Genomic DNA, 50,010 nt, shown 5'->3' with positions numbered 1-50,010 from the left:
TGGATAAACCCCTTGCGGTTCCGCGACATATGCGTATATTGACCAGCGTCCGCGATTGCGGACCGCCGGCGATCCCGCCAGCGCCCAAGCCGACGAGCCATCCGCCCCGGTGAGGGAGCGGCGAGGTACGTCCGGACGAGGGCCCGCCGGTGGTCGCGGTCACATGCAGCTTCCGCCGGGTGGGCCTTCCAAGCCCGCCTTTTTTTATTGTGCCGCGTCGGACCGCCGCCCCGAGAGGGTTCGCGAGTCGCCCCGCCACCGGAGGAGCGCATGGACGTCGTTCGTCGTATCACGGAGTTGATCGAGCCGGCCGTCGGCGATCTCGGTTACGAGATCGTGCGGGTGACCTTTCGTTCCGGCGTCAATGCCACGCTCCAGATCATGGCGGAGCGGGTGGACGGTCAGCCGATGACGGTGGACGACTGCGCCGAGATCAGCCACGTCGTGTCGGCTCTGCTCGACGTCGAGGATCCCATCACCGAGGCCTATTCGCTGGAGGTGAGTTCGCCCGGCATCGACCGGCCGCTGACCCGGCTGAAGGATTTCGAGCGGTTCGCCGGCTTCGAGGCCAAGATGGAACTGCGCCGCCCGCATGAGGGGCGCAAGCGTTTCCGTGGCCGGCTGGCCGGCGTGCGCGAAGGCGGTCTGGTGGCCATCCGCCTCGATGACGGGTCGGAACCGGCCCTGCCATTCGACGAGATTTCGTCGGCGAAGCTCATCCTGACCGATGAGCTCATCGCCGCCGTTCAGGACAACCGGAGCTGAGTGCGCCCATGGACATCAACTTCAACACCGGCCCGGTCCGGCACGAGCTGCTTCAGGTCGCCGATGCGGTTGCCCGCGAGAAGTCGATCGACCGCGATGCCGTGCTCGAGGCGATGGAGCAGGCCATCCAGACCGCCGGGCGCCGCAAATACGGCCAGGACCACGATATCCGCGCGACCATCGACCGCAAGACCGGCGAGATCCGGCTCTATCGCTACACCCAGGTGGTGGACGAGGTCGAGGACGAGGCGACCCAGATGTCGGTGGCCGATGCCCGTCACCGCAAGCCCGATGCCGTCCCCGGCGATTTCCTGGTCGACCCGCTGCCGCCGATCGATTTCGGCCGCATCGCCGCCCAGACCGCCAAGCAGGTGATCGTGCAGAAGGTGCGCGAGGCCGAGCGTCAGCGCCAGTTCGACGAGTTCAAGGACCGCGTCGGCGAGATCATCAACGGCATCGTCAAGCGCGCCGAATACGGCAGCGTCGTGGTCGATCTGGGCCGTGCCGAGGCCGTGATGCGCCGCGACGAGCTGCTCCCGCGCGAGAGCTTCCGTGTCGGCGACCGCGTGCGCGCCTATATCTACGCCGTGCGTGAAGAGCCCCGGGGCCCGCAGATCTTCCTGTCGCGGACCCATCCGCAGTTCATGGCGAAGCTGTTCGCCCAGGAAGTGCCGGAAATCTACGACGGCATCATCGAGATCAAGGGCTGCGCCCGGGATCCCGGATCGCGCGCCAAGATTGCGGTGACCAGCCACGACAGCAGCATCGACCCGGTCGGCGCCTGCGTCGGCATGCGTGGCTCACGGGTGCAGGCCGTGGTGGCCGAACTGCAGGGCGAGAAGATCGACATCATTCCCTGGTCGCCGGATCCGGCCACCTTCCTGGTCAATGCCCTGGCCCCGGCCGAGGTCGCCAAGGTGGTGATGGACGAAGATACCCAGCGCATCGAGGTCGTGGTTCCCGACGAGCAGCTGTCGCTCGCGATCGGTCGACGCGGTCAGAATGTGCGCCTGGCATCTCAGCTGACCGGCTGGGATATCGACATCGTGACCGAGACCGAAGAGTCCGAGCGGCGCCAGGAAGAGTTCCGCGAGCGCTCGCGGCTGTTCATCGAGGCGCTGAACGTCGACGAGGTGATCGCCCAGCTGCTGGTGACCGAAGGCTTCGAGTCGATCGAGGAGATCGCCTTCGTCGCGGAAGACGAGCTGTCGGGCATCGAAGGCTTCGACCCGGATGTCGCGGCCGAGCTTCAGAACCGTGCCCAGATCTTCCTCGAGGCCCGTGATCGTCAGATGGACGACAAGCGCCGCGAGCTGGGCGTGGAGGATGCCGTGGCCGAGATCGACGGCATGACCCCGGTCATGCTGGCGAGCCTGGGCGAGAAGGGCATCAAGACGCTGGACGATCTGGCCGATCTGGCCGGTGACGAGCTGATCGAGCTTCTGCCCGCCGGCACGATCGACGAGGCGGAAGCGAACCGGATCATCATGGCCGCGCGTGCCCATTGGTTCGAGGGCGAGGACGCCCCCGAAGCCGATGCCGCCCCCGCGGGCGACAGCGAGGCCTGAGCAGATCGTGGTGGTGCAGGGCTTGACGGTGGATGAGAACGCGATGACGGACGCGGCGGCGGATCTGCCGACCGATGGCGGTCCGCGTGATCGTGCGCCCGAGCGCCGCTGCATTGCGACCGGACAGAGCGGATCGCCGGACGGCATGATCCGTTTCGTCGTCGCCCCGGGCGGCGAGGTGGTCGCCGACATGGATGGCCGCCTGCCCGGACGGGGCGCCTGGGTGACTGCCCGGGCCGATCTGCTGGAACAGGCGATCCGCCGGAAGGCCTTTCCCCGGGCCTTCAAGGCGCCGGTGAAAGCCGGCGAAGACCTGATCGGGACGGTCGAGCGATTGCTAACCGCCCGGTGTTTGGAATATCTTGGGCTCGGCCGCCGGGCGGGAGCGGTCGTTGCCGGATACGAAAAGGTGCGGGCCTGGCTCGATGCCGGGACCGTCGGTGCCGTGTCTCTGGCATCTGATGCCGGAGACGTGGCCGTATCCCGCATGGGGGCGCTGAAGGGCGTTCCCGTCGTAGCGTTGTTGACGCGTGACGAGATGGGCCGCGCTCTCGGACGCGAGAACGCGGTCAACGTCGCAATTGCCGAAGGACGGCTCGCGAAGCGTTTCCTGGCGGAAGCCGGGCGCCTCGCGGGTTTCAGGGATGCCCCCTACCCTGTCGACCGGGTGTCGGCCGGCTTGAGAGAGAACGGATAACCGGAGCGATATGAGCGAGACCAACGAGGACGGCCAGAAGAAGGCGCTCAGCCTGTCGGGAGCCGGGCGTCTTGAGCTGAGGAGGAAGCCTGCGGGCGAAGGCGCGCAGGTTCGCCAGAACTTCTCGCACGGCCGTTCCAAGACCGTGACGGTCGAGGTCAAGCGCAAGCGGACCGTGTCGGTGCCCGAGCAGGGCGGCCGGGGCGGTTCCGGCGGCGGTCGCGGACGTGCGCGCGGCGCCGCCGCTGACGGCGGCCTGACGCAGGACGAGCGGGATGTGCGCCTGAGGGCGCTGGAACAGGCGATCCAGGACCAGAAGCGCCGGGCCGAGGAAGAGGTCCGTCGTGCCGAGGAAGAGGCACGGCGCAAGGTCGAAGAGGAAGCCCGCCGCAAGGTCGAGGAAGAGGCCAGGAAGAAGGCCGAGGAAGAGGCGCGCAAGGCCGCCGAGGAAGCCGCCCGCAAGGCGGCCGAAGAGGCTGCCCGCAAGGCCGCCGAAGAGGCCGCAGCCGCGGCTGCGGCAGCAGCCCGGCCCCAGCCGGCGCCCGAGGCCCAGCCCGAGATGCGTGCCGAGCGCCCGCGTGGCGACCGGCCCGATTTCCGCAGCGGTGACCGCCCCGGTGGCGATCGCCCGCGCGGCGATCGTCCTGCCGGTGACCGCCCGCGCGGTGACCGTCCCGATTTCCGCAGTGGCGACCGCCCGGGTGGCGATCGTCCGCGCGGCGATCGTCCTGATTTCCGCAGCGGCGACCGTCCGCCGCGGGGTGACCGCCCGCAGGGTGATCGTCCGCGTGGCGACCGGCCTGATTTCCGCAGCGGCGACCGCCCCGGTGGCGATCGTCCGCGGGGTGACCGCCCCGATTTCCGCAGCGGCGACCGCCCCGGTGGCGACCGCCCGCGTGGCGACCGTCCCGATTTCCGCAGCGGCGACCGCCCGGGTGGCGATCGCCCGCGCGGCGACCGTCCGGACTTCCGCAGTGGTGACCGCCCCGGCGGTGATCGTGGCCCCCGGCCCGAGCGGCCGGCCGGTGCCGGCCGTCCGCCGGCGGGTGGTGCCGCCGTTGCCGCGACGCCGCTGGACGAGGATGCCGAGCGCGCCCGCGCCCGGGCCGCTGAGCGTGCCCGTGAGCGCAAGGTGGAGCGCGACGAGGAAGAGAGCCGCGCCAAGGCCGCCAGCAAGCGTGCGACGCCGACCCCGCGTACCACCGACGATCGTCGTCGTGGCGGCAAGGGCGACATCAAGCGTCTGGTCGAAGGCGACGAGAGCGAGCGTCAGCGCAGCCAGGCGGCGATGCGCCGTCAGCGCGAGCGCATGCGCCGGGCCGGCCGTCAGGCCGAGCCGCAGGCCCGCGTGGTCCGCGACGTCATCGTGCCCGAGGTGATCTCGGTGCAGGAACTGGCGAACCGCATGGCCGTCCGTGGCGCCGACGTCATCAAGAAGCTGATGACGCTGGGCGTGATGGCGACCATCAATCAGGCGATCGATGCGGACACGGCCGAACTGGTCGCGACCGAATTCGGCCACCGGGTGAAGCGGGTTGCCGAGGACGACGTCGAGCTGGGCATCCTGGGTGTCGAGGATACCGATGACGATCTGACCCCCCGGGCGCCGGTCGTCACCGTCATGGGCCATGTCGACCACGGCAAGACCTCGCTGCTCGACGCGCTGCGCAAGACCGATGTCGTGGCCCGCGAGGCCGGCGGCATCACCCAGCATATCGGTGCCTATCAGGTCGAGCTCGAGACCGGTGACCACGTCACCTTCCTCGACACGCCGGGCCATGCGGCCTTCACCGCCATGCGTGCCCGCGGCGCCCAGGTCACCGACATCGTGGTCCTGGTGGTCGCGGCCGATGACGGCGTGATGCCGCAGACCGTCGAGGCGATCAATCACGCCAAGGCGGCCGGTGTGCCGATCGTGGTTGCGATCAACAAGATCGACAAGCCGGGCGTGAATCCGGAACGGGTGCGCAACGAGCTGCTCCAGCACGAGCTGGTTCTGGAAGAGCTGGGCGGCGACGTGATCGCCGTCGAGGTCTCGGCCAAGACCGGCAAGAACCTGGACAAGCTGCTGGAAGCGATCCTGCTGCAGGCCGAGGTTCTGGAACTGCGTGCCAACACCGATCGCGCCGCCCAGGGCGCCGTGGTCGAAGCGAAGCTCGACAAGGGCCGCGGCCCGGTCGCGACCGTGCTGGTCCAGAAGGGCACGCTCAAGACCGGTGACGCCTTCGTTGTCGGCAGCCAGTGGGGCCGTGTGCGCGCCCTGATCGACGACAAGGGCCGCAAGGTCGAGGAAGCCGGGCCGTCGGTGCCGGTGGAAATCCTGGGTCTCCAGGGCGTTCCGCAGGCCGGCGACGAGCTGGTGGTGGTCGAGGACGAGCGCAAGGCGCGCGAGATTTCGGCCTTCCGCTCGGAGCGCGAGCAGCGCGCCCGTGCCGCAACCGCCCTGGGTGCCCGCGGCACGGTCGAGCAGATGCTCTCCGAGATCTCGGCCGGTTCCAAGAAGGAGCTGGCGGTGCTGGTCAAGGCCGACGTGCAGGGGTCGCTGGAAGCGATCACCGCCACGCTGGCCAAGCTCGGCAACGACGAGGTCGCGGTGCGCATGCTGCATGGCGCGGTGGGCGGCATCAACGAGTCGGACATCACGCTGGCACAGGCGAGCAACGCCCTGATCATCGGCTTCAACGTCCGCGCCAACGCCCAGGCCCGCGATCTGGCCCGCCAGGCCGGTCTGGAACTGCGCTACTACTCGGTCATCTACGACCTGACCAACGACGTGAAGAGCATGCTGGAAGGCATGCTGTCGCCGATCCGTCGCGAGACGATCACCGGTCAGGCCGAGATCCGCGAGGTCTTCGCCATCACCAAGGTCGGCAAGATCGCGGGTTGCTCCGTCACCGAGGGCTATGTCCGCCGCGACAGCAAGGTGCGCCTGCTCCGCGACGATGTGGTCATCCACGAGGGCTCGCTCAGCTCGCTCAAGCGCTTCAAGGACGATGTCCGCGAAGTGCGGGCCGGCCAGGAATGCGGTATGGCCTTCGAGAACTATCAGGATCTGCGTGCCGGCGACGTCATCGAGGCCTACGAGGTCGAAGAGATCGCCGCCGAGCTCAAGAGCCCGGTCTGAGCCGCAGAGCCGGAAACGACCGCGATGCGGGCCGGCCGGGATCCCTCCCGGCCGGCCCGCACGCATTCCACCCCCTTCTTTCGATGAACGGCAGGGAAGCCATGTCCAAACGCGCCCAGGGCGCTGCCGGTCCCAGCCAGCGCCAGCTCCGCGTCGGTGAACAGATCCGCCAGGTGCTGGCGGAGCTGCTGATGCGCGGCGAGACCCACGATCCTGATCTCGACGGCCGGCCGATCACGGTCAGCGAGGTCCGCATGACCCCGGATCTGCGCACCGCGACCGCCTATGTCTCGCCGCTGGGCCTGGACAGCGACGGCGCCGACGTGGTGATCAAGGCGCTTGCCCGTTCGGCCTCGACGCTCCAGCGGGGCATCGGCCGGCAGGTGTCGCTGAAATTCACGCCCCGGCTGCTGTTCCGGCTCGATACCGGCTTCGACTACGCCGCCCATATCGACCGCCTGCTGGCAAAGCCGGTGATCCGCCGCGATCTCGACGACGAGGACGATGCGGCCGGTGATCATGGGGTCGGTGATCATGTGGTCGGGGACGGCGATCGGGAGGATTGAGCGCGTGGCACGCCGACGCCGCGGCCTGCCGATCGACGGCTGGCTCGCCATCGACAAGCCCGAGGGCATGAGTTCAGCACAGGCGGTCGCGGCCGTGAAACGGCTGACCGGGGCCGCCAAGGTCGGCCATGCCGGCACCTTGGATCCGCTGGCCTCGGGCGTACTGCCGATCGCGCTGGGCGAGGCGACCAAGACGGTCGCTCATGCCATGGACGGCGCGAAGGAATATGTCTTCGACCTTCACTGGGGCGAGGCCCGGGCCACCGACGACCGCGAGGGCGAGGTGCTGGAGACCAGCGATCACCGCCCCGACGCTGCGGCGATCCGTGCGGCCCTGCCGGATTTCCTGGGCGAGATCGACCAGGTGCCGCCGGCCTATTCGGCGATCAAGCTGGCCGGCCGACGCGCCTATGCGCTGGCCCGGGCCGGCGAGGCGCCCGAGATGCCGGTGCGCCGGGTGCGGATCGACGCGCTGGAGCTGCTGACCATCCTGGACGCCGACCATGCCCGCTTCCGGCTGGCCTGTGGCAAGGGCACCTACGCCCGGGCGGTGGGCCGGGATCTGGCACTGGCGCTCGACACGGTCGGGCATCTGTCGATGCTGAGGCGGACCCGATCGGGCGCATTCGGCGAAGCCCATGCAATCACTCTGGAAAAGCTTGAAGCGCTCGTGCATAGTGCCGCGCTCGATACCCATCTGTTTCCGGTCGAGACCGCGCTGGACGACATCCCGGCGCTGGCCCTGACCGGTCCCGAAGCCGATGCGCTCCGAAACGGGCGCCCGCTCAGGGATATGGCCGTTCCCGAAGGACGATTGGTTCGTGCGACGCTCGACGGGCGCCTGGTGGCGCTCGCCCGGGCCGAGGACGGATTGCTTCGTTCGGTGCGCGGCTTCAACCTTGGCGCCACCAGCGCCGCCTGATCAAGGAAGGACACCCGATGTCGATCACGAAGTCGCGCAAGACCGAGCTGGTCACCGAATACGCCCGCGGCACCAACGACACCGGTTCGCCGGAAGTCCAGGTCGCGATCCTGACCGAGCGGATCCGCAACCTGACCGAGCACTTCAAGACCCATGCCAAGGACATCCACTCCCGGCGCGGTCTGCTGAAGATGGTCAGCCAGCGCCGCAAGCTGCTGGACTACCTGCGTCGCAACGACGAGGCCCGGTACAAGGAAGTCATCCAGCGCCTGGGCCTGCGTAAGTGATCTGATGGCCGGAGGGGGGGCGATCGCGTCCCCCCTTTCGTCATCCGGGGCCACCCTGCGCGCGGGGGTGTGCCTGTTTCGAGCGGATGGATCTGCCGTCCGCGACCGCGCGGGAGATGAAGGGGGAGAGGGCCCGCTCCCCGGCCGACGGATCCACCGGGATCCGCCTCTGGTCGAACCGGGCCCCGGCTCGCGGCCGTCATGGGATGGCGCGCGGCATGTCGTCGCCGTCGGGGCAGGTGGAGTGATCAGGAACCCCCGACGGAGCATGCGGCCGGTCCGGATCCGTTCCGGATGCGGCCGCGATGCGGATCGCCGCCCGGCCGGATGAAGGCCGGGAACGCGCCCCGGAACGAGAACGGGCGCAAGGTCAGGCGGTCCGCCCGCGGGACCCCCGTTCCGGCAAAGGGCCGGGACGACGGGGATAAACGTGCAGGGATGTCGAAAGGCCAGGGTCCGGCGGAGCCCGGCCTGCAACATCCCGGACGCCCCGCCGATGGAATGGAAGAGAGAGACGAGATGTTTACGATCTATCGCAAGGAAGTCATGTGGGCGGGGCGCAAGCTCACCTTCGAGACCGGGCGCATCGCGCGCCAGGCCGACGGCGCCGTGCTCGCCACCTATGGCGAGACCGCCGTGCTGGCGACGGTGGTCGCCGCCCGCGAGCCGAAGCCCGGCGTCGACTTCTTTCCGCTGACGGTCAATTACCAGGAGAAGGCCTTCGCCGCGGGCAAGATCCCCGGCGGCTTTTTCAAGCGTGAGGGCCGCCCGAACGAGAAGGAGACGCTGACCTCGCGTCTCATCGACCGTCCGATCCGCCCGATGTTCGCCGACGGTTACCGCAACGAGACGCAGATCATCTGCACCGTGCTGAGCCACGACACCGAGAACGACCCCGACATCGTGTCGATGGTGGCCGCCTCTGCCGCCCTGACCATTTCGGGCGTGCCGTTCCTCGGCCCGATCGCCGGTGCGCGCGTCGGCTATATCAATGGCGAGTATGTGCTGAACCCGCTGCGCTCGCAGATGGGTGACACCGCCCTCGACCTGGTGGTCGCCGGTACCGACGAAGCCGTGCTGATGGTCGAATCCGAGGCCAAGGAACTGACCGAAGAGGTCATGCTGGGCGCGGTGATGTTCGGTCATGAAGGCTTCCAGCCGGTCATCGACGCGATCATCGACCTTGCCGAGGAATGCGCCAAGGATCCCTGGCCGCTGCCCGAGAACCCGGCCGCCAAGGCCGTGGCGGCCCGTGTCGACGCCGTGGCCCGTCCGGGCCTGGAAGAGGCCTATCGCCAGGTCGTGAAGCAGCAGCGCCAGCTGGCGGTCAAGGCGGTCAAGGAGAAGACCGTCGAGGCCCTGGTCGCCGGCGAGGGCCTTGAGCCCCAGCTGGTCTCGGGCGCGTTCAAGGCCCTCGAGGCCAAGATCGTGCGCGGCCGGATCCTGAAGGAAGGCGTGCGCATCGACGGCCGCGACCTGAAGACCGTCCGCCCGATCGTCTCGGAAGTGGGCGTGCTGTCGCGGGCCCACGGTTCGACGCTGTTCACCCGCGGCGAGACCCAGGCGCTGGTGGTCACCACGCTCGGCACCGGCCAGGACGAGCAGATCATGGACATGCTCGAGGGCGAGTACCGCGAGCACTTCCTGCTGCATTACAACTTCCCGCCCTATTCGGTGGGCGAGGCGAGCCCGATGCGCAGCCCCGGCCGTCGCGAGATCGGCCATGGCAAGCTGGCCTGGCGGGCCCTGCGCGCCGTGCTGCCCGAGAAGTCGGCCTTCCCCTACACGATCCGCATCGTGTCGGAGATCACCGAGTCGAACGGCTCGTCGTCGATGGCCACCGTCTGCGGCAGCTCGCTGTCGATGATGGATGCCGGTGTGCCGCTGGCGCGTCCGGTGGCCGGCATCGCCATGGGCCTGATCAAGGAAGATGACGGCTTCGCGGTGCTGAGCGACATCCTCGGCGACGAGGATCACCTGGGCGACATGGACTTCAAGGTGGCCGGCACCGAGCAGGGCATCACCGCCCTGCAGATGGACATCAAGATCACCGGCATCACCGAAGAGATCATGAAGGTGGCGCTGGGCCAGGCCCGCGACGGCCGCCTGCACATCCTGGGCCGCATGGCCGAGGCGCTGGGCGGTGCGCGCGAGGAGGTCAGCTCCAACGCGCCGCGGATCACGACCATCTCGATCCCCAAGGACAAGATCCGCGAAGTGATCGGCACCGGCGGCAAGGTGATCCGCGAGATCACCGAGCAGACCGGCGCCAAGGTCGACATCGAGGACGACGGCACCATCCGTGTCGCCGCGGTGGACGGCAAGGCCATGGACGCCGCGATCAACTGGATCAAGGGCATCGTGGCCGAACCCGAGGTCGGCACCATCTACACCGGCAAGGTGGTGAAGGTGGTCGAATTCGGCGCCTTCGTGAACTTCATCGGCACCCGTGACGGCCTGGTCCACATCTCGGAGCTGTCGGCCCAGCGCGTCAACCAGGTCACCGACGTGATCAACGAGGGTGACGAGGTGAAGGTCAAGGTGCTGGGCATCGACGACCGCGGCAAGGTGAAGCTCTCGATGCGCGTCGTCGATCAGGCGACCGGCGAGGAGCTGCCCGATACCCGTGAGCCGCGCGAACCCCGTGGTGATCGCGAGCCCCGCGGCGACCGCGAGCCGCGTGGCGACCGTGAGCCCCGTGGCGACCGTGAGCCCCGTGGCGACCGGGATCGTGGTGATCGGGATCGTGGCGACCGCGGCGACCGTCCGCGCAAGCCCCGCGGCCCGCGCTGATCGCGCGGCTCCGCATTCCGTGATATGACGACGCGCCGGCCGGTGGCTTCCCCTTCAGGAAATCGCCGGCCGGCGTCGCCATGTCTGCCGACTGCCTTGCCGGTGAGGGCCGCGCTGTGCGGGTGCGGTGCAAAAAACCACGGCGGGCAGGGCTGGACTTCATGGAAAACCATGGCCAGTTAACCGGCGAACCTGCCCAAAGCCCGGTCTCGAGGCCCGGCTGCGGGTGGATCGGTTCGAACGCATCGGCGCGGATCGGACGGCGGAACCGCCGGCCCGGGCCGCCGCTTTGAACAAAAAGAACGCAAGGACGAGTAGCGGAGGCATCGTGAAGCCCTTGAACCCCATCCTCCTGTCCGGACGGGAAGTCCTGCCCTTGGTCGAAGGCGGGAAAGGTGTCGCCGTGTCGAACGGCGAAAGCTCCGGCGCGTGGGCTGCAGCCGGCGGCGTGGGGACGTTTTCGGGTGTGAATGCCGACAGTTTCGACGCCGACGGCCGCCCGATCCCGCAGACCTATTACGGCAAGACCCGCCGCGAGCGTCATGGCGAGCTGGTGGCCTATGGCATCCGCGGCGGCATCACCCAGGCACGCATTGCCCACGAGCTGGCGGGCGGCGAAGGCCGGATCCACGTCAATGTGCTGTGGGAGATGGGTGGCGCCGAGACGGTGCTGCAGGGCGTGCTGGAAGGGGCCAAAGGCCTGATCCACGGCGTGACCTGCGGTGCCGGCATGCCCTATCGCGTGGCGCAGATCGCCGCCGAGCACGGGGTTTATTACTACCCGATCGTTTCGTCGGCCCGCGCCTTCCGGGCGCTGCGGAAGCGCGCCTATCATCGCTTCGCCGAATATCTGGGTGGCGTGGTGTACGAGGATCCGTGGCTTGCCGGCGGCCATAACGGCCTGTCGAACGCCGAGGACCCGCGCGAGCCGCAGTCGCCCTATCCGCGTGTGCGGGAACTGCGCGAGCTGATGAAAGAGATCGGCATCCCCAACGTGCCGATCATCATGGCCGGCGGCGTCTGGTATCTGCGCGAGTGGGAGCACTGGCTGGACGATCCCGAGGTGGCGCCGGTGGCGTTCCAGTTCGGCACCCGGCCGCTGCTGACCAGGGAGAGCCCGATTTCGGATGCCTGGAAGGAGCGGCTGCGGACGCTGAAGCCGGGTGATGTCTATCTGCATCGCTTCAGCCCGACCGGATTCTATTCCTCGGCGGTCAACAACGACTTCCTGCAGGAACTCCGTGGCCGCAGCGATCGCCAGATCGCCTATACCACCGAGCCCGTGGGCGATCACGAGGTGGCGCTGCCGATCGGTGCCCGCGGCCGGCCGGTCTATGTCACCGCCCATGATTTCGAGCGTGCCCAGGGCTGGATCGCCGAGGGTCATACCGAAGCGATGAAGACCCCGGACAGCACGCTGATCTTCGTGGACCCCGCCGCGGCGAAGCAGATCCATATCGATCAGATCGACTGCATGGGGTGCCTGTCGGCCTGCCAGTTCAGCAACTGGGCGGCCAACGAGAAGGGCACCACCGGTCGTCGGGCCGATCCGCGCAGCTTCTGCATCCAGAAAACGCTGCAGAACATCGCCCATGGCTCGAATGTCGAGCACGAGCTGATGTTCGCCGGCCACAACGCCTATCGTTTCGCCGAGGATCCGTTCTATTCGAACGGCTTCGTGCCGACCGTGCGTCAGCTCGTCGAACGCATCCGCACCGGTGACTGATGTGCATCTTCCGGCCGGAGATCGGGGGGCTTCCCTGGTCTCCGGCCTTGCACTCAGAATGGAACGCACCTAAATTCCTGGCTAACTGACCGTCCCTACGCGACTTTCCCATGGCGCGTCGTGGACCTTCAACAAGACGAGAGCCGGGAATGTCCACCAACCGCCCCTATACCGCCGTGCTCGAGAAGCTCAAGGCAGCCGGTCTCCGGCCGACCAAGCAGCGTCTCGCTCTGGCGCGCCTGCTGCTCGACGGCACCGACCGTCATGTGACGGCCGAAGAGCTGCACCGCGAGGCGCAGGCGGCGGCGCTCCCGGTGTCGCTGGCCACCGTGTACAACACGCTGCACCAGTTCACCCAGGCGGGGCTGCTGCGCGAACTGGTCGTCGACAGCGGCCGGTCCTATTTCGACACCAATGTCAGCCACCATCATCATTTCTTCTATGAAGACGGCGGCCATCTCCAGGACATCCCCGGGGATGCGGTCCAGATCGCCCGTCTGCCCGAACCGCCGGGCGATGCCTCCATCGCCCGTGTCGACGTGATCATCCGCGTCCGCTGATGCCCGGCATGGGGGCGGGGCGGCGGGATCACGAACCGGAGAGCCACGGAGCCATCACCCCATGACCGACCGTTCCGACGACCGTTTCCCGGCCGCCGAACCGCCGCTTGCCGGCACGCGGACCGAGGCCAATCTGATCCGCGCCTTCATGTCCGAGGCGGCCGCCAACCGCCGCTTCCTCTATTTCGCCCGCCAGGCCGATATCGAGGGCTTCAACGACGTGGCCGCAGTGTTCCGGTCGATCGCCGAGGGCGAGACCGGGCATGCGCTGGGCCATCTGGAATTCCTGGAAGAGGCGGGCGGGGACCCGGCGACCGGGCTTCCCATCGGCACCACCCCTCAGAACCTCCGTGCCGCGATCGCAAGCGAGGAGGAGGACGCCACCGGCGTCTATCCCGAGATGGCCCGCGTGGCCCGCGACGAGGGCCAGATCGAGGCGGCGGAATGGTTCGAGACCCTGGCCCGGGCGGAGCGTGCCCATGCGGCGCGGTTCCGGCGCTCGCTCACCAGCCTGGAAGAGATCCTGGACGAGACCGCAGCCGAAGGGGATGACGACGGCGCCTGAGGCGCCGTCGGGCGGTCAGTGGAAATCTTCGTCCGGGTAGACGCCCCAGATCTCGTCGCGGCGGATCCAGGCGCGGGTGTTGGCGATGTCCATTTCGCACCAGTTCCGCTCGCAGGCCATCAGGCGGCCGACCACGCCCGGTTCTGCACGCAGCAGCGGCACGGCGTCCGCTGCCGGGCGGTTGTAGAGCGTGCGGACCTCCCCCTGGATGATGGCGGTGCGCCGGCCCGACAGCAGGCTCATATGCGCCCAGCCCTCGGCCCCCTCGACATCGCGGATCTTGCGCCAGTTTTCGTATTCCGCCGTCACCTCGACCGGCAGATCCTTGCGATTGTAGATCGCGGCGACGGGATAGCGGGTGCCGGGGCCGGTGCGGACATTCACCTCGGCCGAGCGCAGCGACACGAAACGGGGCAGGGGCGGCCGCTCGGCACTGCGGCCGATCCATTTGGCGCCGCCTTCATCCTCGGCCGGGGCATCCTTCGCCTCATCGGCGGTGGGCGCGTCGGCGGCGCCGGCCGTAAAGAACAGCGCGGCGCCTCCGATCATGGCCAGACAGACGAACAGCGTCAGCAGGAATGCGAAACGGGGGCGGGCGGTGGTGCGGTCGGGCATGAGAGGGATGGGTCCTGAAGGGCGGGCCTGAAAGCATGGGGGCGGTGCCGGCCGTGCGGTTCCCTTGGGGTCAAGGGCCCCGGCGGGGCTTTCCAGACCTTACGCCGCAGGGGATCGTCACGCAATCGGTCGGCCGGTTTGTATCGCACCGGCCGATTTGCTAAGAAAGGGGACCGGGCGGGTGCCGTCGGGCAGGGCGCCAGATGCGGGGCCGTTCCTGCGCCCGGTACAGGACGCCTGGATAATACGCCCCGGGGCCGGACGCTGGGCGGCCGTAAGGTGGGCGGTCTATGGGAGAGTGTCGATGGTGAAGCCGAAGCCGGTGGTTGTGGTCACCCGCAAGCTGCCCGAGCAGATCGAGACGCGCATGATGGAGCTGTTCGACACGCGGCTCAATCATGACGACGTCCCATTCGGGCAGGACAAGCTGATCGAGGCGGTCAAGACCGCTCATGTGCTTGTACCCACGGTGACCGACCGGATCGATGCCGGCGTGCTCGCCCATGCCGGGCCGCAGCTGCGGCTGATCGCCAATTTCGGCAACGGCACCGACCATATCGATCTCGCCACGGCGCGTCAGCGCGGCATCACCGTCACCAACACGCCCGACGTGCTGACGGAAGACACCGCCGACATGACCATGGCGCTGATCCTGGCGGTGGCACGGCGCGTGCCGGAAGGCGAGCGCATGGTCCGCAAGGGTGAGTGGAACGGCTGGAGCCCCACCCACATGCTCGGCCGCCGGATCTGGGGCAAGCGCCTGGGCATCATCGGCATGGGCCGTATCGGCCGTGCGCTGGCCCGCCGGGCCCGCGGCTTCGGCCTGTCGATCCACTACCACAACCGCAACCGGCTGCATGCCGATATCGAGGGTCCGCTCGAGGCGACCTATTGGGAAAGCCTCGACCAGATGCTGGCCCGGATGGACATCGTGTCGGTCAACTGCCCGCACACGCCGGCCACCTATCATCTGCTGTCGGCGCGGCGGCTGAAGCTGCTGAAGAAGGACGCCTATGTCGTCAACACCGCCCGTGGCGAGGTGATCGACGAGGCGGCGCTGACCCGTATGCTGCGCGACGGCCAGCTGGCCGGTGCGGCGCTCGACGTGTTCGAGCACGAGCCTGCGGTGAACCCCAAGCTGGTCGAACTCGACAACACCGTCCTGCTGCCGCATATGGGCTCGGCGACGCTCGAGTCGCGCATCGACATGGGCGAGAAGGTGCTGATCAACATCAAGACCTTCATCGACGGCCATACGCCCCCGGATCGGGTGCTGCCGTTCTGATTTTGCCGGCAGGCAGTTGTAAAGACGAAGGGCGCCTCATGGGCGCCCTTCGTCTTTTAAGGATCAGATGACCACCAGCCGCCCCGTGTCACCCAGGATCCGGTAGAGGCTGACCAGGCCGCCCTCTTCGAAGGACAGGTCGTCCCTGAGCGCGGTTTTCTCCAGGCCGATGGCGCGCAGGCCCATGTCGCAGACCATGAAGCGGGCGCCGAGGTCGCGGCAGGCTTCGATCAGGTCTTCCACGCCGGCGGCGCCGCGGGGGACGAGGCCGGCATTCCAGCCCGTGGCGTCGCCGGCCACGCCTGCGGCGACGAGGTCGGGGCCGAGCGGGCAGGTCGCCCAGCCCGGCCGTCCCTCCGGGTCGGGCGCGCGCAGGCTCAGAAGGGCGGCGTTGGTGAAGAACAACACCACAGGTTGCGAGATCGCCAGGGCCGCCGCGGCCATGGCCAGGCCATAGTGGACACGATTGAGGTGGCCCGATTCGAGGATCAGGCCGGTATATGATCTGTCACCGATCATGAACGTGTCCCGTCATGCACCATGGGCGCCGAGGTCCGTGATGACCGGATGGTCACCACAGAGCGGGCAGGCCGGATCGGCGGGCAGGCGGACGGTGCGGAAGCGGTTGGAGAGTGCATCCACGATCAGCATCCGGCCGGCAAGACCCTCGCCGATGCCGGTCAGCTCCTTCACCACCTCCAGCGCCTGGAGCGAGCCGACCATGCCGGCCAGCGCACCGATGATGCCCCCCGAGGAACAGCTGGGGATCAGTCCCGGCGGCGGCGGGGCGGGGTAGAGGCAGCGATAGCAGGGCAGGCGTGGCCCCCCCGAACGGTGGGCATGCGAGCGGAAGGTGTAGATCTGGCCGTCGAAGCGCAGGATCGCCGCCGAGACCAGGGTGCGGCCCAGCAGATGGCAGGCATCATTGACCAGGAAGCGGGTGTCGAAATTGTCCGAGCCGTCGGCGACGAGATCATAGGCGCCGATCAGCGCCGTCGCATTGCCGGCATCGATCCGGCGGTCGTGGATTTCGACCCGGATCTCGGGATTGAGTGCCCGGATGGCGCGGGCGGCGCTTTCGACCTTCGGCCGGCCGATATCTTCGGTGCGATGAATGATCTGGCGCTGCAGATTGCTGAGATCGACCCGATCGGCATCGACGATACCGATCGTGCCCACCCCGGCGGCCGCGAGATAGAGGCCGAGAGGCGCCCCCAGCCCGCCGGCACCGATCAGCAGCACCCGGGCGCGCTTCAGGGCAAGCTGTGCCGTCTCGCTGAATTCCGGCAGCACGAGCTGACGGCTGTAGCGTTCGATTTCGGCGTCGGTGAGCTCGATGTCGTCCACGACGGGCGGGGTTCCGCAGCAGAAGGGGGCGGCCGCGACGGAAGCGCCGCGGCCGCGGACAGGATCACTCGAGACCGTTGAAGAGATCGGTCGAGAGATAGCGTTCGGCAAAGGAGGGGACGATCGCAACCACGGTCTTGCCGGCCATGTCCGGCCGCTGGGCGATCTCGACCGCAGCCGCCACGGCGGCGCCCGACGAGATGCCGCAGGGGATGCCTTCGGTCCGCGCCAGGGTGCGGGCATAGTCGAAGGCGGTCTCGTTGGCGATGGTCAGCACCTCGTCGATCACCGACCGGTCCAGAATCTCGGGCACGAAACCGGCACCGATGCCCTGGATCTTGTGCGGGCCGGGCAGGCCGCCCGACAGCACCGCGCTGTCCTCGGGCTCCACCGCAACGATCCGCACGTCCGGGTTCTTCTGCTTCAGCACCTGGCCGATGCCGGTGACGGTGCCGCCGGTGCCGACGCCGGCCACGACCACATCCACCTTGCCGGCGGTATCGGCCCAGATCTCTTCGGCCGTGGTCACCCGGTGCACGGCCGGGTTGGCCTTGTTGCGGAACTGCTGGAGCATGATCGCATTCGGGTTGCCGTCCACCAGCTCCTGGGCGCGGGCGATGGCGCCCTTCATGCCCAGCTTCGCCGGCGTCAGCTCAAGCTCGGCGCCCAGCAGTTTCAGCATCTTGCGGCGTTCGATCGACATGCTCTCGGGCATGGCCAGGATCAGCCGGTAGCCCTTGGCGGCGCAGACGAAGGCAAGCGCAATGCCGGTATTGCCCGAGGTCGGCTCGACCAGAACGGTGTCGGGGCCGATGGCGCCTTCCGCCTCGGCGGCGGCGACCATGGCGCCGGCAATGCGGTCCTTGACCGAGGCGAGCGGGTTGAAGAATTCGAGCTTGGCCAGAACCTCGCCCTTCACGCCCTTGGCGGCGCCGAGGCGCGAAAGACGGACCAGCGGCGTATCGCCGATGGTGTCGATGACATTGTCATAGATCCGGCCACGGCCGTGGGTGGGGGTCGGCTGCCAGGTATCGGTCATGTCGACTGCGCTCCTTCGTGGGGCCTGCCTCGGGGCGGGGGCGGCCTTCGCCTCAGATCGAGAAATCCATGCGGGTCATGGCTTCGCTGCGGATGCCCTGTTCCACGGCGCGCTGACAGAGATCGGCGACGGTGATCCCGTCCAGGCGTTCCATCAGCTCGTCCTGAATGTCCTGCCAGACCGGGCGGACCACCTTGTGGCCCAGATCGGACCCGGCCGGATCGGCCATGGGGTCGTCGGTCTTCTCCATGGCGCGCACCACGCGGGCAATGTCGCCGATGGTGATCTTGCGCCGCTCGCGTGCCAGCCGGTAGCCGCCGCGGGGGCCGCGCACGCCTTCCAGGATCTCGGCATGCACCAGCTGCTGCATGACCTGTTCGAGATACCGCTGCGGGATGCCCTGACGGCGGGTGATCTCCTTGCTCTGGACCGGCTCGGCACCGCCGTTGTGGGCAATGTCGACCACGGCTTCCAGCGCGAACAGCAGTTTCTTCGACAGCCTGAGCATGGGCGTTTCCGTTTCGATCCTGTTCGTGAACCCCGGCCTTGCACCACCGTTCCGCGGCAGGCCCGGATCTGTTCTCAGTGCCCGGTGGAGCCGAAGCCGCCGGCGCCGCGGACGGTGCCGTCCAGCGCCTCGACCTCGACCAGGCGGGTGGCGGTGACCGGGGCGATCACCAGCTGTGCGATCCGCATGCCGCGGGTGATCTCGACCGGCGCATCGCCCAGATTGACCAGCAGGACTTTCAGCTCGCCGCGATAATCGGCATCGATGGTGCCGGGTGCGTTGAGCACGGTGACGCCCTGAGAGAAAGCCAGGCCCGAGCGCGGCCGTACCTGCCCCTCATAGCCTTCCGGGATCGCCATGGTCAGGCCGGTCGGAACCAGGGTCCGCCTCCCGGGGGCCAGCATGATCGGCGCGTCGGCCGGCACGGCGGCGGGCAGGTCCAGCCCGGCGGCACCGGCGGTCTTCATCTCGGGGAGCGGCAGGTCGCGGCCGTGATCGAGGCGGACGACCCCGATCCGGAGGTGGCGGTCCATCAGGCGGAATCCTTGGTGGTGGGCGCTGCAAAGTGATCGGCAATGCGGCGGGCCAGCCGGTCCGCCACCGCCTGCTTGGTCATGGCGGGCCAGCTGTCGGTGCCGTCGGCATCGATCAGGTGGACGGCATTGTCGTCGCCGCCAAAGGTGCCGGTGCCGGTCGAAACGTCGTTGGCGACGATCCAGTCGCAGCCCTTGCGCGCCCGCTTGGCACGGGCGTGGTCCAGCACCTGCTCGGTCTCGGCGGCAAAGCCCACCACCAGGGCCGGGCGCGACGGGCCGGGTGCCGAGATGGTGCGCAGGATGTCGGGATTCTCGATCAGCCGGATGTCGGGCGGCAGCGCGCCGCCCGGCTGCTTCTTCAGCTTCTGCCCGGCTTCGATCGCCGGCCGCCAGTCGGCGACGGCGGCGGCGCAGACCGCGATATCGGCGGGAAGTGCCGCTTCGACCGCCGCCAGCATGTCGCGGGCGCTTTCGATATGGATGGTGTCGACGCCGACCGGATCGGTCAGGCGGGTCGGGCCGGTGACCAGCGTCACCCGGCAGCCCAGCGCGGCGAGTGCTGCCGCGATGGCATGACCCTGCTTGCCGGACGAGCGATTGGCGATGTAGCGCACCGGGTCGATCGGCTCGTGCGTCGGGCCGCTGGTGACGACGGCATGCCGGCCCGACAGCGGGCCGGGCGCATCGATCAGCGCCGTCCCGGGCCCCGTGAGCGCCGGGCGGCTGTCCTCGGCCAGGGCGGCGCGGATGGCCTCCACGATCGCCGCCGGCTCTGCCATGCGGCCGGGGCCGAACTCGCCACAGGCCATTTCACCCGCGTCGGGACCGACCGTCAGCACGCCGTCGCGGCCAAGCTGGTCCAGATTGCGCCGGGTTGCCGGGTGGAACCACATCCGGACATTCATCGCCGGCGCCACCAGCACCCGCTTGTCGGTGGCAAGCAGCAGGGTGGTCGCCAGATCGTCGGAAATACCCGCGGCCATCTTCGCCAGGATGTCGGCGGTGGCGGGGGCCACGACCACCAGGTCGGCGGCGCGCGACAGCTGGATATGGCCGATCTCGGTCTCGTCCTTCAGCGAAAAGAGGTCGGTGTGGACCTCTTCGCCCGAGAGCACGGCGAGCGACATGGGGGTCACGAACTCGCCGGCCGCACGGGTCATCACGACCTTCACCCCGGCGCCCGCCTTGCGGAGCAGCCGGATGAGTTCGAGTGCCTTGTAGGCGGCGATGCCGCCGGTGACGATCAGCAGGATGCGCTTGCCGGTGAGCACCGGACCCTCCGCTTGGGATCCGACGGCTGGCGGGGGCCGTCATGTGGAACCTGCGCAATTGCGCAAGACGTGGTGTGGTTAAACTATGCGCCCTGAGGTCGCCGTGCAAGAGACAAGGCGAACCGGCATTTTAACCTGACGATGTTGCGGATGGGATGCGCCCCTGCCCGCTCAGCCCAGGATGAGCCAGAGCAGGGCCACCAGCAGGCCGCCGCCGATCGCGGCCGAAAGCCGGCTGCCGCTCATGATCACCGGGCGCGGCCGTTCGGGATCGCTCAGGGTTTCCAGCCGATCCATGATCCGGGGCAGGCGCTGTGCCACATGCAGCATCTCGCGCAGGGTGGTCTCGGCACGGGCGCGGGGGCCCAGATTGGCGGCCATCCATTCGCGGATCAGCGGCTCGGCCAGCACCCACATATTGGCGCCGGGGGCCAGCAGCCGGGCCATGCCTTCCGCCTGGACCATGGTCTTCTGGAGCAGCAGCAGCTGGGGCTGGGTCTCCATCTGGAAGGTGGTCGTGACCTGGAACAGCTGGGCGAGCAGCCGGCCGATCGAGATCTCGTTCTGGGGCTTGCCCAGGATCGGCTCGCCGATCGAGCGGGCAGCCTGGGCAAAGAGCGGCCGCGACTGGTCGGGGGGGACGAAACCGGCCGCAAAATGCACGTCGGCCACCGCATCGTAGTCGCGGGTCAGGAAGGCGCGCAGCATCTCTGCCAGATAGAGCCGCGACTGACGGTCCGGCCGGCCCATGATGCCGAAATCGACCACGGCGATGCGACCGTCGGGCAGGATGAACAGGTTGCCCGGATGCATGTCGCCATGGAAGAAGCCGTCGCGGAACACCTGCAGGAAGAAGACCCGGGCGGCATTCGCCATGATTTCGCGCCCGTCGAGGCCTGCGGCCTCGAGCGCTGTGGTGTCGTCCGCACGGACGCCGCCGGTGATCCGCTCCAGCGTCATGACCCGGGCGGCGGTGCGCATCCAGTCGATCTCGGGCACCATGAAGCCGGCATCGCCCTCGAAATTCTCGCGCAGCTCCTGGCCTGCCGCCGCTTCCATTCGCAGGTCGGTTTCGATCGCCACCACTTCCGACAGGGTGCGGACCACCTCGACCGGTTTCAGCCGGCGGCTGCCGGGCAGCAGGCGCTCCAGCCAGCGGGCGATCCAGGCGAAGAGGGCGAGGTCGGTGGCGAGCGCGCGCTCCACCCCCGGACGCAGCACCTTGACCGCGACCTCGCGGCCGTCGGTGGTCTCGGCGAAATGGACCTGGGCGACCGAGGCCGCCGCCACCGGCACGTCGTCGAACTGCGCGAAGAGGTCGCTGACCGGGCGTTCGAAAGATTGTTCGATGATCCGTCGTGCATCCGCCCCCGGGAAGGGCGGCAGCCGATCCTGCAGCCGGGCCAGATCGCGCGCCACGGTTTCGCCGATCAGGTCGGCGCGGATCGACAGCACCTGGCCGAGCTTCACGAAACTGGGGCCGAGGGCGGTGAGCGCCCGGGCCAGCCTTTCGCCTTCCGCCAGCTCGCGCAGGTCGCGCCGGGTCAGGCGCCGGGCGGTCCGCCCGGCAAACCCCGCCGCCGGATGCTGGGTCGCCAGCTGCTCGAGCGGGAAGAGCGCGCCGTGACGGGCGAGGACATAGCCGATGCGCGAAAGCCGCAGCAGGTGGCGCAGGGTCGAGAACATGGGGGTCCGATCGGGAGGGGCGGGCGCTCAGACGTTCCAGGCCGAGTGCAGGGCGGCGATGCCGCCGGACAGCAGCCGCACCTTGACCTGGCGGAAGCCGGCGTCCGCGATCATCCCGGCGAAGCGGTCGGCGCTCGGGAATTTGCGGATGCTTTCGGCGAGGTAACGATAGCTCGCGGCATCGCGCGCGACCACCCGGCCCACCTGCGGCAGCACCTTGAAGGAATAGAGATCGTAGAGCCGGTCGAGCACCGGCGCCTGCACCTGAGAGAATTCCAGGCACATGAACCGGCCGCCGGGCTTCAGCACCCGCCGCGCCTCGGCAAGTGCCGCCGGGATGTCGGCGACGTTCCGGATGCCGAAAGCGATGGTATAGACATCGACCGAGGCCGATCTGACCGGCAGCACCTCGGCATTGCCCGCCACCCAGTCGATGCCGTCCAGGATGCCGCGATCGACCGCGCGGTCGCGGCCGACCTCGAGCATCGCAGGCGTCAGGTCGCAGACCGTCACCCGGGCCGGCGGCAGCTGGGCGGCTGCGGCACCGGCGTTGCGCCGGGCGCGATCGATGAAGCGGAAGGCGATGTCGCCGGTGCCGCCGGCCACGTCGAGCAGGTGCTGGCCGGGCCGCGGCGCCAGCCAGTCCATCATCGCGTCCTTCCACAGCCGGTGGACGCCGCCGCTCAACAGGTCGTTCATCAGGTCGTAGCGCCGGGCGACGCTGTCGAACACGCCGCGCACCATGCGGCGTTTCTCGCCGACCGTGGTGCTGGTGAACCCGAAATCGGCAGGGCGCTCGTCGCCGGCGTGCCGGCCGGCGGGCTCGTCGATCACTGACATCGCTCGTCCTCGGAACCTTCGGGTGCGGGTGCGCGAGGGAACATAGCGCGGGCCGGGGCATTGCGCTACCCTCGCCCCCATGCCAGAGCTGCCCGAAGTCGAAACCGTGCTCAGGGGCATCGCCCCCAGGATGATCGGACGCCGCCTTGCCGAGGTCGAGGCGCGGCGCCCGGATCTGCGTCGCCCGCTGCCCGCCGGTTTCGTGCAGCGGCTGACGGGGCGTGCCGTGATCGCGGCGGATCGTCGCGCCAAATATCTGCGCCTGCACCTTGAGGGGGGCGAGACGCTGATCGTCCATCTGGGCATGTCGGGCCGGCTGGTGATCGAGGATGCGCCGCCGCCGGTCGCCTTCCATCACGGCCCCTCGATCGCGGTGGCGGATGCGCCCCATACCCATGTCGTGTTCCGCCTGGACGACGGCACCCGGATCCTGTTCGCCGATCCGCGCCGCTTCGGGCTGATGGACATCGCCGCCACCGACGATCTGGACGCCCATGACCTCTTCGCCCATCTGGGGCCGGAGCCGCTTGGCAACGGTTTCTCGGGGCCCTATCTCGCCCGGGCCTTCGAGGGGCGGCGGGCCCCGGTGAAGGCGCTGCTGCTGGATCAGCGCGTGGTGGTGGGGGTCGGCAACATCTATGCGAGCGAAAGCCTGTTCGAGGCCGGCATCCACCCGGCCCGTGCCGCCGGCACCCTGTCGGGCGAGGATTGCGACCGGCTGGCGGCGGCGGTGCGCGCGACGCTCGACCGGGCGATCACCGCCGGCGGCTCCACGCTCAGGGATTTCGTCGGCGCCTCGGGCGAACTCGGCTACTTCCAGCACAGTTTCCGGGTCTATGACCGGGCCGACGCCCCCTGTTCGCGGGAGGGCTGCGGCGGTACCATAGAACGCGTCGTTCAATCGAACCGTGCCACCTATTTCTGTTCCCGGTGTCAGGCATGACCGTTTTCCGGACCATGATCGTCCTTGCGGCGCTCGCGATCGCCGGCCCCATGACCATCGGTCTCAGCCCGGTTGAGGCCGCCGACACCGAGTTCCTGGGCCAGGTCGAAGATCTGCCGCTGGCCCCGGGGCTCGCCGAGGACGCGGGGGGCTTTACGTTTGACAAGCCCGACGGGCGTATCGTAGAGGCTTACGCAGTCGGTCGTGTGACCGGTGCACAGGTGATGCGCTTCTACCGCGACGCCCTGCCCCAGCTGGGCTGGCGCGAGGTCGGGGGTGCCGCTGCCGCATCCGGTGCCGGCGCCGGTATCGCCGCCTTCACCCGCGGGGCCGAGCGCCTGACGATCGACACGGCCGAGCAGTCCTCCGGCCGTCTGGTCGTACATTTCGTGCTGGCACCTGCAGAGGGTGCTGCGCGCCCCTGACAGCCAGGCTCCCGCCCCTGCCGGGAGGCCGCCGGGCGTCGGGACGTCAGTCTTCATCGACCGGCTTCGGGACCAGGCAGGCGGCGAAGGATCCCGCATCCGCCGCCCCGGTGAAGCCGGCGCGGGATCGCGGAGGGAGCAGACCCACATGTCCTACAAGAACATCCTGGTCGACACGCGCGGCGCCGTCGGGCTGATCCAGCTCAACCGGCCCAAGGCGTTGAACGCGCTCTGCGCCGAACTGATCGAGGAACTGAACGCGGCGCTCGACGCCTATGAGGCGGATCCCGAGATCGGCGCGATCGTGCTGACCGGCAGCGAGAAGGCCTTTGCGGCCGGCGCCGACATCAAGGAGATGCTGCCCAAGTCCTTCCAGGACGTCTACATGGAGGACTTCATCTCGCGCTGGGAGCGGGTGACCCGCTGCAAGAAGCCGGTGATCGCGGCGGTGTCGGGCTATGCGCTCGGCGGCGGCTGCGAGCTGGCGATGATGTGCGATTTCATCCTGGCGGCCGAGAATGCGAAGTTCGGCCAGCCCGAGATCAATCTCGGCACCATTCCGGGCTCGGGCGGCACCCAGCGCCTCACCCGTTTCGTCGGCAAGTCCAAGGCCATGGAAATGTGCCTGACCGGCCGGATGATGGATGCCGAGGAAGCCGAGCGTGCGGGGCTGGTCAGCCGGATTCTGCCGGTGGCAGAGCTGCTCGACGAGGCGCTGAAGGTCGCCCAGGCGATTGCCGCCAAGTCCCTGCCCTCGGTGATGATGGCCAAGGAGGCGGTCAATGCCGCCTATGAGACCACGCTGACCCAGGGCGTGCGCTTCGAACGCCGGCTGTTCCATTCGAGCTTTGCGCTCGAGGATCGCCGCGAGGGCATGACCGCCTTCTCGGAGAAGCGCGAGCCCCAGTTCAAGAACCGCTGACCGCATCCCGCCGACCGGCGCTGACCGGTGCCGGTCGGCGGGAATCGCAGTGGTTGCACGACAACGGCCGACGGCGTTCCGGCCGGAGCGCTTTCGGCTTTGCCGATAACGTCTTGACTCAATCGTGGACCGCACCTATCGTCCGCGGCCTGAGTTTCCCCTTATCCCGAACGTATCCGAAGGGCCGACCCTGATGGCCAATCATGTCTCCGCCGAGAAGCGTATCCGTCGCAACGCGCGCCGGGCCGAAATCAACGGCGCTCGTATCAGCCGCATCCGCACCTTCGTGAAGAAGGTCGAAAAGGCCCTTGCCCTGGGCGACAAGGATGCCGCCGTCGCCGCTTTCGCCGTCGCCGAGCCGGAACTGCGTCGCGGCGTGAACAAGGGCGTGCTGCACGGCAACACCGCCTCGCGCAAGATCTCGCGCCTCAGCGCGCGCGTGAAGGCGCTGTCGCAGGCCTGAGCCCGCAGCGGTCCGGCGCCCGATCGTGGCTGAAACTCCGGAAGCCCGGAGGTGACAGCCAGAGTCTTCGGCATATGGTCGCAGGCAGCCCGACATCCTTCGACGCACGGCATGCGATCTCCGCATGCCGTGCGTCGTCGTGTCGGGATTGATGCATCGCGTCAAAAGATCGCGTTCGCATTTCGGACCCGTTGCCAGCCGCCCGGGCCGGGGCTAGTCTAGGCCCCATCGAATGCAGGTCCGTCCCCACAGCGGCCGAGCGTACCGGAGGTTCCGGACCGGATGCCCGATCAGGCAACCGATCCATCGAATCCAAGGCATGCTCGCCGGCGGTTTCGACCGACCTGTTTCCCAAGCCTTTCGAAGAGCGGATGTGGACGGCGCGTCGTTCGATGCATGGACATCGAATGATGACGCAGAGGCTTTGTCCGCAGGCGGCCCCAGGGCCTGACCATGCGGATCCCGTGGCCCCGGGCCATGCGCGTGCCCTTTGCCTGCCGCGTCCCCCATCCCTTCGTCCTGATCTGCCAGAGGAGCCACGAGGCGACGCCATGGCCAGCACCGACGACATCCGCCGCAACGCATCGGCCCGCACGGGCGCCCAGGCCGGCTATGCCGGCGACGTCACGCCCGAGGAGGCGTGGGCCTTTCTGGAGCAGCAGCCCGACGCGGTTCTGGTCGACGTGCGCACCCGCGAGGAATGGATGTTCGTGGGCCTGCCGCTGCTCCAGCCCCTGGGCAAGGAGCCGCAGCTGATCTCGTGGCAGGTCTGGCCGCAGATGGCGCCCAACCGCGACTTCACCAATGCGCTGGCCGAGGCCGGCGTCGGCCGCGAGCAGCCGGTGCTGTTCCTGTGCCGCAGCGGCGCCCGGTCGCGGGCTGCTGCCATCGCGGCCACGGCTGCGGGCTATGAGACGGCATTCAACATTGCAGGCGGGTTCGAGGGGGATGTCGGCCCCGACGGGCATCGCGGTACGGTCAACGGCTGGAAGGCGGCGGGGCTGCCCTGGTTCCAGAACTGACCCGACCGTCCGTCACCGCCGTGTCGTGGCCCGAGAGGGGGCGGCGCGGTTGCCGTTCGTCCGCATGAAGCCGGACGACCCCCGCCAACTCCGACTGCCGCTGCCCATGACCTCGGTTTCCGATCCTGCTGACTTCGCCGAATATGAGGCACAATGGGCCCGTGTGCGCGACTCGCTCCGTACCGAGTTCGGTGATGCCGCCTTCTATTCCTGGTTGAAGCCGCTGGCTCTCGCTTCGGTCGCCGATGGCCGGGTGACGATCCAGGTGCCGACCCGCTTCATGCGCGACTGGGTGGTGTCGCATTATGCCGACCGCATCCGCGTGCTGTGGTCGTGGGAGAATCCGGCGGTGCGCCGGGTCGACATCGCCGTGGCCGGCGTGAAACCCGCGGCCGCAGAAGCGCCGGCACAGCCGGCCCCCCGGCCTGCGGAGGTGGTGGATCTGCCACCGGTGCCGATGGCCGTGCCGACGCCCATGGCCTCCAGGTCCGCTGCCGCCGCCGCCCCGGTGCGGGCTGCGGCACCGCGTGCGGCCACCGCGGCGGCGCCTGCGATCGTCATCGCCGACGCCGATGCCGAGGCGGAAGCGGGCAGCCGTGCGGCGGAGCGGATCGATCAGTGGTCGGCCGGGCTGGACCCGCGCTTCACCTTCGACAATTTCGTCTGCGGCAAGCCGAACGAACTGGCCCATGCGGCGGCGCTTCGCGTCGCCGAAAGCGAAACGGTGCAGTTCAACCCGCTGTTCCTCTATGGCGGCGTCGGCCTGGGCAAGACCCATCTCATGCATGCCATCGCCTGGCATATCCGCGGCCGCAATCCGCGCCGCAAGGTCGTCTACATGTCGGCCGAAAAGTTCATGTACGAGTTCATCCGGGCGTTGCGCTACAAGGACACCATGGCGTTCAAGGAGCAGTTCCGCTCCGTGGACGTGCTGATGATCGACGACGTGCAGTTCATCAGCGGCAAGGACTCGACCCAGGAAGAGTTCTTCCACACCTTCAATGCGCTGGTCGACCAGAACCGTCAGATCGTGGTCTCGGGCGACCGCTCGCCCTCCGATCTGGATGGCATGGAAGAGCGGCTCCGCTCCCGCCTCGGCTGGGGCATGGTCGCCGATATCCACCCCACCACCTATGAACTGCGGCTCGGCATCCTGCAGCAGAAGGCGGATCAGCTGGGGGCGGTGGTGCCGGTGAAGGTGCTGGAATTCCTGGCCCATAAGATCGCCTCCAATGTCCGCGAGCTGGAGGGCGCCCTCAACCGCGTCGTCGCCCATGCGACCCTGGTCGGCCGGGCGATCACGCTGGAGACCACCCAGGAAGTCCTGCAGGATCTGCTGCGCGCCAATGAGCGCCGGCTGACGATCGAGGACATCCAGAAGCGGGTGGCCGAGCATTTCAACATCCGGGTCTCGGACATGCATTCCGCCCGGCGGTCCCGCGCGATCGCGCGGCCGCGGCAGGGGGCGATGTATCTGGCAAAGCAGCTCACCCAGTCGAGCCTGCCCGAGATCGGCCGCAAATTCGGCGGCCGCGACCACACCACGGTCATGCACGCGGTCAAGAAGGTCGAGGAACTGGCCGGTCAGGATGCCGGTTTCTCCGACGATATCGAGCTGCTGCGCCGGATGCTGGAGAGCTGAGCCGGGGGCATCCACGCCGCCCCGTCCGTGCGGTCCGCATCCCGGTGACATCTGCCGTTACACTGGCTTCGCGCGCAGGCGGGCGGTATACTCCTAGCCCCTGACGGGGCCAGAGTCCGGAACCGTCTCCGGGGGTCGTCACCGCCCTCTCAGATCTGCCGGCCGGGCATGCCCCAAGCCGATCGACAGCCCTCACCGGGAGCGCACATGAAGCTGACCATCGAACGCGCCGCCCTGCTCCGCGCGCTGACCCACGTGCAGAGCGTCGTCGAGCGCCGTAATACGATTCCGATCCTGGCCAATGTGCAGGTCGAGGCGGAAGCCTCGGGCCGGCTGCGCCTGACCGCCACCGATCTGGATCTGTCGGTGGTGGAGGATGTGCCGGCGACGGTGGGACAGCCGGGGCGGACCACGGTGCCGGCGCACACCCTGCACGACATCGTCCGCAAGCTGCCCGACGGCGCCGAAGTCGAACTGGCGCTGGATGCCGCCAAGGGCCAGGTGAAGCTGACTGCCGGTCGCTATGCGTCGGCGCTGTCGGTGTTGCCGGCCGAGGATTTCCCCGAGATCGCCGAGGGCAACCTGCCCTTCGCCTTCTCGCTGCCGGCCGATGAGCTGAAGCGGCTGATCGACAAGACCCGCTTCGCCATTTCGACCGAAGAGACCCGCTATTACCTGAACGGCATCTATCTGCATGTGGCCGAGGGGCCGGATGGCCGGCGGCTGCGTGCGGTTGCGACCGATGGCCATCGTCTGGCCCGCGTCGAGGCGGATGTGCCCGAGGGTGCCGCCGGCATGCCCGGCGTGATCGTGCCCCGCAAGGCGGTCGGCGAGCTGCGCAAGCTGGTCGACGAGGTCGATGCCGAGGTATCGGTGGCGCTGTCGGAAACCAAGATCCGTTTCGTCTTCGGCGACGTGGTCCTGGTCTCGAAGCTGATCGACGGCTCGTTCCCGGATTACGAGCGGGTGATCCCGGCCGGCAACGACAAGATGGTGCGGATCGACTGCAAGCCCTTCGCGGCCGCGGTGGATCGTGTCGCCACGATTTCGAGCGAGAAGTCGCGCGCCGTGCGGTTCTCGCTCACCGACGGCCGGCTCGATCTTGCCGTGACCAGCCCGGATAACGGCTCGGCGAGCGAAGAGCTGACGGTCGACTACGAGGGCCAGCACATCGATATCGGCTTCAATTCGCGCTATGTGCTCGATGTGGCCGGCCAGATCGACGGCGATCTGATGGAGCTGGCGATCGCTGACGGAGCCTCGCCGGTGGTGATCCGCGATACGGCGGATGCCGGTGCGCTCTATGTGCTGATGCCGATGCGGATTTGATCACGCCCGACCCCACCGATTTCCCGGAGCCCACCGCCGGCGCTGCGTCTCTGCGGCCGGGGGTGATGCGACCGGCCATTACCCGGCTGGTGCTGACCGGTTTCCGCAATTACCCGACGCTGCGTCTGGCGCTGGACCCGGCACCGGTGGTGCTGACCGGGCCCAACGGCGCCGGCAAGACCAATCTGCTCGAAGCCGTGTCCATGCTGGCCCCGGGCCGCGGCCTGCGCGGTGCGCGATTGGGAGAGATGGACCGGCTGATCCCGGGTGTGGAGGGACGAAGCGGCGGCGGCTGGGCGGTGGCGGCGACGGTCGAGACCGCCGACGGGCCGGTCGAGGTCGGTACCGGCCTTGCCGGCGGCGGCCTGGAGCGCGAGCGCCGGATCGTCCGGGTCGACGGCCGCAATGCGAGTGCCGCGGAACTCGGGCGGCGCTGGTCGGTCCTCTGGGTGACGCCGGCGATGGACCGGCTGTTCGTCGAGGCGGCGGGCAATCGGCGGCGGTTCTTCGACCGGCTGGTCTATGGGCTGGATCCCGACCATGCCGGGCGGATCGCGGCCTATGAGCAGGCGATGCGCGAGAGGGCGCGGCTGCTTCGCGACGGCCGGCGGGACCCCGCATGGCTAGGCACGCTGGAGGCGACCATGGCCGCCAGGGGTGTTGCGATCGCGGCGGCACGGCTGGGCTTCGCAAGCCAGCTGAAATCGGTTCTGGCGGCGGGCGGCCACGGCTTTCCCAAGGCCCGGATCGCTATCGAGGGTGAGGTGGAGGCGGCACTTGCCGGCCAGCCCGCCCTTGCGGTGGAAGACGGGCTGGCCCGGCGGCTGGCCGAAAACCGGGGGATCGACGCCGATACCGGGACCACCCGGGCCGGCGTCCATCGCACGGATCTGGCCGTGACCCACGAGGGCAACGGCATGCCGGCGGCGCGCTGCTCCACCGGCGAACAGAAGGCGCTGCTGCTGGCCCTGGTGCTGGCGGTGGCACGGCTGAAACGGACGGTGGAAGGATCGGCGCCGATCCTGCTGCTGGACGAGGTGGCCGCCCATCTCGATGCCGAGCGGCGCGACGCGCTCTATGACGTGCTCGTCTCGCTTGGTGCCCAGGCCTGGCTTACCGGCACCGACCGCCCGCTCTTCGCCGGGCTCGGCGGCGGACGGGCGCAGTTCGTGCGGATCACCGATGCCTCGGCGATCCGCGACCAGATCGTCGACCCTGCCGGCACTCCCCTGCCGGCGGCGGGCGACCATGACCGAGGATGATGGAACCGGTTCGATGACAGAGCAGCCCGCACACTCCCCGTCCGAGACTGCCATCGCAGCCACGTCCTATGGCGCCGACTCGATCAAGGTCCTGCGTGGCCTGGATGCCGTGCGCAAGCGTCCCGGCATGTATATCGGCGATACCGACGACGGCTCGGGCCTGCACCACATGGTCTACGAGGTGGTCGACAATGCCATCGACGAGGCCCTGGCCGGCTGGTGCGACACCGTCGACGTGGTGCTGAACCCGGACGGATCGGTGACCGTGCGCGACAACGGCCGCGGCATTCCGGTCGACATCCACGAGGAAGAGGGCGTGTCGGCGGCCCAGGTCATCATGACCCAGCTGCATGCCGGCGGTAAGTTCGACCAGAACTCGTACAAGGTGTCGGGCGGTCTGCACGGCGTCGGCGTGTCGGTGGTGAATGCGCTGTCGGAATGGCTGGAGCTGCGCATCTGGCGGGCGGGCAACGAGCACTTCATGCGCTTCCGCATGGGCGATGCCGAGGCCCCGCTGGAGATCGTGGGGCCGGCCGGTGACCGCACCGGCAGCGAGATCACCTTCCTGCCCTCGACCGACATCTTCACCAAGACCGATTTCGACGCCGCCACTCTGGAACGCCGCCTGCGTGAGCTGGCCTTCCTGAATTCGGGCGTCACGATCGAGTTCACCGATCTGCGCGCCGAGACGCCGGCCGTCCACCGCATGCATTACGAAGGCGGCATCGAGGCCTTCGTCCGCTATCTGGACCGCAGCAAGTCGCCGCTGCATTCGCTGCCGATCACGGTCTCGGGCGAGCGGGCCGGGATTACGGTCGAGGTCTCGATGCAGTGGAACGACAGCTATCACGAGAACGTTCTCTGCTTCACCAACAACATCCCACAGCGGGATGGCGGGACCCATCTGGCCGGATTCCGTGCGGCGCTGACCCGCACGATCAACGCCTATGCGGCGTCTTCCGGCCTGGCCAAGCGCGAGAAGGTCGCGATCTCGGGCGAGGATGCGCGCGAGGGGCTGACCTGCGTGCTGTCGGTGAAGGTGCCGGACCCGAAATTCTCGTCGCAGACCAAGGATAAGCTGGTCAGTTCCGAGGTGAAGCCGGCGGTCGAGAACCTGGTGGGCGAGCGCCTGGACCAGTGGTTCGAGGAACATCCGCAGGACGCCAAGGCGATCGTCGGCAAGGTGGTCGAGGCGGCGGTTGCGCGCGAAGCGGCCCGCAAGGCCCGCGAACTCACCCGGCGCAAGAGCGCGCTCGACATCACCAGCCTGCCCGGCAAGCTGGCCGATTGTCAGGAGCGCGATCCCGCCAAGTCCGAGATCTTCCTGGTCGAGGGTGACTCGGCAGGCGGCTCCGCCAAGCAGGGCCGCAATCGTGCCAATCAGGCGATCCTGCCGCTGCGCGGCAAGATCCTGAACGTGGAGCGCGCCCGCTTCGACAAGATGTTGAGTTCGGCCGAAATCGGCACGCTGATCTCGGCGCTCGGCTGCGGCATCGGCCGGGACGATTTCGATCCCGACAAGCTGCGCTACCACAAGATCATCATCATGACCGACGCGGACGTGGACGGCAGCCATATCCGCACCCTGCTGCTGACCTTCTTCTACCGCCAGATGCCCGAATTGATCAAACGCGGCCATCTGTTCATCGCCCAGCCGCCGCTCTATCGCATCAAGCGCGGGTCGAGCGAGGTGTATCTGAAGGGCGAGCTGGAGCTTGAGAATCACCTGATCGCCCAGGCGCTGGAGGACACCGTTCTCACCCTGGCTTCGGGTGCCCAGCATGCCGGCGGCGACCTGCGGGTGATCGTGGAGCGCTCACGCGATGTCGCCAACCAGCTGAAGGCGATCGCACGGCGCGCGCCGCTCTGGCTGCTGGAAGAAGCGGCCCTCGCCGGTGCGCTTTCCGAGGCGGCCTTTGCCGACAGGGCCGCGGCGGAACGCGCCGGTGCCGCCCTGGTCAGCCGGCTGGATGCCCGTGCGAACGAGCATGACCGCGGCTGGTCCTTCGCGGTCGAGACCGGTGCCGCGGAGGGCGAGATCGGCCCCTCGGCCGGTGCCGGCCGGGCGGGCGAGGTGCGGCGGATCCGGGTGCGCCGCGAACTGCGCGGCATGCAGGAAAGCTATGCCATCGATGCCAGCCTGTCGCGCGGCGGCGAGGCGCGGCTGATCAGCCGGCATCTGGCCGAACTCGGCCCGGTCTTCGACGGCGTTGCCACCATCGCCTTCGACAAGGGCCGGGAAGTGCGCGTCGTCGCCCCGCGCGAATTGTTCGAGGCGGTGCTGGAGGCCGGCCGCCGCGGCATTCAGGTGCAGCGCTATAAGGGCCTGGGTGAGATGAATGCCGACCAGCTGTGGGAGACCACCATGGACCCCAACAGCCGCACCCTGCTTCAGGTCCGCATCAATCATGCCGACGAGGCGGATGAAATCTTCACCACCCTGATGGGCGATGTGGTCGAGCCGCGCCGCAACTTCATTCAGGATAACGCGCTGAACGTTTCCAACCTGGACGTGTAAAGCGCCGTATCTTGCTTCGCCTCCATTGCCTCCTCGCCCGGATTGCTCCTATATTTCAGAGTGATCCGGGCAAAGGAGGTCGGGATGAGCGTCAAACTGAATCTGATCCTGTCGGACGACCTCGGCCGCGAAATCGATCAGGCGGCAAGGGAGAGCGAGACCGACCGGAGTGAAATTTTCCGGAAGGCGCTCCAGCTGTATCTGGCGGCCCGGGAGGGCAAGCGGCGCGGATTGAAGCTCGGGCTCATTGAACCCGGATCTGAGCGCGTCGAGACCGAGATCGTCGGATTGTGAACACGATTGATCTCGATCGTCCTCCGTCGGGGCACAGGCTCGACGTGAAGATTTCTCCTGACGAAGCGGCCGGTGAGCGCCAGGTGCGTCTGTTCAAGGACGTCACCCTGTTTTTGATGGCCGCAGGCTTCGTCATTCTCATCATCGTCTTTTGCTTTTTGACGGTGACGTCGGTTGCTGCGTCTGTCGATGAGAAGAAGTGGGCGATGTCGGTTCTTTCTGCCGCAGCAGCCGGGTTGATCGGTTATCTCATTCGCAAATGAGGCGGGGCCGCGGGTGCGGAGCTGCTCACCTGCGTCAATCGAACCGGAACGCTGAAACCGTCGTCTCCATCACCCGGTCGGAAAAGATCTTCCGGCCCCGTCCTTCGGGTGCTGCACCCGCGGCGACCATGAGCGGGATCAGGTGCTCTTCCGCCCGGGGCGGGTGGCAGAGCCGTGCCGCCGGGGCATCCGCCCATTCTGTCAGCGCCGTATGGCGGGTGGCGGGGGCCGCCTCCACCGCACCGGTCAGCCAGGCGTCGAAGCTGTCGGAGACCGGGCCGAAGCGGGGATCGCCATAGCCGCGCATGTTGTGGAAGCTCATGCCGCTGCCCAGGATCAGCACGCCCTCGTCACGCAAGGCGGCAAGGGCGGCACCGGCGGCGAGATGGCTGGCCGGATCCAGATCATTGCGGATCGACAGCTGAACCACCGGCAGGTCGGCATCGGGGGCCGCGAGCAGCAGCGGGATGAACATGCCGTGATCGAAGCCGCGCGCAGGGTCGACATGGGCGGCGAGGCCGGCTGCCCCCAGCAGGTCGACCACCCGGCCGGCAAGCGCGGGATCGCCCGGCGCCGGATAGCGCAGCTGATAGGTATGTGGCGGAAACCCGTAATAGTCGTAGATCAGCTCCGGCGCCGCGGCACCGGTGACGGCAAAATCGTCGGTCATCCAGTGGGCGGAGACCATCAGGATCGCCCGCGGTCGCACCGCCAGCCCCCGGATCAGCCCGCGCAGAAAATCGCCCATGCTGGCCCAGGTGTCGCGGGGCGTCCAGTCCATGAAGAAGCAGGGGCCGCCGCCATGGGGGATGTAGATTGCGGGCATGGGCGCGGTTGCGGCCTGGCTCATGGGGGTGTCCTCCGGCTGGGTTCGACGTCGAGTATGCGTCCACCGGCTGATCCGGCAAAGTCGCATGAAGGTCACGACCTGGAACAGGCCGTTCCACGTAGTGTCCGCAAATGCCGTGCCCCTGTTCCCGTCCCGTTCCGAGACCCGCCGTCCATGCGCCGAGCTTCAGTTCCCGTCCGTCGTGATCCCGTGCTGTCGTCGGCTGCCGTCGAGGCCCCGGGAGAGGATGGCCCGTTCCTGATGGCCGAGCGCCGCACCTCTGGTGGTGGAGCCGGGCCATCGGGCAGTGGCGGCGGTGGCGGGCGTCGTGGTACGGGGCGTCGTGGGACAGGGAAGGGGGGATCCGGTGACGGCGGCAGCCGGCCGCCGCGGCGCTGGTTGCGCCGGGCAGGCATTGCGCTCGGCGTGGTTGCCCTGATTTTCGCCGGCTATATCGCCTGGGTGCTGCGGGACCTGCCCTCGCTTGACGAGCTGAACAAGCCCGCGGCGGAGCCGGGTATCACCGTGCTGGCCCGCGACGGAACCGCGATCGCCGTCTATGGCCGGCTGACCGGCCGCCAGATCACGGTCAATGATCTGCCGCCGGCCCTGGTCGAGGCGGTGCTGTCGACCGAAGACCGGCGGTTCTACGACCATCCCGGCATCGACATCTTCGGCATCGGCCGCGCGGTCTATGCCAATCTTTCGGCCGGCCGGGTGGTGCAGGGCGGCAGCACCATCACCCAGCAGCTGGCCAAGATGCTGTTCCTGACTCCGGAACGCTCTTTCGAACGCAAGCTGCGCGAAGCGGTGATGGCGCTCCGCCTGGAAGCGGTCTACGACAAGAACGAGATCCTGGCCCGCTATCTGAACCGCGCCTATTTCGGCGCCGGGGCCTATGGCATCGATGCGGCGGCACGGCGCTATTTCGACAAGCCGGTCGAGGAGCTTGATGTCGGCCAGTCGGCGATGCTCGCGGGCCTTCTGCAGGCGCCCTCGGCCTATGCGCCGACATCGGCGGCCGAGCGGGCCGAGCGGCGGATGAGGGCGGTGGTCCAGAACCTGGTCGATGTCGGCTATCTGACGCCGGAGGCGGCGAAAGAGGTGCGGGTGCCGAAGCTTGCCCCCTCGGCCCGGGCGACGGTGGGGGCCACCAACCGGCGCTGGTTCGCCGATTGGGTGCTGGACCAGCTTTCGGCCCATCTGGAGCCCACCACCCGCGACATCGTGGTCCGCACCAGCCTGGATGCGGAGTTGCAGAGTGCGGCCGAATCGGCCGTGAGCGAGGTTCTGGCCGCCGACGGGCCCAAACTCAAGGCCGGCCAGGGGGCCTTTGTGGCGGTGGCGCCCGATGGCGGCGTGCTCGCGATGGTCGGTGGCCGGGACTATCGTGCCAGCCAGTTCAACCGGGCGACCCAGGCCTGGCGCCAGCCCGGATCGACCTTCAAGCTGTTCGCCTTTCTGGCGGCGCTGGAAGCGGGCTGGGAGCCGAACACCCTGGTGCTGGACGCGCCAGTGACGGTGGATGGCTGGTCGCCTGCGAATTTCGAGCCGGATTATGCGGGCGAAGTGCCTCTGGTCCAGGCGGCCGTGCGCTCGCTGAACACCGCGACCGTGCGGGTGGCGGAAGAGGTCGGGCGCGACCGGGTGATCGCGACCGCCCGCCGTCTGGGCCTGTCGGGCGACCTGCCCAGGGTTCCGAGCGTGACCCTGGGGACGGGGTCGGAGAACCTGCTGGAGATGACGGCGGCCTATGCGGCGCTAGCCAATCAGGGGCGCCCGGTTCAGCCCTGGGCGATCGAGGAGGTGCGGGCAGCCGACGGAACCGTGCTCTATCAGCGCGCCGCGCCGGAACCGGCCGAACCGGTGCTCTCTGCCCATACGGTTCAGGCGATCAACGCCATGCTGGTCAAGGCGGTGGAGACCGGCACCGGCCGCGCCGCGCAGCTGCGCGGCGCCGTGATCGCGGGCAAGACCGGCACGACCCAGGATTACCGCGATGCCTGGTTCATCGGCTATACCGGCGCGGTCGCGGCGGGGGGCTGGGTCGGCAATGACGATGATGCGCCGATGCGCGGCGTGACCGGCGGCCGGTTGCCGGCCAAGATCTGGGCACGTGCGATGTCGGAAGGGGGCGGCCGGATGATGCTGGTGCCGCCGCCGGTTCTGGACATCAGGGCGCCGGCGCCGGTGGTGCCGCCGTCGGATGACCCGCTCTCGCGCCTGCTGCGCGGCCTGTTCGGCGAGGAGAGCGCCGCCCCTGCCCGGCCCGGGCAGCCGTCGGCGCAGCAGCCGGCGCGCCCGGCACCCTCTCAGCCCTCGCGGCTGTCCAATCCGCCGGCCTATCCCGGAGAGCGCTTCGACCGCTGACGGCCTGCGGTTCAGACCGGCCGGGTGGGCCGGTGGACCAACAGCCGGTTGGCGGTGAGCGCGATGGCGGCGAGCACCAGGATGGTGCCGGCGATCGGGATCGGCGTGCCGTCGGCAAGCGGCGCCGTGGCCGCCGCGACGATGCCGCCCGTGGTCATCTGGGTGCTGCCGATCAGCGCACTGGCGGTGCCGGCCATATGGGGATAGGGCAGGATGGCCGCGGTAAAGGCCTGGGGCAGGGCGAAGCCCGCACCGGCAAGCAGGAAGGCGGCGCCGGCCGTGACACCGAGGGCGGTGTCGGTGCCGGTCAATGTCTGGGCCAGCATGACCAGACCGCCGGTTGCCATCAGGCCGAGCCCGATGGTCAGCAGGCGCAGCGAGCCGAGCCGCATGACCAGCCGCCCGCCGATGCCGGCGCCCGCTACATAGCCGGCGACCGCCAGCCCGAAATACAGACCGAAACGTTCGGGCCGGATGCCGTAGCCCTCAATCAGCAGCACCGAGGAATTCGACACCCAGGCGAAAAGGGCACCGAAGGCCGAACAGGTGCAGATGCCGAGACCGACGAAGCGGCGGTCGTGGAGCAACTCGCCCATCGCTCTCAGGATCGCGACCGGCCGGATCCGGCTGAGATCGCGATTGGTGATCGGCTCCGGCAGGATGGTGACGGCGCTTGCGATCAGCAGGATGCCGATCACACCAAGGGCGGCGAAATTGCCGCGCCAGCCGAACAGCACCTCGATCTGACCGCCGATCATCGGCGCCACCATGGGGGCGAGTGCGGTTGCCGAGGTGATGGAGGCGAAGATCGATCCTGCGCGTTCGGGCGGAAACAGATCGCGGACCAGGGCGCGGCCGATCACGGCCCCGGCACAGGCGCCGGCCCCCTGCAGCACCCGGGCCATGACCAGCTGGTCGATGGTCGCGGAATAGAGACAGAGAACCGAAGCCACCACCTGCACCGTCATGCCGGCGATCAGCACCGGCCGGCGGCCCAGCGCATCCGAGACGGGGCCATAGACCAGCTGGGCAAGGGCCAGCCCCCACATATAGCCGGTCAGGGTCAGCTGCGCGGTTGCGGCGTCCGCGCCCAGATCCCGCCCCATCGCCGGCAGCGAGGGAAGATAGAGATCGGTCGAGAGCGGCCCGAGAGCGGTCAGCGCGATCAGAACCAGGGTGATACCGCGGCTGGGGGCGGCACCGCGGCCGGGGCCGGAGGTGGGGAAGGACATTGCGGCGATGCCGATCGAAAGCGCGTGGAGACCTGCCAGCTTATAGGCCGTCGGGCGGTGCCGGCCAAGAGGGACGCCTCGATCGCCAGGATCGCCATAGAGTCTCGCTTTGTGAGACACATTTCACCCGACAGGATTTCACGTCTCGCCTTGAAGAATACTCATGCATGACATCCGCCGCTCTGATGCCAGAATAGTGTCAGCAGTGCTGACGTGTCCGTCCGAAAATAAGAGCGGGATTACAGTGGGTTGTGACATATAAGCGGGACCGCGGCCGTCCGGACGCGCCTGAGACAGGTTGTTGCGTGCCGGGCGTGTCCGTCATTCTATGGTGACATGTTGTCCCGCGATAATCGCGAATAAATTGACGGACCGCTGCCTGCGGAGTTATATCTCCCCCACATGTTGAGGCCCGGACGCAGGGGCCCCCCGGAAATCCGACGTCCGCCCCAGCGGGCGGCGCCGGCAGCGAGGGACTCCGCCGACGGAGCGCGCCCCGTAGCTGGAGAGGATTTGAGCGTGACGATCAATGCAGGTCTCGAAGGGATTGTCGTCGCCGAGACGGATCTGTCGCTTGTCGACGGCAAGAACGGCTATCTGGTCTATCGCGGGAACTGGGCCAAGGATCTCGCGATCTCCCGCACCTACGAAGATGTGGTTCACCTGCTGTGGCGCGGCCACCTGCCTGACGAACGCGAGAGCGAGGCCTTCCGCGCCGAACTGGCGGCCCGCCGCAAGCTTCCCGACTATCTGAAGACGATCATCCGGGCGCTGCCGCCCGAGACCGACACCATGAGCGTGCTGCGCACGGCGACCTCGGCGATCGGCGATCGCAGCTTCGCCTGGCCCCCCACTTTCGAGCAGGCCTCGGAGATCCTCGCCAAGGCGCCGACGATCATCGCCTATCGCAATGCGCTGAACACCGGCCGCGATCCGATCGAGCCGGATGAGAGCCTCGGCCATGCCGAGAACTATCTCTATATGCTCCATGGCGAGAAGCCGACCCGCGTCCACACCCGCGCGCTCGACGCCTATATCATCCTGACCGCGGAGCACGGGCTCAATGCCTCGACCTTCACCGGCCGGGTGATCACCTCGACCCGTTCGGACATCGCGTCGGCGATCACCGGTGCGATCGGCGCGCTGAAGGGCCCGCTTCATGGCGGCGCGCCCTCGGAAGTCGACACGATGCTCGAGGAGATCGGCACCAAGGAGAATGCCGAGCCCTGGCTGCGCCAGCAGATCGAGGCCGGCGAGCGTCTGATGGGCTTCGGCCACCGGGTCTACAAGACCATGGATCCGCGCGCCGTGGCACTCCGCCAGGTGTCGGACAGCTTTGCCGGCGAAGATCCCTGGTTCGACCTCTCGGTCCATGTCGAGGAGACCGCGGTCCGGCTGCTGTCGGAATACAAGCCCGGCCGCAATCTCTATCCGAATGTCGAGTTCTGGGCGGCGGCGGTGCTGCGCGGCGTGCGCATCCCGACCGACCTTTATACCCCGACCTTCGGGCTGGCGCGCATGGCCGGCTGGTCGGCGCATATCCTGGAACAGGCCGACAAGAACCGCCTGATCCGGCCCGAATCGACCTATGTCGGCGAGATGCCCAAGGCGTCCTGACGACCTCTGGCGCCTCGATGCAGAACGGCCGGTCGCCCCTCGGGGCGGCCGGCCGTCTGTTTATGGCGACCTTTTTTATGACGACCTTTTTGGTGGCCGGTCAGTCGCGCGGCAGAGCGCTCACGCGCCAGTGGCCGGGGCGCTTCGGATCTGCCGCCAGCCTGCGGGCGCACCAGTCCAGCAGATCGGCCATGCCCTCTTCCACCGGCCAGGCGGGGTTGACCGCGATCAGCCCGGTGGTGGTCATCCCGTCCGAGGTGCTGCCGGGGGGCAGGATCGATAATTCGGCGCGCAGGCCTTCCACATGGGGCGGCAGGGCGCGGCCGATCCTCCGTGCCAGATCTTCGGCGGCCTCGGCCCGCTTCACCGGGTACCAGATCAGATAGCTGCCGCTGGCCCAGCGTTCGATCGCGGCCTCCATGGCGCGGGCCAGACGATCGAACTCGTCCACCTCTTCGAAAGGCGGGTCGATGATGGCGAGGCCGCGCCGTTCCCCCGGCGGCAGGCAGGCTTTCAGCACGCCGTAGCCGTCGTGGCGCAGCACTTCGATCCGCGGGCCCGGGCGCGGGGCGCGGGCGCCCAGCACCCGTTCCAGCCGTGCACGCACCGGATCGACGGTCTCGGCTGCGATCAGCCGGTCGCCCGGACGCATGGCAAGGGCGGCAATGAGGGGAGAGCCGGGATAGCGCCGGCGTGTGCCCACGGCACCGCGACCGTCATCCACCGCATCCAGCGCCCGGCGCAGCCCGGCAAGCAGGGCCGGTTCGTCCGGGGCCGGTCGGTCGGGGATGCGGAAGATGCCGCCGCGGGCCTCGCCGCTGCGCAGGCTTTCGGGGGCCTCCAGGTCGTAGAGCCCTGAACCGGCATGGGTATCGATCACCACGAAGGGCTTCGACTTGCGGGCCAGATGGGCGACCGTGGCGGCCAGCGCCGCGTGCTTGACGATGTCGGCAAAATTGCCGGCGTGGAAGTCGTGGGCGTAGTTCATGCCTGGGGCGGGCCTGTTCTGGAAATGCCATGGGCGGTCACCGGATGGTGACCGCCCCGGCGTCTTTCGACAAGGCCTGCCTGGCCGGGATCAGCCCTGCGCGGTCTGGGTCGGCTTCGAGAAATGCACATCTTCGGGCTTCAGCCCATAGAAGCGCATCGCATTGGGGCCGAAGATCAGATCCTTGTGCGCATCGGGCACGTCGTCGCGCTCGCGGATCGAGCCGAAGGCTTCACCCAGCTTGCCGCCGGCATAATGGGTGTGCGGGAAGTCCGCGGCCCCCAGAATGCGATCGGCGCCGATCAGATCGACGAAGGCCGGCAGGTTGGCCTCGTCACCCTCGACGGTGAAGTAGATCTCACGCTCGCGCAGATAGTCGATCGGGGCCTTTTCCGCCGGCCAGACCTCGGCCGCGGGCGTCACCCGCCACTTGTCCATCCGGTCGAGCACGGTGGGGAACCAGCTGGCGCCACCTTCCAGGAAGCCGACCTTCAGCGACTTGAAGCGATCGAGAATGCCGCCGCCCAGGAAGCTGAAGAAGCCGAAGACGATGGTCATCTCGAAATTCAGGATGAAGGCTGCGGCCGGGCTGTCGAGGCCTTCGCCGATGCCGTCATGGGCCCAGCCGACATGGACGCAGATCGGCAGGCCGACCTCTTCCGCCGCCGCCCAGACCGGATCGAACCGGCGATCATGCAGCAGAACCGATCCGACCGTGCCCAGCACCATCAGCGAGGTCGCCCCCAGCGCCTTGGCACGATGCACTTCCTTCACCGCCTGATCGGGCAGGCGCATCGGCAGAAGGGCTGCCCATTTCAGCCGGGTCGGCTTCTTGGCGCAGGTTTCGGCCATCCAGCTGTTGTACGACCGCATCAGTGCCGCCTCGAACAGCGGATCGCGGGTCAGCGGCTGGAGGAAAAGGGTCGAGTAGATCGTCGCCACGTCCAGCTGGATCTCGTCCATCTTCGCGCAATAGGCGTCGACGTCGAGAATGCCCTGGATGGCGGTGCTGACCGGCTTCAGCTTCGCATAGTCGGTGACGATCGGGCTGGCATGACAGGACGCCTGATAGCCCTGCATCTTGGGCCGCATCTCGCCGTCGATCAGCCAGGCATAGTTGCGCTGGGTCCGATGGGCGATCATGTCGCCGATATGGACGATCTTGGGCCGCCGGTGCCAGTAGGCGCGGTCCAGATGATCGAAGATGCCGTCATGATCCTCGATATGAGAATCGGCATCGATGAAGGGGTGTTTCTTCTCGGCCGACGCGAAAGCGCCACGCCGGTTCGGAACGGACTGATAGGTCATCGGGCTGCTCCGCCGTGCTGCCTGCCTGAAATGGCAAATGTCTCATTCTGCGAGACGATTTCGGGCGATCCACCATTGCGTGATATTGGCCGCCCCGTCCTAGCCAAAAATGAGCACCGCAAACCGGCTTGTCAATTTTTGCGATCTATTCCACCAGAAATAATCGCCGGAGCCGCGATCCTTCCGGCTTTCGGCGGCAAATGTCTCGTTTCATGATACTTGCGGGGATGAATTGCTCGTGGAGGTTGAGAAAACGGGTTGCCGGTTAGATAGCGATGTTTTAGGGTCTTCCAACTGACGGTAGATAATCCGTCAGGATAGTCATCGGTGGGAACGATCGTCAGCAGCATCGCACCGGCACAAAGTCGGGCGAGATCGCGCCGGAAGAGACGGCGGCAGGCGACGGAACCAGGGCAAGTGGCGCAGGCGATGCGGCGGGCAAGCCGGCTTTGTCTGCGAAGCGGGGCAGTCGCGAACGGGGGGCCGGCAGGGCCAGGACCTGTCGGCGTGAAGACGCAGACCGGATGTGAAGTGCTGAGCGGCAGTCGCCGCCATGCGCCGTGGGTGATCCATTGCCCGCAATCCGGTGTGAGGATCAGCCCTGACGGCACGCGACCTGTTCCTTCGAAGGGAGCATGTCCGATGCATCATGATCTTCCGACCGTCGCGGCCAGCGGGTTTCGGACAGCCAGACTGGTTGACGCCTCTCTTGCCGACGGCCGCGGTGCCACGGCACCGACGGCGGAGCGGCTGGACATCCTGCTGGCCCTCGACGATCTGGGCATCGATGCGGCGCTGATCGGTTATCCGGCAGCCCGGCCCGCCGATCTGGCGCTGCTGGAGGCCAGTCGCGCACGCTGTCGGCAACTGACCCGCATGGTCTGCGCCGCGCTTGCGGATGCGCCGGTCCTGGCGGATCTGCTGGGCCGGGGCGGGCCGACGGAAAACGGGCCACCGATCGAGGTCGTGCTGGAATGCGGCACCGACCCGCGTCTGGCCGAGGGTGCGGATCCGGTGGCGCTGCTGACCGGTGCGATCATCCGTCTGGCACCCCGGGCACCCGTCTGGGTAGAGCTTGCGGCGATTGCTGCAGCCGCTCCCGAAATGCTGCGGAGCCTGGTTCATGCCGCCCTTGCGGCCGGCGCCCGGGGACTGATCCTTGCCGATACCACCGGCCGGATGCTGCCGGCCGAGACGGCGGCCACGATCGGCATGCTGCGGGCGATCACCGGCCCCGCGATCCCGGTGATCGTGGCACCGGCCGACGATCTGGGCCTTGCCACCGCGAATGCGCTGGCCGGGCTTGCCGCCGGCGCCGATGGGGTGCTGGGCGCCATCGGCGGCTTGGGGGAGCGCGCCGGTCTGGTGCCGATCGAGGAGGTCGCGACCGCCATCCGCTATCGCCCGGATCACGTCCGACTGGATCACGCCATCGATCTCGCGGCCCTGGTCCGTACGGGCATGACGATCGCGGAAAGGCTTTCGGTCGATCTGGGGCGCAACAAGGCGCTGCTCGGCGACTATGTGTTCGGAACGGCTGCCGGGCTGCATCAGCACGGGCTGCTTAATCACCCGATCACTTACGAATATCTCGACCCGGCGGATTTCGGCCGCGAGCGGCGGATCCTGATCGGTCGCCATTCGGGGCGTGCAGTGCTGCGCGCCCGGCTGACCGAGGCCGGGATCAATCTGGATCCGGCAGGGCTGGAGGCCGTCTATCAGGCGGTGATGCGCAGCGCCGATCCCGAACGGTTCAACGACACGGCCGAGCTGGTCGCGCTCCACCGCCGGCTTTCGGCCGGGGATGCGGTGGCAGGCCCTGTCGCCCACGTCAGTCAGGGGGCATGAGGACGATGGAAGTAGCGCTTGGCGTACCCGATGACGAGGTCGTCGACGATGCCGAGGTGGATCATGTGCTGGGGGTCATCCGCGGCGGCGGCCTGACCCTGCTCAAAGCCAATATCGGTTACGGGCTGATCGGCCATACCGAACGGTCGATCCGCCGGATGTACGAGGTGAAGGGACGGCCGCTGACCAACCCCTGCATCACCATCGGCAGCATCGATGTGCTGCGCGACCTGGTGATCATGGAGGATCCCCGGCTGCTGGACTGGATCGCCGAGGTGTCGGAGATGACGACGCTGGCGGTGATCAACCGGCTCAACCCCGACAGCCGGCTGTTTGCAAAGCTGACGCCTCATGTCCGTCGGCAGTGCAGCGAGAACGGCACGGTCGCGACCTTCATCCGGACCGGCGCGTTCATCGAACAGCTGGTCGAGAAGGCGCTGGCCGAAGACATCCTGCTGGTCGGATCCTCGGGCAACATCTCGTCCACGGGTAATCGCTATACCTTCGCCGACGTCCAGCCGCAGGTTCTGGAGGGTGTGGATTTCTGGCACGAGAAAGGTGACGCCAAGTATCTCAACGACCAGAAACTGGCGACCAGCATCGTCAACCTGACCAACTTCACCTTCCGCCGCAAGGGCGTGAACCACGAGTACATCGCGGCCAGCCTCGACGCCTTCAGATCGCGAACCGGCCTCTGAGGTCGGGCCGGCCTCTGACGTCGGTCGTGCGACGGCGACACGGGATGCAGTTTCCAGGGACATGGACAAGTCGGCCCGCCCGCGGCGGGCTTTCGGAAGGACGATGACGCATGTCGGAATATTTTGAGGAGTTCGACCGGATCATCCAGGCCAACAAGTATTCACGCCACTCCTTCGTGAAGGAGATCGAGGCGGGCCGGGTGACGCGCGAACAGATGAAGCGCTGGGCGATCCAGAAGTATCATCAGGTCTATCTGCAGAACAGCTGCTACAGCGGCATTCACGCCAACAGCTGGCACGAGGACGTCCGCGCCTTCGAAATGGAGCAGCTGACCGCCGAGGAAACCGCGATCGCCGATGGGTCGGACAGCCATTACAACCTGATGAAGCGTTTCGCGCTGGCGCTCGGGGCGACCGAGGCCGAGATCCGGGAGACCCCGGTGGCGCCGGAAGTCTGGGATTTCGTGACCTATCTGGTCGGCCACTGCCGGAACAATCATTTCGTCTATGGCATCCTGGCGATCTATGTGAACGAAAGCCAGACCTCGGAAAGCGCGATGAAAATGTATCGGGCGCTCAAATCCGGGTTCCAGCTGGATGATCGTGCGCTCGAATGGTTCACCGTTCATGGTGAAGCCGATATCGAGCATTCGTCGCACGCCAAGGATCTGATCGTGAAATACGCCCACGAGGCGCCGAACTTCGAATGGCGCGGCCGGCAGGTGGTCGAGACGGGGTCGAAGATGTGGACCAAGCTCCACGACTTCTACTACGGTCTCGTCACCGGCTGAGACCGGGCCGGGTTCCGCCGCGGCGGCGTCGGGGGAGGCCGCCGCGGCGGATGCCGGATCGTCAGGATGTCGCCGGGCTTTTGCCCCGCCGCTTCATCGCCGCCATGGCCAGGGCGACCAGGATCGTGCCGACGATGAAGACGAAGGCCGCGGCGGCGATCGCCGGGCTGATGTTCTCTCGGATGGTCGAGAACATCTGCCGGGCGAGGGTGCGCTGATTGGGGCCGGCGACGAACAGGGTGAGGACCACCTCGTCGAGCGAGGTGGCGAAGGCCAGCACCGCACCCGAGGCAACCCCGGGCATGGCCAGCGGCAGGGTCACCCGCCGGAAGACGGTGACCGGCGAGGCGCCCAGGCTGAGAGCGGCGAGTTCGACCCGCCGGTCGATGCCGGCGAGCGCACCGGTGACGCTGACCACCACGAAGGGGATCGCCACCACCGCATGGGCGACGATGACGCCCAGATAGCTGCTGGCGATGCCGAGCCGGACGAACAGCACCTGCATGCCGACCCCCAGCACCACGGCAGGCACGACCATGGGCAGCAGGAACAGCGTCCGGGCGATGCCGGCGAAGGGCAGGCGGCGGTTGCGCAGACCGAGCGAGGCGGCGGTGCCGAGCACCGTGGCCAGCAGGGTCGCCCCTGTGCCGATGATCAGGCTGTTCACGATGGAGCGCTGCCAGACCGCCGCCGTCGCCAGTTCCTCGAACCAGCGGGTGGAGAATTCCGGGATCGGATAGGTCAGGAAGACGCTGGAGGTGAAGGCGAGCGGCAGGATCGCTACAAGCGGCGCCACCAGGAAGATCACCACCGCAAGCGCATAGAGCAGTTTGAATGCCTTGGGCATGGGCTGTCAGCTCCTTCCCGTGGCAGGGTCGGCCGAAAGCCGGCCATAGACCGCATAGAGCAGCAGGGTGACCACCAGCAGCACCAGGCCGAGCGCGCCGGCCATGCCCCAATTGGCCGAACCCGTGGCATAGAAGGCGATGACCGAGCTGATCATCTGGTCGCCGGGGCCGCCGATCAGGGCCGGGGTGATGTAGTAGCCGATCGCCGTCATGAACACGAGCAGCGCGCCCGAGGCGAGGCCGCGGAAGGCGAGCGGGAACACCACGCGCAGGAAGGCCCGGAGCGGGTTGGCACCCAGAGAGGCTGCGGCCGGCACCAGATTTCTGGGGATGGCGATCAGCACGCTGTAGATCGGCAGCACCATGAAGGGCAGCAGGACGTGGGTCATGGCGATCACCACGCCCAGGCGGTTGAAGATCATCGGCACCGGCGCCCCGACGATGCCGAGGCCGAGCAGCAGATCGTTGATCAGCCCCTTTTCCTGCAGGATCACGAACCAGGCCGCGGTGCGCACCAGCAGAGGGGTCCAGAGCGGCAGCAGCACGGCGGCGAGCAGCAGATTGCGCTTCCAGCCCTCGGCCGCCGCGATCAGCATGGCATAGGGAAAGCCGATCAGGGCGCAGGCGATGGTCACCAGGGCGGCGATCCAGAAGGTGCGCAGCATGATCACCCGGTTGGCCGAAGCCTCGTCGGCCATCGACACCACTTCGCCCGCGGCGTCGCGCTTCAGATCGACGGCGGCGAGCAGGTGACGATCCGTATAGGGGGAAAGCGCGCCGGCGATCGCCTGCCAGTAGCGGGGTTGATCCCATCGGCGGTCGACCTCGGCCAGGTCGGCCGGCATGTCGCCATCCTCGATCGCCCGGATCGTCTTCGACATCAGGGTGCGGAAGCCCGACTGGGCGCTGTTCAGCCGGCGGACCATGTCGCCGACCGCCTGGGTGTCGGTCGCCGCCTTCAGATCCTCGACGATGGCCGCCTTCATCTCGGGCGTCGGCGGCGACTGACGATCCCAGTCGGCGGCGACCTCGGCGGTGCGGGGCAGAATGCGCAGCACCGCCGGATCCGACACCGCCTGCGACATCATCGTGGCCAGCGGCCACAGGAAGAAAACGCCCAGGAAAAGCAGCAGCGGCGCCAGCAGCGGCGCCGCGGCGCCTTTCGATCCGCCGCCGCTCATGGGGCGATGACCCGGCAGTCGGCCGGGCGGAATTCGGCGAAGACCTCGGTTCCGGGCGCCCATTCGCGCGATTTGCGGTCGAGTCGGACGGTGAAGCCATGCGCCCCGCCGTCCAGCTGCACCCTCAGATGGTCACCCTGATAGATGCAGTCGGCGACTCGGGCCGCCAGGCTGTTGCCGGTGCCGCCCGGGCGCTCTGCCAGCTCGATCCGCTCAGGGCGGATCGACAGCAGAACCTCCTGGCCGGGGACCACCGGTTCGGCGACCGCGGCAACGACATGGCCGCCGGCGGCGAGAGCGATCCGGGCCTCGGCCCCGGCGCTGTCTTCAACCCGGCCCTCGGCGAGATTGGTCTCGCCAATGAACTCGGCCACGAAGCGGGTGCGGGGTTCGTCGTAGATTTCGCGCGGGGAGCCGATCTGCTCGATCCGGCCGTGGTTGAACACCGCGATCCGGTCGGACATCGTCAAGGCTTCGGACTGGTCGTGGGTCACGAAGACGATGGTCAACCCCAGCCGGTTGTGCAGGGCGCGGATGTCGAGCTGCATCTGTTCGCGCAGCTGCTTGTCGAGGGCGCCCAGCGGCTCGTCCATCAGCACCACCCGGGGTTCGAAGACGAGCGCGCGGGCAAGCGCCACACGCTGCTGCTGGCCCCCGGACAGCTGCGACGGCCTGCGATCGGCCAGCGCCGAGAGCTGGACCATGTCGAGCACCCGCGCCACCCGCTCGGCGATCTCGGCGCGGCCGGTGCCGCGCATCTGCAGCGGAAAGGCGATGTTCTCGCCCACGGTCATATGGGGGAACAGGGCATAGCTCTGGAACACCACGCCCATATTGCGGCGATGGGGCGGCAGGTCGTTGATCGGCTGGCCGTCGAGCAGGATGGTGCCGGCCGTGGGGTTTTCGAAGCCGGCCAGCATCATGAGCAGGGTGGTCTTGCCCGAGCCGGATGGCCCGAGCAGGCTGACGAATTCTCCCTCGGCAATATCGAGGGTCAGGTCGTTGACGACCGTCAGGGCTCCGTACGACTTGCTGATGCCGTCGAAGCGGATGCGAACGTTTTCCAACAGCGTCCTCCAGCTCTGACCGGGTCGGCGCTGAGGCGGGCGAAGGATCGTGCGGGGGAACGATGCCGCGCCGGGCGGATGTCGCCACCCGCCCCTCGCGCCGGTCGCGGGCTCAGCGCGCCAGCCAGGCGTTGAAGCGCCGGGTCAGTTCCTCGGAATTGTCGATCCAGAAATCGACGTCGAGCGGGATGGCATCGGCGATATTGGCCGGCGCCGTCGGCAGGTCGGCTGCGTATTTGGGATCGACCATGGCGGCCGCTTCCTTGTTCGGCAGACCATAGGCAATCGTCGCCGGCAGCTTGATCATGTTCTCGGGCGCGCTTGCGAAGGCGATGAAGTCCTGGCCGGCTGCCGCGTTTTCGGCACCCTTCAGAACCACCCAGCTGTCGATGGCATAGATGCTGCCCGGCCAGACCACCTTGAACTGCTTGCCTTCGGCCTTGTTGATGGCGGTGATGCGCCCGTTATAGGCCGTCGTCATCGCCACCTCGCCCGAGGCGAGCAGCTGCAGCGGCTGGGCGCCGGCTTCCCACCAGACCAGGTTGGGCGAAAGTTCATCCAGCTTCTTGAAGGCGCGGTCCACCCCTTCGGGCGTGCCGAGCACATCGTAGATCTCGTCCTTCGGCACGCCGTCGGCGAGCAGGGCGAATTCGAGCGTATACTTGGCGCCCTTGCGCAGGCCCCGCTTGCCCGGGAACTTCTCGACATTCCAGAAATCGGCCCAGGTCTTGGGGCCGTCGGCGAGCTTCGCGCCGTCATAGGCGATGGCGGTGCTCCAGACGATGGCGCCCACGCCGCAATCGCTGCCCGACTGGGCCAGGAACTTGTCCTTGCCGCCGAGTTTCGCCCAGTCGATGGTCTCGTAAAGCCCGTCGGCGCAGCCCAGCGCCAGCTCCTCGGCCTCGACCTGAACCACGTCCCAGTTGGGCGCGCCGGCCTTCACCTTTGCCTGCAGCACGCCATAGCCGCCATCCCACGATTCGTCCAGCAAGGGCTTGCCGGTCTTGGCGGCGAAGGGCTTGAAATAGATCTCGCGCTGCGCGTCCTGATAGTTTCCACCCCAGGAAACCACGGTCAGATCCCGGGCGAGTGCCGGTTGACTTGCGGCGATGCAGATGCCCGCCAGAAATACACCACCGGCCCCGATGTTCCGGAATATGCTCTTCATAGGAACAGCCTCCCCTGGCTTCCCTGGTCTTGCCCCCTTCTCAGGATGTCCTCACACCAGAATCCCCAACGTCGTTGCGACGACTGTGAGTGCAGCCTGAGCGTCATAATTGCTGCATCTTTTCCGGCGCACCGCAACATCTTTTGATGGCATGTCGACGAGTGGACATCCTGCCGCAGCGGTATGCAGAGGGGCCGGCGCCGGCCGGGCGGCTCTCCGGGTCACTCTCCGGAGGCGAGCAGGCGGCCGTCGCGGCGGGCGGCGCGGGTCGCGCGGGTGAAG

46 protein-coding genes (1 of these 46 cut by a window edge) are annotated in these 50,010 nt (G+C 68.0%); 28 read left to right on the top strand and 18 right to left on the bottom strand.

Annotated elements, in window-relative coordinates:
* The first annotated feature begins 270 nt into the window (after window positions 1–270).
* The 11 genes from rimP (at window position 271) to CMO28_RS15620 (ending at window position 13,573) form a co-directional block, all read left to right on the top strand.
* Window positions 271–765 carry a ribosome maturation factor RimP gene (rimP, locus tag CMO28_RS15670; protein WP_014747054.1) on the top strand — a complete coding sequence of 165 codons (495 nt, stop codon included), beginning with the start codon at window positions 271–273 and terminating at the stop codon, window positions 763–765.
* Between the two features lie 8 nt (window positions 766–773).
* Entirely contained in the window at window positions 774–2,333 is a 1,560-nt protein-coding gene (gene nusA, locus CMO28_RS15665) for a transcription termination factor NusA (protein ID WP_296715089.1), read from the top strand.
* Window positions 2,334–2,340: 7 nt separating this feature from the next.
* Window positions 2,341–3,030 carry an RNA-binding protein gene (locus CMO28_RS15660; protein WP_296715087.1) on the top strand — a complete coding sequence of 230 codons (690 nt, stop codon included), beginning with the start codon at window positions 2,341–2,343 and terminating at the stop codon, window positions 3,028–3,030.
* A gap of 10 nt (window positions 3,031–3,040) precedes the next feature.
* The gene (infB, locus tag CMO28_RS15655) at window positions 3,041–6,154 is read left to right on the top strand and encodes a translation initiation factor IF-2 (RefSeq protein WP_296715086.1); all 3,114 of its coding nucleotides are present in this window, start codon (window positions 3,041–3,043) and stop codon (window positions 6,152–6,154) included.
* Window positions 6,155–6,255: 101 nt separating this feature from the next.
* Window positions 6,256–6,720 (top strand): 30S ribosome-binding factor RbfA, encoded by a 465-nt coding sequence (gene rbfA, locus CMO28_RS15650; protein WP_296715084.1) that lies wholly within the window; start codon window positions 6,256–6,258, stop codon window positions 6,718–6,720.
* 4 nt (window positions 6,721–6,724) lie between these two features.
* Window positions 6,725–7,642, top strand: a complete 918-nt coding sequence (gene truB, locus CMO28_RS15645) for a tRNA pseudouridine(55) synthase TruB (protein ID WP_296715083.1) — start codon at window positions 6,725–6,727, stop codon at window positions 7,640–7,642.
* A gap of 17 nt (window positions 7,643–7,659) precedes the next feature.
* Window positions 7,660–7,929, top strand: a complete 270-nt coding sequence (gene rpsO / locus CMO28_RS15640) for a 30S ribosomal protein S15 (protein WP_014747060.1) — start codon at window positions 7,660–7,662, stop codon at window positions 7,927–7,929.
* A 519-nt stretch (window positions 7,930–8,448) separates the two neighbouring features.
* Complete coding sequence (gene pnp / locus CMO28_RS15635; protein WP_296715081.1) at window positions 8,449–10,722, top strand: polyribonucleotide nucleotidyltransferase; 2,274 nt, start codon at window positions 8,449–8,451, stop codon at window positions 10,720–10,722.
* A gap of 328 nt (window positions 10,723–11,050) precedes the next feature.
* A complete protein-coding gene (locus CMO28_RS15630) occupies window positions 11,051–12,448 on the top strand; it encodes a nitronate monooxygenase (RefSeq protein WP_296715078.1) in 1,398 nt (465 codons plus the stop codon).
* A gap of 149 nt (window positions 12,449–12,597) precedes the next feature.
* Window positions 12,598–13,008: an iron response transcriptional regulator IrrA gene (gene irrA, locus CMO28_RS15625; RefSeq protein ID WP_014747063.1), complete on the top strand. Its 411-nt coding sequence runs from the start codon at window positions 12,598–12,600 to the stop codon at window positions 13,006–13,008.
* A 61-nt stretch (window positions 13,009–13,069) separates the two neighbouring features.
* Entirely contained in the window at window positions 13,070–13,573 is a 504-nt protein-coding gene (locus CMO28_RS15620; protein WP_062765923.1) for a rubrerythrin family protein, read from the top strand.
* 15 nt (window positions 13,574–13,588) lie between these two features.
* On the opposite strand, the gene CMO28_RS15615 is transcribed toward CMO28_RS15620, so the two are convergent.
* Complete coding sequence (locus CMO28_RS15615) at window positions 13,589–14,188, bottom strand: SH3 domain-containing protein (RefSeq protein ID WP_014747065.1); 600 nt, start codon at window positions 14,186–14,188, stop codon at window positions 13,589–13,591.
* 304 nt (window positions 14,189–14,492) lie between these two features.
* On the opposite strand from CMO28_RS15615, the gene CMO28_RS15610 reads away from it, so the two are divergent.
* Window positions 14,493–15,473, top strand: a complete 981-nt coding sequence (locus CMO28_RS15610) for a 2-hydroxyacid dehydrogenase (protein WP_062765920.1) — start codon at window positions 14,493–14,495, stop codon at window positions 15,471–15,473.
* Between the two features lie 63 nt (window positions 15,474–15,536).
* Here CMO28_RS15610 and CMO28_RS15605 read toward each other — a convergent pair whose 3' ends face one another.
* From CMO28_RS15605 to ubiE, 8 genes are all read right to left on the bottom strand, one after another.
* Entirely contained in the window at window positions 15,537–15,992 is a 456-nt protein-coding gene (locus CMO28_RS15605) for a DsrE family protein (protein ID WP_296715072.1), read from the bottom strand.
* Window positions 15,993–16,004: 12 nt separating this feature from the next.
* Complete coding sequence (locus CMO28_RS15600; protein WP_296715070.1) at window positions 16,005–16,820, bottom strand: HesA/MoeB/ThiF family protein; 816 nt, start codon at window positions 16,818–16,820, stop codon at window positions 16,005–16,007.
* Between the two features lie 64 nt (window positions 16,821–16,884).
* Complete coding sequence (cysK, locus tag CMO28_RS15595; protein WP_062765914.1) at window positions 16,885–17,859, bottom strand: cysteine synthase A; 975 nt, start codon at window positions 17,857–17,859, stop codon at window positions 16,885–16,887.
* A gap of 52 nt (window positions 17,860–17,911) precedes the next feature.
* Window positions 17,912–18,367, bottom strand: coding sequence for an RrF2 family transcriptional regulator (locus tag CMO28_RS15590; RefSeq protein WP_014747071.1), 456 nt, complete (start codon window positions 18,365–18,367; stop codon window positions 17,912–17,914).
* Window positions 18,368–18,441: 74 nt separating this feature from the next.
* The gene (dut, locus tag CMO28_RS15585) at window positions 18,442–18,900 is read right to left on the bottom strand and encodes a dUTP diphosphatase (RefSeq protein ID WP_296715064.1); all 459 of its coding nucleotides are present in this window, start codon (window positions 18,898–18,900) and stop codon (window positions 18,442–18,444) included.
* Entirely contained in the window at window positions 18,900–20,174 is a 1,275-nt protein-coding gene (coaBC, locus tag CMO28_RS15580; RefSeq protein WP_296715062.1) for a bifunctional phosphopantothenoylcysteine decarboxylase/phosphopantothenate--cysteine ligase CoaBC, read from the bottom strand. Before coaBC ends, dut begins: the two co-directional genes overlap by 1 nt.
* Before the next feature lie 171 nt (window positions 20,175–20,345).
* Window positions 20,346–21,860 carry a 2-polyprenylphenol 6-hydroxylase gene (gene ubiB / locus CMO28_RS15575; RefSeq protein ID WP_296715061.1) on the bottom strand — a complete coding sequence of 505 codons (1,515 nt, stop codon included), beginning with the start codon at window positions 21,858–21,860 and terminating at the stop codon, window positions 20,346–20,348.
* 27 nt (window positions 21,861–21,887) lie between these two features.
* A complete protein-coding gene (ubiE, locus tag CMO28_RS15570) occupies window positions 21,888–22,700 on the bottom strand; it encodes a bifunctional demethylmenaquinone methyltransferase/2-methoxy-6-polyprenyl-1,4-benzoquinol methylase UbiE (RefSeq protein ID WP_062765902.1) in 813 nt (270 codons plus the stop codon).
* Between the two features lie 79 nt (window positions 22,701–22,779).
* On the opposite strand from ubiE, the gene mutM reads away from it, so the two are divergent.
* The 11 genes from mutM (at window position 22,780) to CMO28_RS15515 (ending at window position 33,783) form a co-directional block, all read left to right on the top strand.
* Window positions 22,780–23,643: a bifunctional DNA-formamidopyrimidine glycosylase/DNA-(apurinic or apyrimidinic site) lyase gene (gene mutM, locus CMO28_RS15565; protein WP_062765899.1), complete on the top strand. Its 864-nt coding sequence runs from the start codon at window positions 22,780–22,782 to the stop codon at window positions 23,641–23,643.
* Entirely contained in the window at window positions 23,640–24,068 is a 429-nt protein-coding gene (locus tag CMO28_RS15560; RefSeq protein WP_062765896.1) for a hypothetical protein, read from the top strand. The genes mutM and CMO28_RS15560 overlap by 4 nt, the downstream gene beginning before the upstream one ends.
* Before the next feature lie 148 nt (window positions 24,069–24,216).
* The gene (locus CMO28_RS15555; protein ID WP_014747078.1) at window positions 24,217–24,990 is read left to right on the top strand and encodes an enoyl-CoA hydratase; all 774 of its coding nucleotides are present in this window, start codon (window positions 24,217–24,219) and stop codon (window positions 24,988–24,990) included.
* Window positions 24,991–25,183: 193 nt separating this feature from the next.
* The gene (rpsT, locus tag CMO28_RS15550) at window positions 25,184–25,453 is read left to right on the top strand and encodes a 30S ribosomal protein S20 (RefSeq protein WP_014747079.1); all 270 of its coding nucleotides are present in this window, start codon (window positions 25,184–25,186) and stop codon (window positions 25,451–25,453) included.
* Between the two features lie 551 nt (window positions 25,454–26,004).
* Window positions 26,005–26,475, top strand: a complete 471-nt coding sequence (locus tag CMO28_RS15545) for a rhodanese-like domain-containing protein (protein WP_014747080.1) — start codon at window positions 26,005–26,007, stop codon at window positions 26,473–26,475.
* 106 nt (window positions 26,476–26,581) lie between these two features.
* Window positions 26,582–28,117 carry a chromosomal replication initiator protein DnaA gene (gene dnaA, locus CMO28_RS15540; RefSeq protein WP_296715056.1) on the top strand — a complete coding sequence of 512 codons (1,536 nt, stop codon included), beginning with the start codon at window positions 26,582–26,584 and terminating at the stop codon, window positions 28,115–28,117.
* A gap of 207 nt (window positions 28,118–28,324) precedes the next feature.
* Entirely contained in the window at window positions 28,325–29,446 is a 1,122-nt protein-coding gene (gene dnaN / locus CMO28_RS15535; protein ID WP_014743521.1) for a DNA polymerase III subunit beta, read from the top strand.
* On the top strand, window positions 29,443–30,708 hold the full coding sequence (recF, locus tag CMO28_RS15530; protein ID WP_062765893.1) for a DNA replication/repair protein RecF: 1,266 nt from the start codon (window positions 29,443–29,445) through the stop codon (window positions 30,706–30,708). Before dnaN ends, recF begins: the two co-directional genes overlap by 4 nt.
* A 13-nt stretch (window positions 30,709–30,721) precedes the next feature.
* Window positions 30,722–33,226 (top strand): DNA topoisomerase (ATP-hydrolyzing) subunit B, encoded by a 2,505-nt coding sequence (gene gyrB / locus CMO28_RS15525; RefSeq protein WP_062765890.1) that lies wholly within the window; start codon window positions 30,722–30,724, stop codon window positions 33,224–33,226.
* 84 nt (window positions 33,227–33,310) lie between these two features.
* Entirely contained in the window at window positions 33,311–33,520 is a 210-nt protein-coding gene (locus CMO28_RS15520) for a ribbon-helix-helix protein, CopG family (protein WP_014743524.1), read from the top strand.
* Window positions 33,517–33,783 (top strand): hypothetical protein, encoded by a 267-nt coding sequence (locus CMO28_RS15515; protein WP_014743525.1) that lies wholly within the window; start codon window positions 33,517–33,519, stop codon window positions 33,781–33,783. The genes CMO28_RS15520 and CMO28_RS15515 overlap by 4 nt, the downstream gene beginning before the upstream one ends.
* A 34-nt stretch (window positions 33,784–33,817) precedes the next feature.
* Here the strand turns inward: CMO28_RS15515 and CMO28_RS15510 are convergent, their stop codons facing one another.
* The gene (locus tag CMO28_RS15510) at window positions 33,818–34,633 is read right to left on the bottom strand and encodes a DODA-type extradiol aromatic ring-opening family dioxygenase (RefSeq protein WP_296715048.1); all 816 of its coding nucleotides are present in this window, start codon (window positions 34,631–34,633) and stop codon (window positions 33,818–33,820) included.
* Window positions 34,634–34,873: 240 nt separating this feature from the next.
* On the opposite strand from CMO28_RS15510, the gene CMO28_RS15505 reads away from it, so the two are divergent.
* Complete coding sequence (locus CMO28_RS15505; protein ID WP_296715047.1) at window positions 34,874–36,982, top strand: transglycosylase domain-containing protein; 2,109 nt, start codon at window positions 34,874–34,876, stop codon at window positions 36,980–36,982.
* Between the two features lie 11 nt (window positions 36,983–36,993).
* On the opposite strand, the gene CMO28_RS15500 is transcribed toward CMO28_RS15505, so the two are convergent.
* The gene (locus CMO28_RS15500) at window positions 36,994–38,214 is read right to left on the bottom strand and encodes a multidrug effflux MFS transporter (protein WP_296715045.1); all 1,221 of its coding nucleotides are present in this window, start codon (window positions 38,212–38,214) and stop codon (window positions 36,994–36,996) included.
* Window positions 38,215–38,733: 519 nt separating this feature from the next.
* On the opposite strand from CMO28_RS15500, the gene CMO28_RS15495 reads away from it, so the two are divergent.
* Entirely contained in the window at window positions 38,734–39,831 is a 1,098-nt protein-coding gene (locus tag CMO28_RS15495; RefSeq protein WP_014743529.1) for a citrate synthase/methylcitrate synthase, read from the top strand.
* A gap of 100 nt (window positions 39,832–39,931) precedes the next feature.
* On the opposite strand, the gene CMO28_RS15490 is transcribed toward CMO28_RS15495, so the two are convergent.
* Together CMO28_RS15490 and CMO28_RS15485 are read right to left on the bottom strand one after the other, a co-directional pair.
* Window positions 39,932–40,819: a 23S rRNA (adenine(2030)-N(6))-methyltransferase RlmJ gene (locus CMO28_RS15490; RefSeq protein WP_296715042.1), complete on the bottom strand. Its 888-nt coding sequence runs from the start codon at window positions 40,817–40,819 to the stop codon at window positions 39,932–39,934.
* Window positions 40,820–40,909: 90 nt separating this feature from the next.
* Window positions 40,910–42,127: an amidohydrolase family protein gene (locus tag CMO28_RS15485; protein ID WP_062762658.1), complete on the bottom strand. Its 1,218-nt coding sequence runs from the start codon at window positions 42,125–42,127 to the stop codon at window positions 40,910–40,912.
* Window positions 42,128–42,769: 642 nt separating this feature from the next.
* Here CMO28_RS15485 and CMO28_RS15480 point away from each other — a divergent pair.
* The 3 genes from CMO28_RS15480 (at window position 42,770) to CMO28_RS15470 (ending at window position 45,464) form a co-directional block, all read left to right on the top strand.
* Complete coding sequence (locus CMO28_RS15480; RefSeq protein WP_296715040.1) at window positions 42,770–43,975, top strand: hypothetical protein; 1,206 nt, start codon at window positions 42,770–42,772, stop codon at window positions 43,973–43,975.
* Window positions 43,976–43,980: 5 nt separating this feature from the next.
* Window positions 43,981–44,673 (top strand): Sua5/YciO/YrdC/YwlC family protein, encoded by a 693-nt coding sequence (locus CMO28_RS15475; protein ID WP_062762664.1) that lies wholly within the window; start codon window positions 43,981–43,983, stop codon window positions 44,671–44,673.
* A 110-nt stretch (window positions 44,674–44,783) separates the two neighbouring features.
* Complete coding sequence (locus CMO28_RS15470; protein ID WP_296715037.1) at window positions 44,784–45,464, top strand: TenA family transcriptional regulator; 681 nt, start codon at window positions 44,784–44,786, stop codon at window positions 45,462–45,464.
* Window positions 45,465–45,525: 61 nt separating this feature from the next.
* On the opposite strand, the gene CMO28_RS15465 is transcribed toward CMO28_RS15470, so the two are convergent.
* From CMO28_RS15465 to CMO28_RS15445, 5 genes are all read right to left on the bottom strand, one after another.
* On the bottom strand, window positions 45,526–46,311 hold the full coding sequence (locus CMO28_RS15465; RefSeq protein ID WP_014743535.1) for an ABC transporter permease: 786 nt from the start codon (window positions 46,309–46,311) through the stop codon (window positions 45,526–45,528).
* 6 nt (window positions 46,312–46,317) lie between these two features.
* Window positions 46,318–47,493 carry an ABC transporter permease gene (locus CMO28_RS15460; RefSeq protein ID WP_296715035.1) on the bottom strand — a complete coding sequence of 392 codons (1,176 nt, stop codon included), beginning with the start codon at window positions 47,491–47,493 and terminating at the stop codon, window positions 46,318–46,320.
* Window positions 47,490–48,560 (bottom strand): ABC transporter ATP-binding protein, encoded by a 1,071-nt coding sequence (locus tag CMO28_RS15455; RefSeq protein WP_062762675.1) that lies wholly within the window; start codon window positions 48,558–48,560, stop codon window positions 47,490–47,492. The genes CMO28_RS15460 and CMO28_RS15455 overlap by 4 nt, the downstream gene beginning before the upstream one ends.
* Window positions 48,561–48,672: 112 nt before the next feature.
* On the bottom strand, window positions 48,673–49,728 hold the full coding sequence (locus CMO28_RS15450) for an ABC transporter substrate-binding protein (protein ID WP_296715032.1): 1,056 nt from the start codon (window positions 49,726–49,728) through the stop codon (window positions 48,673–48,675).
* Window positions 49,729–49,949: 221 nt separating this feature from the next.
* Window positions 49,950–50,010: the final stretch of an ABC transporter permease gene (locus tag CMO28_RS15445; protein WP_296715030.1), read on the bottom strand. The gene runs 815 nt beyond the window's last position; the window shows 61 of its 876 coding nt (coding positions 816–876); its start codon lies off the right edge, out of view; its stop codon occupies window positions 49,950–49,952.

It is taken from the genome of Tistrella sp. (genome assembly GCF_002684955.1).
GTDB classification, from domain to species: domain Bacteria; phylum Pseudomonadota; class Alphaproteobacteria; order Tistrellales; family Tistrellaceae; genus Tistrella; species Tistrella mobilis.
This window is presented reverse-complemented; position numbering and strand designations above follow the sequence as displayed.

Excerpts from the sequence above, each read along its gene's own strand:
- rimP (WP_014747054.1), top strand. The coding sequence starts at position 271 with ATGGACGTCGTTCGTCGTATCACGGAGTTGATCGAGCCGGCCGTCGGC.
- nusA (WP_296715089.1), top strand. The coding sequence starts at position 774 with ATGGACATCAACTTCAACACCGGCCCGGTCCGGCACGAGCTGCTTCAG.
- infB (WP_296715086.1), top strand. The coding sequence starts at position 3,041 with ATGAGCGAGACCAACGAGGACGGCCAGAAGAAGGCGCTCAGCCTGTCG.
- rbfA (WP_296715084.1), top strand. The coding sequence starts at position 6,256 with ATGTCCAAACGCGCCCAGGGCGCTGCCGGTCCCAGCCAGCGCCAGCTC.
- rpsO (WP_014747060.1), top strand. The coding sequence starts at position 7,660 with ATGTCGATCACGAAGTCGCGCAAGACCGAGCTGGTCACCGAATACGCC.
- pnp (WP_296715081.1), top strand. The coding sequence starts at position 8,449 with ATGTTTACGATCTATCGCAAGGAAGTCATGTGGGCGGGGCGCAAGCTC.
- irrA (WP_014747063.1), top strand. The coding sequence starts at position 12,598 with ATGTCCACCAACCGCCCCTATACCGCCGTGCTCGAGAAGCTCAAGGCA.
- CMO28_RS15620 (WP_062765923.1), top strand. The coding sequence starts at position 13,070 with ATGACCGACCGTTCCGACGACCGTTTCCCGGCCGCCGAACCGCCGCTT.
- CMO28_RS15615 (WP_014747065.1), bottom strand. The coding sequence starts at position 14,188 with ATGCCCGACCGCACCACCGCCCGCCCCCGTTTCGCATTCCTGCTGACG.
- CMO28_RS15610 (WP_062765920.1), top strand. The coding sequence starts at position 14,493 with ATGGTGAAGCCGAAGCCGGTGGTTGTGGTCACCCGCAAGCTGCCCGAG.
- CMO28_RS15605 (WP_296715072.1), bottom strand. The coding sequence starts at position 15,992 with ATGATCGGTGACAGATCATATACCGGCCTGATCCTCGAATCGGGCCAC.
- cysK (WP_062765914.1), bottom strand. The coding sequence starts at position 17,859 with ATGACCGATACCTGGCAGCCGACCCCCACCCACGGCCGTGGCCGGATC.
- CMO28_RS15590 (WP_014747071.1), bottom strand. The coding sequence starts at position 18,367 with ATGCTCAGGCTGTCGAAGAAACTGCTGTTCGCGCTGGAAGCCGTGGTC.
- dut (WP_296715064.1), bottom strand. The coding sequence starts at position 18,900 with ATGGACCGCCACCTCCGGATCGGGGTCGTCCGCCTCGATCACGGCCGC.
- ubiB (WP_296715061.1), bottom strand. The coding sequence starts at position 21,860 with ATGTTCTCGACCCTGCGCCACCTGCTGCGGCTTTCGCGCATCGGCTAT.
- ubiE (WP_062765902.1), bottom strand. The coding sequence starts at position 22,700 with ATGTCAGTGATCGACGAGCCCGCCGGCCGGCACGCCGGCGACGAGCGC.
- mutM (WP_062765899.1), top strand. The coding sequence starts at position 22,780 with ATGCCAGAGCTGCCCGAAGTCGAAACCGTGCTCAGGGGCATCGCCCCC.
- CMO28_RS15560 (WP_062765896.1), top strand. The coding sequence starts at position 23,640 with ATGACCGTTTTCCGGACCATGATCGTCCTTGCGGCGCTCGCGATCGCC.
- CMO28_RS15555 (WP_014747078.1), top strand. The coding sequence starts at position 24,217 with ATGTCCTACAAGAACATCCTGGTCGACACGCGCGGCGCCGTCGGGCTG.
- rpsT (WP_014747079.1), top strand. The coding sequence starts at position 25,184 with ATGGCCAATCATGTCTCCGCCGAGAAGCGTATCCGTCGCAACGCGCGC.
- CMO28_RS15545 (WP_014747080.1), top strand. The coding sequence starts at position 26,005 with ATGGCCAGCACCGACGACATCCGCCGCAACGCATCGGCCCGCACGGGC.
- dnaA (WP_296715056.1), top strand. The coding sequence starts at position 26,582 with ATGACCTCGGTTTCCGATCCTGCTGACTTCGCCGAATATGAGGCACAA.
- dnaN (WP_014743521.1), top strand. The coding sequence starts at position 28,325 with ATGAAGCTGACCATCGAACGCGCCGCCCTGCTCCGCGCGCTGACCCAC.
- gyrB (WP_062765890.1), top strand. The coding sequence starts at position 30,722 with ATGACAGAGCAGCCCGCACACTCCCCGTCCGAGACTGCCATCGCAGCC.
- CMO28_RS15520 (WP_014743524.1), top strand. The coding sequence starts at position 33,311 with ATGAGCGTCAAACTGAATCTGATCCTGTCGGACGACCTCGGCCGCGAA.
- CMO28_RS15510 (WP_296715048.1), bottom strand. The coding sequence starts at position 34,633 with ATGAGCCAGGCCGCAACCGCGCCCATGCCCGCAATCTACATCCCCCAT.
- CMO28_RS15505 (WP_296715047.1), top strand. The coding sequence starts at position 34,874 with ATGGCCGAGCGCCGCACCTCTGGTGGTGGAGCCGGGCCATCGGGCAGT.
- CMO28_RS15500 (WP_296715045.1), bottom strand. The coding sequence starts at position 38,214 with ATGTCCTTCCCCACCTCCGGCCCCGGCCGCGGTGCCGCCCCCAGCCGC.
- CMO28_RS15490 (WP_296715042.1), bottom strand. The coding sequence starts at position 40,819 with ATGAACTACGCCCACGACTTCCACGCCGGCAATTTTGCCGACATCGTC.
- CMO28_RS15485 (WP_062762658.1), bottom strand. The coding sequence starts at position 42,127 with ATGACCTATCAGTCCGTTCCGAACCGGCGTGGCGCTTTCGCGTCGGCC.
- CMO28_RS15480 (WP_296715040.1), top strand. The coding sequence starts at position 42,770 with ATGCATCATGATCTTCCGACCGTCGCGGCCAGCGGGTTTCGGACAGCC.
- CMO28_RS15475 (WP_062762664.1), top strand. The coding sequence starts at position 43,981 with ATGGAAGTAGCGCTTGGCGTACCCGATGACGAGGTCGTCGACGATGCC.
- CMO28_RS15470 (WP_296715037.1), top strand. The coding sequence starts at position 44,784 with ATGTCGGAATATTTTGAGGAGTTCGACCGGATCATCCAGGCCAACAAG.
- CMO28_RS15465 (WP_014743535.1), bottom strand. The coding sequence starts at position 46,311 with ATGCCCAAGGCATTCAAACTGCTCTATGCGCTTGCGGTGGTGATCTTC.
- CMO28_RS15460 (WP_296715035.1), bottom strand. The coding sequence starts at position 47,493 with ATGAGCGGCGGCGGATCGAAAGGCGCCGCGGCGCCGCTGCTGGCGCCG.
- CMO28_RS15450 (WP_296715032.1), bottom strand. The coding sequence starts at position 49,728 with ATGAAGAGCATATTCCGGAACATCGGGGCCGGTGGTGTATTTCTGGCG.